Raw genomic sequence first — 55,319 nt, 5'->3', positions numbered from 1 at the left:
GACGCCGCGGGCGCCGCGCGCGGGTGGAGCGACCGGCTCGATCCGGCGGTGCTCCGCGCCCGCGGCTGGCCCGTCCCGGACGACCTGCCCGGCCGGCTCGCCCTCTACGACGCCCGCCGCGAGAGCGGCGGCGGCGCCGTGCACCTCAGCTACTCCGACGGCCTCGCCGCCGTGTCGGTGTTCGTGCAGCGCGGCACGGTGGACGAGCGCGGCATGGCGGGGTGGCAGCGGACCGTCCGCCGCGGCCGGACGGTGTTCCGCCGCGAGGCCCTGCGGCGCTGGGCGGTGACCGGCGGGGGCGGCTACGTCTACACGGTCGTCACCGACGCGCCGCAGAGCACGGCGACGGTGGTGGCGGCGCACATGCCGCGCGACCCGGCTCCGTTCTGGACGCGGCTGTCGCGCGGTGCCCGGCGTCTGGTGTCCAGCGCGAACCCGTTCGACTGAAGGCTGGGGAATGTCATGGTTGTGCTTTCTGTCGGGGTTCGACGGGTCGATATGCGGTATGGAGGCTCTTGTCCGTACGCTGGCGCGTTCGGGGCTCGGTAGCCTTGCCCGACGGCCGGATCCGGCCGTGCCGTTCCGCCGCGGGAACGTGGTTTACGCTCGCCACATCCTTCGGAGGGCAGCATGAGCACGGATGACGAGGACCATGCTCGGTAGGAGAGATGGGGATGACGGAAGACAACCGCGGCCCGGTCAGGGCGCCTTCGGAGGACGACGACGTCGTCCCCGGCCAGGAGCCTGAGCTGCGGGAGGCCGCGGCCCCTCCCGAGACGGTGACCGACCAGGAGCTCCCCCTGGACCAGCCCGCCGACGACCCGGAGCCCGGGCCGGCGGACGAGGCCGACGACCCCGAGCCGGACGAGCCGGGGCCCGGCGAGCTCGGTCCCGACGAGCTGGCGCCGGAGCCCGGCCCGGAGGCGCCCGGGGACGGGGACCGGCTGGTCGCCGGCGGGTTCGCGCCGCCCGACTCGCTCGGCGGCCCGCCCGACACCAGCGAGGACGTGCTCTCCCGCGCCGACATGGGCCCGCAGGAGGTGCCGCTGCAGGACGCGTCGCCGCGCGACATGCCGCAGCCGCCACCGCCCGTCCACCTCGACAAGCCCCCGGTGGACATGCCCGACGACCGTCCGCGGCCCGGCTTCGTCCCGCACAACCAGGACCCGCGCGCCGCGCAGGGCGGCCCGTACGGGGGTTGGCCGCAGCAGTCCCACCAGGGGCCGCCGCCGCCGGCGCCCGGCCGCCCGCCGATGGGCCCGCCGCCGCCCGCGCCGCCCGGACCGCCGCCCGGCGGTCCCCGGCCGATGGCCGGCTACGGCGTGCCGCCCGGCGGCACCGGGCCCAACTGGGCGCCGATCCCGGGGGCGCTCCCGCCGTCGTCGCGCGGCGGGCCGGGCCTCGGGCTGCTCGCCGTGGTCGCGTTGATCGTGGCGCTGGTGGCCGGCGCCCTCGGCGCCGGGATCGGCGTGATCGCGACCGATGACGACGACGGCGGCTCGGTCAGCCTCGGCGGCGGCACCGGCGGCGACACCAAGGTGCAGAGCCGCCCGCCGGACTCCGTCGCCGGCGTCGCGCAGCGGGTGCTGCCGAGCGTCGTGATGATCCGGACGGAGTCCGCCCAGGGCGAGATCGGCGGCACCGGCTTCATCGTCAACGGCGGCTACGTCATCACCAACAACCACGTCGTCGCCGGCGCCGGCGGCGGGTCCGGGCAGATCAAGATCGTCTTCAACGACAAGAAGACGCTGCCCGCCACCGTCAAGGGCGCCGACCCGAGCTCGGACGTCGCCGTGCTGAAGCCCGAGGGCCAGCACTCGCTGCCCGCGCTGGCGGTCGGCGACTCCAGCGCCATCGCCGTCGGCGACCCGGTGATCGCGATCGGCTCGCCGCTCGGCCTGCAGGGCTCGGTCACCACCGGCATCGTCAGCTCGCTGAACCGGGCCGTGCCGACGCAGGGCGAGGGCGGCGCGGACGCGTCCTACCTCAACGCGATCCAGACCGACGCCGCGATCAACCCGGGCAACTCGGGCGGGCCGCTGGTGGACGCGAAGGGCCGCGTGATCGGCATCAACACCGCGATCCTCACCGTCGGCGGCCAGTCGCTCGGCGGCGAGCAGCAGAGCGGCAACATCGGCCTCGGCTTCGCCATCCCGATCAACCAGGGCAAGCGGGTCGCCGAGGAGATCATCCGCACGGGGACCGTCAAGCAGGCCAAGCTCGGCGTGCTGCCCGACCCGCGCTACCAGGAGGGCGGCGCCCGGATCATGCCCCAGCCGGTCAACGGGCAGGATCCGGTGACCAAGGGCGGCCCGGCCGACAAGGCCGGCCTCAAGCCCGGCGACGTGATCACCAAGGTCGACGACAAGCCGATCGAGGACGCCACCGACCTGATCGCCCAGATCCGCAGCCGCGCCCCGGGCGACCGCATCAAGATCACCTACCAGCGGGAGGGCAGGGAGAGCAACGTCGAGGTGACGCTGGGCTCCGACTGACCCGACGGGAACGTCCAGTTCTGGTTCATTCGCGCTGGAGATACGCTTGGGGGACCGGCCCGCGGCAGGGCCGGTCCCCTTGGCTTGTGGAGGACGGGTTGTTCGACGTCGGACTCGGTGAGATGGCGGTGCTCGTCGTCCTCGCCCTGGTCATCTTCGGGGACAAGCTGCCCCAGGTCGCCGGGCAGGCGGGCCGGATGCTGCGGCAGTTCCGCGAGATGGCCAACAGCGCCAAGGCCGACCTGCAGGAAGGGCTCGGGCCGGAGTTCAAGGACTTCGACATCAACGACCTCAACCCGAAGACGTTCGTCCGCAAGCACCTCCTGGAGGACGACGACACCTACCTGACCAAGGGCGACTCCGGCCTCTTCGACGACGAGCCCACCTACGCCACCACCGCCGGCGACCTCCCCCACGGCGAGAAGCCCCCCTTCGACAACGAGGCGACCTGACCGGCGCCATGCGAAAGCCCCCCGCCGGAACGTCCGGCCGGGGGGCTTTTCGATGGGTTGCTAGCGGCGCTTGGGGCTGATGCCGAGGGACATCCCGGCGAGGCCGCGGGTGCGGCCGCCCAGGGTGTCGGCGATGGTGCGGAGCTCCTTCGCGGCGCCGGCGTCGGGGTCGGCGAGGACCAGGGGCGTGCCGCTGTCGCCGCCCTCGCGCAGGCGCGGGTCGATCTCCACCTGGCCGAGCAGCGGGACGCGGGTCCCGAGGCTCTTGGTCAGCGCGTCCGCGACCGTCTGGCCGCCGCCCTCGCCGAAGATGTGCTGCCGCTCCCCGCAGTGCGGGCACGTCAGGTACGACATGTTCTCGATCACGCCGACGACCTGCTGGTGGGTCTGCGCGGCGATCGCGCCCGCCCGCTCGGCCACCTCGGCGGCGGCCTGCTGCGGCGTGGTGACGACGAGGATCTCCGCGGACGGCAGCAGCTGCGCGACGGAGATCGCGATGTCGCCGGTGCCGGGCGGCAGGTCCATCAGCAGGATGTCGAGGTCGCCCCAGTAGACGTCCGAGAGGAACTGCTGCAGCGCGCGGTGCAGCATCGGCCCGCGCCACACGACCGGCTGGTTCCCGGCGGTGAACATGCCGACCGAGATCACCTTCACGTCGTGCGCGGACGGCGGCATGATCATGTCTTCGACCTTGGTGGGCGGGTTCCGCACGCCCAGCATCCGCGGCACCGAGTGGCCGTAGATGTCGGCGTCCACCACCCCGACCTTGCGGCCCTGCGCGGCGAGCGCGGCGGCGATGTTCACCGTCACCGACGACTTGCCGACGCCGCCCTTGCCGCTCGCCACCGCGTACACCTTGGTCAGCGAGTTCGGCCTGGCGAAGGGGATCTCCTTGGCGGGCTCCCCGCCGCGCAGCTTGGTCTGCAGGTCCTTGCGCTGCTCCTCGCTCATCACGTCCAGCTCGACGCGCACCGAGGACACACCGTCGAGCTTGGAGACGGCCTCGGTGACGTTCTTGGTGATGGTGTCCTTCATCGGACATCCGGCCACGGTCAGGTAGACGCCGACGCGGACGGTGCCGTCCGCGTCGATGTCGACGCTCTTGACCATGTCGAGCTCGGTGATCGGCTTGCGGATCTCAGGATCGTTCACCGTGGCGAGGGCCGCGGTCACCCGCTCGGTCGTCAACAGGGAGGCCATACGCCCATGGTATGGACCCGACGGCGATACCTGCCAATCAGGGTGCGGCTCGTCACACCTATCGCGCGGCGGGGCCGCCGGCCGTACGATCGGTCCGTGACACGCGGTACCCTCACCGCCGCCGAACTGGTCGTCTGGCGGACCCTGCTGCGAGCCGAGGCGCAGATCTCCCGCCGGCTCCAGGCCGACCTGCTGGCCCGGCACGACCTGCCGCTCGGCTCCTACGAGGTGCTCATGCACCTCGGCGAGGCGCCCGGAGGGCGGCTGCGGATGAACGACCTCGCCGACCGCGTCCTGCTGTCGCGCAGCGGGCTGACCAGGCTCGTCGACCGGATGCAGCGGGACGGCCTGGTGAACAGGCGCCCCTGCCCGTACGACGCCCGCGGCATGTACGCCGCCCTCACCTCCGCCGGCCGGGACCGGCTCGCCGAGGCCACCCCCACCTACCGGCAGGGGGTCCGCGACCACGTGCTGAGCCGGCTGGACGAGCCCGACCTGCGCGCCCTCGGCGCAATCCTGGACAAGCTCGCCGACGAGGAGATCCCCGCCTAGCGGACGTGCTCCTTGGCGTCCAGGTCCTTGAGGACCTGCTGGAGCTCCGAGCGCAGGAAGTCGCGGGTGACGACCTCGCTCAGCGCGACCCGCAGCCCGGCGATCTCCCGCGTCAGGTACTCGGTGTCGGCGATGGTGCGCTCGTTGCGGGCCCGGTCCTGCTCGTACTGGACGCGGTCCCGGTCGTCCTGCCGGTTCTGGGCCAGCAGGATCAGCGGGGCCGCGTAGGACGCCTGGAGCGACAGCATCAGCGTCAAGAAGATGAACGGGTACGGGTCGAACTTCAGCGCGGACGGCGCGAGCAGGTTCCACACGATCCACACGGAGACGAACACGGTCATGTAGACGAGGAACCTGGCCGTTCCCAGGAACCGCGCGATCCGCTCCGAGAGCCGGCCGAACGACTCGGGATCGTAGTGCGGGCGCGGCAGCAGCGTCCGGCGGAGCTCCCTCGGCTGGTCCAGGCGTGCGGTCATCTGGCGTGTGGTCATCATGTCGTCCCCCGGAGAGCCTCTTCCTCGGGATCCGCGGACCCCTCGGCGCTCGCGTCCATCGCGGACTCCCGCCAGTCCTCGGGCAGCAGGTGGTCCAGCACGTCGTCGATCGTCACCGAGCCGAGCAGGTGCCCGTTCTCGTCCACGACGGCGCCCGCGACCAGGTTGTAAGTGGCCAGGAACATCGCGACGGACTCCAGCGACATGGTCGGCCGCAGCGGGTCGAGCTCGGCGTCCACGATGCCGCTGACCAGCGTCGGCGGCGGCTCCCGCAGCAGCTTCTGGAAGTGCACGGTGCCGAGGTAGCGGCCGGTCGGCGTCGCGGTCGGCGGCCGGCACACGTACACCTGCGCCGCCAGCGCCGGGTTCAGGTCGGGGTTGCGGATCAGCGCGAGCGCCTCGGCGACCGTCGCGTCCGGCGGGACGATCACCGGGTCGGTGGTCATCAGCCCGCCCGCCGAGTGGTCGGCGTAGGTGAGCAGCCGCCGCACCGGCGCCGCTTCCTGCGGCTCCATCAGCGTCAGCAGCCGCTCGCGCTGCTCGGTCGGCAGCTCCCCGAGCAGGTCGGCGGCGTCGTCGGGGCCCATCGCCTCCAGGACGTCGGCGGCCCGGTCGACCTCCAGCTTGCCGAGGATCTCGATCTGGTCGTCCTCGGGCAGCTCCTCCAGGACGTCGGCGAGCCGCTCGTCGTCCAGCGCCACGGCGACCTCGGCGCGGCGCTTCTCCGGCAGCTCGTGCACGATGTTGGCGAGGTCGGCGGGCTTCATCCGCTCGAACGCGGCGATCAGCCCGGCCGCCCCCTGGCCGTGCTCGACGGCGGAGAAGCCCTCCGCGGCGTCCCAGTCCACCACCATGCTCTCGCCGCGCTTGCGCAGGCCGCGGCCGGTGCGGCGGCGGACGGCGACCTTGGTGACGTGCCAGTCGCGGGTCCGGGTCGGTTCCATTGCCACGTCCACCACCGACACCGGCTCGCCGCCGTCGCGGAGCCGGACGGTCCGGTCCAGCATCTCCGCGATGACCAGCGTCTCGGACTCGCGCTTCTGGAACCGGCGCACGTTCAGCCGCCCGTCGAAGATGACCGCGTCCGCCTCGATCACCGTCACCCGGGTGATCGGCAGGAACACCGCGCGGCGGGAGGCGACCTCCACCACCAGCCCGAGCACCCGCGGGGGCCGCGGCGCCAGGCGCAGCGCGACCACGACATCGCGGACCCGGCCGACCTGGTCGCCGGCCGGGTCGAACACCGCGATGCCCGCGAGCCGGGCGATGAACACCCGTGTCGGAGCTCCGCTCATGGCCTGGACACTACCCATGATCTCCCGGCTGATCCGGACGGGTATGTCACATCCCGCGCCCCCGTCCCGTCCTGGTCGGCGAGGGATGAAAGGGTTGATGACCGTGAGCGACGCCTTGGAGGAGCCCTTCGAGCGGCACCGGAACCTGCTGTTCGCGGTGGCCTACCGGATGCTGGGCACGGCGGCCGACGCCGAGGACGCCGTGCAGGACGCGTGGCTGCGCTGGTCGGCCGCCGACCGGTCCGGGGTCGCCGACCCGAAGGCCTACCTCGTCCGGATCACCACCAACGTGGCGCTGGACCGGCTCCGCTCGGCGCAGGTGCGCCGCGAGACCTACGTGGGGCCGTGGCTGCCCGAGCCGATGCTGACCTCCCCGGACGTCGCCGAGGACGCCGAGCTGTCGGAGTCGGTGTCGATGGCGATGCTGGTCGTGCTGGAGACGCTGAGCCCGCTCGAACGGGCGGTGTTCGTCCTCAAGGAGGTGTTCGGGTACCCGTACGCCGAGATCGCGACGGCGCTGGACCGGTCGGAGCAGTCCGTGCGGCAGCTCGGCACCCGCGCCCGCAAGCACGTGGAGGCGCGCCGGCCCCGCTTCGAGGCGGGCGGCGCCGAGCGGCGCGAGGCCACCGAGCGTTTCCTGGACGCGGTCCTCGGCGGCGACATCAACCGGCTGATGGAGGTCCTCGCCCCCGACGTCGCGCTGTGGACGGACGGCGGCGGCAAGGTCCGCGCGGCGCTGCGCTCGATCCGCGGCGCCGCCAAGGTCGGCCGCTGGCTCACCGCGATCACGGGCCAGCGCTACGCGGGCGTGGAGCCCGAGGACATGCGGATCCGGCGCGTCGACATCAACGGCGAGCCGGCCCTGGTGGTGGACGGCCCGGACGGCCCGATCAGCACGGTCACCGTGGACCTCGACGGCACCGGCCGCATCGCCGCCATCCACATGGTGGCCAACCCGGACAAGCTCGCGTCCGTCGCCGCCGGACGCGAACTCCCGATGTGAGGCGGACTCCCGATACGAGGCGGACCCCCGATGTGAGGCCGGGCGGCTACCGGTCGACCCGGCGGCGCTTGCCGCCGTACATGCGCGGCGGCGGCCCGGCCGTGGTCGCCGGGGACGGCACCGGGCGGACGGCGGCGTAGTCGTCCGGCGCCTCCACGGTCTCGCCGGACGGGGTGAGCCGGACGATCCACGACCCGGTGGCCCACGCCTCGGCCTGGCCCCCGTGGTCGGCGGCGTTCAGGCGCGCCTTCGCCAGGATCGGCGCCACCTCGTCCCACAGCTCGGACCCGGGCTCGACCTGCTCGGCGTCGGCGACGAAGGACACCAGCCGCCCGCCCTTGTCCTTGCTGCGCAGGATCACCGTCACCTGCGCGGACTCCGGCAGCCCCGGGAGCGGCTGCTCGCCCTCCCCGCCGGTCAGGACGTAGGCCGAGCCGTCGTGCCACACGTGCCAGGCGGCGCGCGGCTGCGGCAGGCCGGGCAGTTCCAGCCACAGCAGCCCCGACTTCTTGGCCGCCTCCTCCACCAGCGCCCTGTTCAGCTGACCCATGCTCAGAAGCGTCTCACATCCGTCGATAGCATCCGGGGCCATGCGCTCTCGACGTACCACCCTCGCGGTTCCGGGCAGCAACCCCCGCTTCATCGAGAAGGCCCAGGGGCTCCCCGCCGACGAGGTCTTCCTCGACCTGGAGGACGCCGTGGCGCCGTCGGCGAAGGAGGACGCCCGCGGGACCGTCGTCGCCGCCCTGAACGAGGGGGACTGGGCGGGCCGGACCCGGGTGGTGCGCGTCAACGACCTCGACACCCCCTGGGCGTACCGGGACGTGATCGAGGTCGTGGAGGGCGCCGGCGCGAACCTGGACGCGATCATGCTGCCGAAGGTGCCGGACGCCGCCCACGTCCAGTGGCTCGACCGGCTCCTCACCCAGATCGAGCGGGCGACGGGCCTGCCCGCCGGCCGGATCGGCATCGAGGCGCAGATCGAGGACGCCCGCGGCATGGTCAACGTCGACGCGATCGCGGCGTCCTCGCCCCGGCTGGAGGCCCTCGTCCTCGGTCCCGGCGACCTGATGGCCTCGATCAACATGCGGACGCTCGTCGTCGGCGAGCAGCCGCCCGGCTACACCGAGGGCGACGCCTACCACTACATCCTCATGCGCATCCTGATGGCCGCCCGCGCCCACGGCCTCCAGGCCGTCGACGGGCCCTACTTCAACGTCCGGGACGTGGACGCGTTCACGCGGGCCGCGCGGCGCTCCGCCGCCCTCGGCTACGACGGCAAGTGGGTGCTGCACCCGTCCCAGATCGAGGCGGGCAACGCCGTCTTCTCGCCGTCGCAGGACGACTACGACCGCGCCGAGCTGATCCTGGACGCCTACGAGCACTCGCTCGGCGAGGGGCGCGGCGCCGCCCGGCTCGGCGACGAGATGATCGACGAGGCGTCCCGCAAGATGGCCCTCGTCGTCGCGGTGAAGGGCCGCGCGGCCGGGATGGCGCGCACGAAGCGCTTCGAGCCGCCCGGGAACTGAACGCCCCGTACGATTCGTCCCACGTACGCGACGGTCTTCAGAAGGGGTCTCACGTGTCACGACCAGGGGACGCCGACGGCTGGGCCCCGCTGGACCCCGAACTCGACCGCGAGGCGCAGGGGAATCCGCAGCCGGCAGGTCCCGAGCCCGCCTCCCAGCCGCCCCAGGCGGCATGGCCCCAGGCCGCACCGCAGCCGTACGGGCAGCCGTACGGGCCAGAGCAGGGCCAGGGGCATCCGGCCGGGTCGCCGTACTGGCAGGGCGCTCCCGCCCAGCCGCCGGGCGCCTACGGCACGGGCGAGTACCGCCCGGCACCGTACGCGCAGGGCCAGTACGCGACAGGTGAGTACGCGACAGGCCAATACGCCCAAGGCCAATACGCCCAAGGCCAGTACACGGAGGGCCAGTACGGGCAGGGCCAGTACGGGCAGGGCCAGTACGGGCCGGGCCAGTACGGGCCGGGGCCGTACGGCGGCGGGTACGGGATGCCGCCGGTCAAGCGGCCCTGGACGGTCGAGACGCCGGAGGGCGTTCCCTTCCACCGGATGGCGCGCACCGAGGTACACCGGTGGTGGCGCCCCCTGGTCGGCACCGTGGGCATCGCCGCGGTCGGGATGGCCCTGGCGCTCGGGCTGATGATCATCGGGATCATCGTCACCGTGGCGGTCACCGGCGACGCGCCGGAACCGTCCGGAAACGAGTCGGTCTTCGAGAACGACACCGCCGACCTGGCGTTCAACCTGGGCGCGCTGGCCATGTTCCTGCCGGTGGCGCTGGCCGCGGCCTGGGTCGTCCAGCGGCGGCGGCCCGGCACGCTGTCGTCGGTCGCGGGGCGGCTGCGGTGGCGCTGGCTGCTGGCCTGCTGCGGCCTCGCGATCCTGTTCTGCGCCGTGTCCTACGGGACGTCGATCATCGCCGCGACCGGCCTAGACGACCAGTCGGGCGGCGACGAGCACTGGGTCGGGTGGGGCCGCTTCCTCGGGCCGGCGATCGTCATCGTCCTGCTGGTGCCGTTCCAGGCGGCGGCGGAAGAGTACGCGTTCCGCGGCTGGATGCTCCAGGCCGTCGGCGCCTGCACCCTGGAGACCGCCCGCGGACGAGCCGGACGCGCCTTCAGCACCGTGTTCCGCACGCCGTGGCCGGGGATCGTCGTCGGCTCGGCGCTGTTCACGGCCGGGCACGGCTACACCGGCTGGGGCATCCTCGACATCTTCGCCTTCGGCGCGATCGCGGCATGGCTCGTGGTGCGGACGGGCGGCCTGGAGGCGGGCATCGCCCTGCACGTGTTCAACAACCTGATGGCGTTCCTCTTCCCGGCGGCGGTCGGCGAGCTGGACATCGAGCAGGGAAGCGTCCCCTGGCAGGTCGTCGTCGCGGACATCGTGCCGATGGTCCTGTTCGCGGCGGCCGTCGTGTGGCTGGCTCGGCGGATGAAGGTGCGGACCGTCACGGGCGGCCCGGACGCGGACGACCCTCCGGTGACGGCGGCCACGGAACCGGCGCACGCGTCATAGGACGCCCCAGAGCGCGAGCGCGTCGAGCAGCCCCGGGGTGATCGGAAGGTCGCGCAGGTCGTCCGCGGACGTCCAGCGCACGTCGGACGCGTCGTCTCCGGCCCGGAGCGTCCCGCCGACGACGGTCGCCATGTAGTCGTGGATGTCATAGGTGACGCCGCCCGGCCCTGGGCGCTGCACCGAGCCGGCCAGGGCGCCGACGGCGACGTCCAGGCCCGTCTCCTCCCGCAACTCGCGGACGACCGCCGCATGATCGTCCTCGCCCGGCTCGACCCGTCCGCCGGGGATGGTCCACTGGCCCACGCCCGGCGGGCGGCCACGCTGGACCAGGAGCAGCCGCCCGTCGCCGTCCCGCACGATCCCGCCCACGCAACGCACCCGCATGGCCCTATTTTCCCGCCCCTTTTCCAGCCGGGGACCGGCCCGCGCTTGACGGGCCGTGATGTCGCCGCGCAGGGTGGTTAATCATGAGGGCCGAGCCCACCTGCCCGCGCTGCGCGGGCCCTCTCAGCGCGCCGAGTCTCTGGTCCAGCGACTGGACCTGCGGCGTGCACGGCGCCGTACTGCCGAGGCAGCCGTCGCGACGTCCCGGCCCCGAGGGGCTGGCGGCCGTGCTGCGCGACGCGAGGGTCCCCGTCTGGACGCCCTGGCCCCTTCCGCCGGCCTGGCTCGTCACGGGGTTCACCACGGTCGGGGACGACCGGTCGGGAGCGCGGGCGACGGCGGTCGCCGTGTCCGGGCCGGGGCTGCTGCGCGGCCCCGCCGACATGGTGCTGATCGCCGAGGAGCCCGGGATCGGGCTCGGCGCCCACTACGCGGGGCTGGAGGGCGGCGACCCGGGCGAGGCCTTCAACGGCGGGCCGCCGCACGTGAAGCTCGACGTCAGCGGGCCCGCGGCGACCTGCGGCCACTCGGTGCCGATGTGGGCGGTCGGCGACCGGCCCGACCGCGCCGTCTTCGTCGGCGAGGCGATGGGCCACTGGCTGTGGGCGGTGCTGTGGCCCGCCGACGCCGGGGTCCTCATGCTGGAGCACCAGACGCTCCTCGACCTGCGCGAGCCGGGGATGGAGCTCGACCTCCCCTACGGCGCCCACAGCCCCCGCGTCGACGAGTGACCGGGCCTGGTGGGATGGGTCCCATGCGGATCGATCTGCACAGCCACAGCGACGCCTCCGACGGCACGCGCCCGCCCGCCGAGGTCGTCCGGCGGGCGCGGGAGAAGGGCCTGGACGTTCTCGCGCTCACCGACCACGACACCGTCTCCGGCTGGGACGAGGCGACGCGCGCCCTGCCCGGCGGCCTGACGCTCGTCCCGGGCATCGAGCTGTCCTGCAACCAGGACGGCCGCAGCCTGCACCTTCTCGGCTACCTGTTCGACCCGGACGAGCCGGAGCTGGCCGCCGAGCTGACGCGGATCCGCGACGACCGGGTGATCAGGGCGCGGGGCATGGTGGACCGCCTCCGCGGCCTGGGCGTGGACGTCACCTGGGCCATGGTCCGCGCGCTCGCCAAGGGCGAGGCGGTCGGGCGCCCGCACATCGCCCGGGCCATGGTCGAGGCGGGGGCGATCGAGACCGAGGACCGGGCGTTCACGTCCCGGTGGATCGCGCAGGACGGCCGCGCCTACGTCGAGCGGTACGCGCTCGACCCGGAACGGGCCGTCGGGCTCGTCCGGGCCGCCGGGGGCGTGTGCGTCCTCGCGCATCCGCGGGCGCGGCGCGGCCACGTCGTCCCGGACGAGGTGATCGGGAAACTGGCCGCCGCGGGGCTCGCGGGCGTCGAGGCCGACCACCCCGAGCACGCCCCCGGGGACCGCGCCCGGCTGCGCGACCTGGCCGCCGGCCTGGGCCTCGCCGTGACCGGGTCCAGCGACGACCACGGCGCCCCGACCGGCGACCGGCTCGGCGCCGAGACCACCGCGCCGGACGCCTTCGAGGCGCTGCTCGCCGCCGCCACCGGCGGTGATCTCCGAGTGCCCGATGGGGGCGCCGAATCGCGGTAGGGTGCCAAGCGTGGACGCGCGCATCGAACAGGTGGTGACGTCGGGGACGCTGACCCTCGACGACACCGAGTACGACGTCGAGAACAACACCTACATCGTCGGCGACGACGACGAGGTCATCGTGATCGACCCGGCGTACGACGCCGAGGCCATCCTCAAGGAGGTCGGCGACCGCGAGGTCATGGCCGTGCTCCTGACCGACGGCAACGAGCACCGTCTCAACGTCGTCCTGGAGGTCGCCGCCGCCGGCGAGGAGGACGAGGAGAACTGGGCGCCGATCGCGCTGCACCGCGCCGACCGGCTGCTGTGGCGCGACTACTTCGGCCGCCTCGCCAAAGAGGAGGAGGACGAGGACGACGCCAAGGCGCTGCGCTCCCTCGAACCCGACATCTGGCTGGAGGACGGCGGCGTCTTCGAGATCGCCGACGCCCAGCTGGAGATCGTGCACACCCCGGGCCACACCCCCGGCAGCGTGTGCGTGATCAGCGAGCAGCTCGGCCTGCTGTTCTCCGGCGACACCCTCCACCGCGGCCGGCCCGGCTCGATCGGCCAGGTCTACGAGGACCTGCGCAAGCAGCTCAACTCGATCGGCGCTCTGCTGACCCCGCTGCCCAAGGACCTGCGGATCCTGCCCGCCCAGGGCGAGGAGACCACGGTCGGCGACGAGGACGCCCGCTGGGAGACCTGGGGCAGCCTCGCTCAGGACGACTAAAAGGTGGAGCAGCTGGGGTTCGAGGGGATGCCCCGGCGGCTGTACACGTGCACGCCGTCGCGGTTGAACACGTGGCTCGACTGCCCGCGCCGGTACCGGATGACCTATCTGGACCGTCCGATGCCGCCGAAGGGACCGCCGTGGGCGCACAACAGCGTCGGCGCCAGCGTGCACAACGCGCTGGCCGGCTGGTGGCGGTTGCCCGTCCATGAACGGACGCCCGAGGCCGCCGGGTCGCTGCTGGTCCGGGGCTGGCTGACGGACGGTTTCCGGGACGAGGCGCAGTCCGCCGAGTGGCGCGAGCGCGCCCGCGAGATGACCGAGCGGTACGCGGCCGGCCTCGACCCCCACGACGAGCCGCTCGGCGTCGAACGCACCGTCGCGACCCGCACCGACCGGATCGCGGTGTCCGGGCGCATCGACCGGCTGGACGCGCGCGGCTCCGAACTCGTCGTCGTCGACTACAAGACGGGACGGCACATCCTCACCAGCGACGACGCCCGCGGGTCGCTGGCGCTGGCGATCTACGCGGTGGCGGCGTCCCGCGTCCTGCGCCGCCCGTGCCACCGCGTCGAGCTGCACCATCTGCCGTCCGGCGAGGTGGCGGTGTGGGAGCACACCGACGAGTCGCTGGCCCGGCACATGCGCCGCGCGGAGCAGATCGCCGAGGAGGCCGCCACGGCGGACGAGGCGTACAAGGCTCTTCCGGGGGGTGTGGGGGGTCGTCCCCCCGCAGGGGACGCGGGGAATGCCCGGGTGCCGAGGCCGCGCGAGGGGGAGGTCGAGCACGGCCCGTACGACGAGCTGTTCCCGCCCCGTCCGGGCAACCTGTGCTCGTGGTGCGACTTCGCCCGCCACTGCCCGGAGGGCCGGGAGGCCGCCCCGCGCAAGGACCCGTGGGCGGCGCTTCCCGTGGACGTCTCCTAGGCCGGTTCGAGGGCGCGCCCCCCGGGCCAGCGGCGCGGGTCGCGCAGCCCGTACAGCCCCTTGCCGAGGTCGTAGCCTTCGGCCGCGAGCCGGCGCCGGGTCCGTTCGAGCATGTCGCGGGTGTTCTTGGCGAAGGCGTAGTCGTGCAGACGTTCCGGCACCGAGTTCATCGCGAGGCGGAACGACTTCAGCGCCGCGGTCACGGCGGGCCGCGGGATCTCGGGCAGCGCCCCGTACATCTCGCGCGCCCAGTCGGGCAGCGTGTAGTAGCAGAGCGCCCCGAACGGAAAGTAGCCCGGCTTGCCCGGCGCGAGGAACTTGAGGTTCTCCGGGATGGCGGGCCACATCAGGAACCGGACGGTCTCCGCCGCCTCCTCGGTGACCCTCAGCCGCGGGCGCATCTCGGCGAAGAACGCCTCCATCTCGGCGACGCTGCCGGGGACGTCCTCGGCGTGCAGCCCGACGAGCGTCGCCGACGCGCGCTGCTCGTCCAGATACCGGTCGGCCATGGCGTCGGTCAGCGGGAGCCCGGCGCGGCGCGCCACCTCCAGGTAGGAGTACACCTCGGCGCAGTGCACCCACAGGAGCAGCTCGGGCTGGTCGAGCCTCTCCCGCTTGCCGGTGTCGTGGTTGAGGATCCGCAGGCTTCGGTGGATCTCCCGGACCCGGAAGGCGGCCTTCTCGACCTCCTCGGGGCTGCCGAACGTGCCGAGGCCGACGAAGTCGGAGGTGCGCTGGAGGCGGCCGAACGGGTCCTCGCGGAAGTTGGAGTTCTGCCAGACCCCCCACATCGCCATGGGGTGCAGTGCCTGCAGCATGAGGCTGCGCACCCCGCCGACCCACATGGACCGGTCGAGGTGCACGCGCCACGTGACGCTCTCGGGTGGCTGGACGGTCGCGGGCATGCACACACCTCCGTGAGACAAACTGAGGTAAGTGTGTCATTACCCCGCGCCGTCCGCGACACCGCCCCCTCTCTGTGTCGCGGTAGATGCATAAAGGATTCATATAAAACTGCTATGCTTCAGACATGAGTCGCCGAGACGCCGCGCACGGCGCTTCCGATGCCATCGGGGCAGCCCTCTATGGTCTGGCCACCAGGGCGGTGAGACGGCTTCCCCGCGACATGAGCCTGACGTCCGCCGCCACCTTGGCCACCCTGGACAAGACCGGCCCGCGGCGGATCACCGACCTGGCGGTGGCCGAGGGCGTCACGCAGCCCGCGATGACCGTCCTGGTCCGGGTGATGGAGGAATCCGGGCTGGTCGAGCGGAAGGGCGATCCGTCCGACAAGCGGGTCACGCTGGTGTGCCTGACCGAGGCCGGCGCGTCGTACGTCCGGACGCGACGCCAGGCGGGCGTCGACGCGTACGCGCGGTTGATCGACGAACTCACCGATGACGAGGTCGAGGCCTTGGCAGCAGCCCTTCCGGCGCTGCTGCATCTGGCGGAGCTCGAAAGCCACGCCCGAGAGGAGCCGGACCGGTGACCGCGGCCCAGGGGCACGACCAGCCCATGAGCAGTTCCGAGGCACGTCTGCTGGTCCCCGCCCTGATGTTCATCGCCCTGGTCGTGGCGGCGGTCGCCAGCCTCGGGACGCCGCTCATCACCAGCGTGGCGACCACGTTCCACGTCTCCCTCGACAGCGCGCAGTGGACGCTGACCATCGCCCTGCTCAGCGGTGCCGTCGCCACACCCGTCCTCGGCCGGCTCGGAGCCGGTCCGCACCGGCGGGCCACGATTCTCGCCACGCTGGCGATCGCCGTCGTCGGCAGCGCGCTCACCGTGCTGCCGCTGCCGTTCGCCTGGCTGCTCGCGGGCAGAGCGGCCCAAGGCGTCGGACTCGGTCTCACGGCGCTGATGATGGGCGTGGCCCGAGACCATCTTCCCGAGGAGCGCGGCGCGGCCGCGATCGCCCTGATCTCGGTGGTCTCCATCATCGGAGCCGGCGTCGGCTACCCGCTGGCCGCGCTGCTCGCCGAGTTCGGCGGGCTGCGGGCCGCCTACGGCCTCGGCCTGCTCGTCACCGCCCTCGCCTTCGTGACCGCGTGGCGCTCCATGCCCGCAGCTCCCGAGGGCCGCTCCGCTCACGTGAACGTGGCCGGCGCGCTCGTCCTGGCGGGTGGACTGCTCCTCGTCCTGTTCCTGGCCGGCGAGACGAGCCTGTGGAGCCGACACCTCGCCGTGGCGGTGACCCTTGCCGTCGCCGCCGTGCTTCTGCTGTGCGTCTGGACCGCCTCCGAGCTGCGCAGCACGACGCCTCTGGTCGGCGTCCGGGCGGTACGGCACCCGGCGGTCGCCGGGGCGAACATCGCCATGTTCGTCGGCGGGAGCGGCATGTACCTCCTGCTCACGCTCATCACCCGCTACGCGCAGACGCCGCACAGCGCCGGCTACGGCTTCGGGCTGACCACCTTCGTGGCGGGGCTGGTCCTCATCCCGTTCTCCGTGCTGGGGTTCGTCGCCGGCAAGCTCACGCCCCGGGTCCGTGAACGGATCGACGGCCCCCTGCTCCTGGCCGGCAGCGCCGCCATCGTCGGCGGCGGGTTCGTCCTGTTCGCGGCGGCCCGGTCCAACCTGGCCGAACTGCTCGTGGCCATGGGCGTGCTGGGCTTCGGCGTCGGCGGCTTCTCGGCCGCCATGCCCGGCGTCATCCTGGCCGTCACACCCAAGAGCGAGACGTCGAGCGCCATGAGCTTCAACTATGTCGTCCGCAGCGTCGGGTACTCCCTGGGCAGCGCCATCGGCGGTCTGGCCCTGGCCGCCGGCACCGACACCGGCCGCCTCTTCCCGGACGACGGCGCCTACACCACCGCGGCGCTGATCGGCGTCGCCGCGATGGCGATCACGACGATGACCAGCCTCGTCCTCGCCCGCCGACGCTCACCCGAGACCGATCCGATGGCAGCCCCAGCCGGTTGATCGAAGCCGTCCGGCTTCGACGCCGTCTCCGATCGCAGACCCTGAGAGGCTTGCCGCCTACAACAAGCTGGCCGGCCGGGCCGTCAGGGCCGCGGGCGGCCGGCCCGTCGTGACGGTGTCCTGACGGGCCGTGGGGAGCGTGACGAGATCCGTCCCGTGGAACCTGACGCACGCCGGTTCACCTGCGTCAGGTTCCGCGGGACGTGACATTCTCTCAGTGCATTCCGGCCATGACCGTGCGGAGGTGGGCGGCGAACGTGTCCGGGTCGTCGGCGAAGCCGACGTGACCGCCGGGGAAGAGGACCGGCTCCAGGTCGAGGGCGTCGGCGAGGACCCGGGAGGCGCGGTCGCAGAGCTGCCCGGCGGAGTCCCGGCCGATGCCGACCACGATCCTGTCCCCGGCCGCGCGGAGCGCCGCGAGGTCGGGCTCCCAGCCGGACGTCTTCCGCAGCTCGTGGGTGAACCAGCGGCGCTCGTCGGCGACCACCCGCGGATCGCGGTCGCCGCCGAACATCTCCTCGAGGGCGCACTGCGGCATCACGATGCCGGCCGCGGCCATGAACTTGCCCCAGGCGCCGATGACGTCGTCGGCGAGGTAGGTGTCGATCATGTCCTCGGTCGCGGCGTGGAGCTCGTCCCGGTCGTCCAGCAGCCGCTGCAGCGGGGGCTCATGGGCGATGGCGGCGCGGATCTGCCCGGGGTGGGCCTGCGCGAGCGCGAGCACGGTGCACGCGCCGCCGCTCGACCCGAGGACGATGGCCGGACCGGCGTCCAGCTCGTCGATCAGCCGGGACAGGTCGCCGGCGCGCAGTTCCGGCGTCGACTCCCGCCCCGGGTCGTCGAGCGGGCTGCGGTTGATGCCGCGCGGGTCGGTGGTGAGGACGGTGTGGCCGGCCGCGAGCAGGTCGGCGAGCGGTGCGAACGCGGCGGCGTCCATGGGGGCGCCGACGAGCGCCACGAGCGGCCCGTGCCCGCGGACCTCGTAGTGCAGGCGCCCGTCGGGCACCCGGAGGCTTCGGACGATGGGCTGGGACGAAACAGACGTCATGGGACCTCCCGGTCTGGTCGGGTGCTGCTGACTACGACCTCCGGGACGCCCGGAACTCATCGCCGCGGGCCTCCTGTTTCGCCTCGCCGAACAGGAGGCCCGGACGCTTCGGGGAGCCGGGCGCCGTACCCGGCGCCCGGCTCCCGACGGATTACCTGGTCACAGCGGTTCGTCCCGCACGACCTCCAGGTTCATGAAGCGCGGCCCGCCGGTGCACAGCGCCCGCATCTCCCCGGAGAGCCGCTGCGTCTCGGGCAGGTCGCTGTTGCGCATCGCCTCCTCGTAGGAGGGGAACTCGACGATGTCCACGAAGTGGGCCGGGTTGTCGCGATCCCGGGTGTGCATCTCGTGCGTCGCCGTGCGCTTGCCCTCGGTCGCGGCGGCCCACTGGTCGAACAGCGGGTCCATCTCGTCCTGGCGGTCGGTCTCGTACTCGATGATCTGAACGAAGGTCATGTGTCTCACCCCTGGGCCATCGCCTGCTCGTCCTTGAGGTGGGCGCGGATCTCGTCCCGCAGCTCCGGCGTGTCCGCGTGCCCGTGCACCGAGACCGCGTGCTCGGCGGCGGCGCGGACGACCTCGTCCTCCTCGCCGCTGATCGTGAGCGTGCAGCCCGACTCGCTCGGCATGTCCCTGCAGTCGGCCGTCTTGCGCATGGTTCCCCCCTCGCCGGCCCGGACCCGGCCCCGCGAGAGGTGCACGGCGGCGCCGGACGTCCAGCCCTGTTCCCGTCGCACCGCCACACCGATGGCAACTCCGCTATCAATCGTGACATATGCCCACGTCAGAGTGAAGGTGCCGGAGGTCCGCTAGGGGAGGCGGCCGGTGCCGCCGTCGGGGGCGGCGTGGACGAGGCCCGTCTGGTAGGCGATGACGACGAGCTGCGCTCGGTCGCGGGCCTCCAGCTTCGTCATGGCGCGCTGGACGTGGGCGCGGACGGTGAACGGGCTGAGGAACATCCGCTCGGCGATCTCCTGGTTGGACAGGCCGGTGGCGACGAGGGCCACCATCTCGCGTTCGCGCGGGGTGAGCACGGCGAGCCGTTCGGGGTCGTGCGGGACGCCGTCCGGCGTGGCCAGGAAACGGGCGACGAGGGAGCGGGTCGCGGCGGGGGACAGGAGGGTGTCGCCGTCGGCGATCGTGCGCACGGCGTCCGCCAGGTCCTCGGCCCCGATGCCCTTGCCGATGAACCCGCCGGCGCCCGCGCGCAGCGCCTGGGCGACGTACTCGTCGGTCTCGTACGTGGTGAGGATCAGGACGCGGCTGGCCCGCAGCTCCGGGTCCGCGCAGATCCGTGCCGTCGCGGTGATGCCGTCCATCTCCGGCATGCGGATGTCCATGACCACCACGTCCGGGCGCAGCTCCCGGGTGAGCCGCACCGCCTCCCGGCCGTCGGCGGCCTCGCCGACCACGGTGATGTCGTCGGCACTGTCGAGCAGCAACCGGAAGGCGCCGCGCAGCAGGGCCTGATCGTCGGCGAGCAGGACCCGGCGCGTCACGGCGCCTCCCCGGCCTCTCCGCCGTCCGTTCGTCCGTCGGTCCTTCGCGCCGTGTTCTTGGCGGGCGGGAGGGGCAGCTGTGCGGAGACGAGGAAGCCGCCCTCCGGGCGCCTGCCCGCGGACAGCTGCCCACCGACCGCCGTGGCACGTTCACGCATCCCGATCAGACCGTAACCGGGCGAACGGTCCGACACCGCGGTCACCGCCGGCGCCGCATGGGCGCCGCCTCCGTCGTCGGCGACGGTGATGGTCACGCGATCGCGGTTCCAGGCGAGGTGCACCTGGGCGCTGCCGGTACCGGCGTGTTTGGTCACGTTGGTCAGGGCCTCCTGGACGATGCGGTAGGCGGTGAGGTCCACCCCCGGAGGCAGCGGCCTCGCCGTGCCCTCATGGTGCACCGCCACCTCCAGACCCGCGCGGCGGAAGGATTCGAGGAGCGTGGGAAGCCGGGACAGTCCGGGCGCCGGTTCGTCGGGCCCGGCCGCGTCCCCGGACTGGCGCAGCAGCCCGACCGTGGCGCGCAGTTCGTCGAGCGCGTGGCCGGTCGTCTCGACGAGCTCGTCCAGGCTCTCGCGGGTCTGCTCCGGGCGGACGTCGAAGAAGTGCGCGGCGACCGTGGCCTGCGCGTTGGCCAGGGTGATCTGATGGGCGACGAGGTCGTGCAGTTCCCGGGCGATGCGCACCCGTTCCTCGGCCACCCTCCGGCGCGCCTCGCTGTCCCGGCTCTGCTCGGCTCGCAGCGCCCGCTCCTCCACGGCCGCCAGGTAGGCCCGCCGGTTCTGCGTCGAGTGGCCGAGGATTCCGGCCACCAGCGGGAACGCCGCCACCAGCGCCGCCCTGCTCACGTCCTGCCACGAGAGGTTCCCGAACGCGGACACGAGGTTGGCGGCGACCAGCAGCGCCGCGGAGGAGAGCAGCACCGCGCTCGCCGGGCGCCGTTCGGTGCGCACGGCGAGCGTGTAAGCGGTGATCACGGCGGGGGCCACGATGAGCGGGCTCAGCAGGAGGCCCAGGGACGGCACCAGCATGCCGATCGCGGTCGTGGCCGCCATGACGGCCAGCGGCGCCCTGTGCCGCGCCGGCAGCACGGCACAGGACAGCGCGGCGACGAGGTAGGCGGCGGCGGGTGGCGGCGACACCGACTCGTCGTCGACCTGCAGGATGCCGCCGAGCAGGCAGAGCGCGAACGCCGTCGCCGTGATCGCTCCCTCCCGCACCCACGTGACGCGTGGTCGCGGGTCACCGCCACCCGTGTTCGTCATGGCCGGCTCAGCGCCTGCCGACGGGGGACGGCGGCCCCACCACGTCCGGCCGGGTCGCGGAGGCCGGGGCATGCCGGCTCAGCGCCTCACCTTCGATGTCCACATTCGGCAGCACACGGTTCAGGGTACGGGGCAGCCACCAGGCCCGGCGGCCGAGCAGGGCCAGGACCGCGGGCGCGATCGCCATCCGGACCACGAAGGCGTCGAAGGCGACGGCGGAGGCCAGGCCGACGCCCATCGTCTGGATGGTCGGGTTGTTCATCCCGATGAACCCGGCGAACACGCTGGTCATGATGATCGCCGCCGCGGCCACCACGCGTCCGCTGTGCCGGAAACCGCTGACGATCGCCTCCCCGGGGGACGCGCCGTGGACGTGGGCCTCCCGCATCCGGCTGACGAGGAAGACCTCGTAGTCCATGGCGAGGCCGAACACGATCCCGATGATCAGGATCGGCATCAGCGACATGACCGGCCCGGTCTGCTCGATGCCGATCAGCTCCGCCGCCCAGCCCCACTGGAAGACGGCGACGACGACGCCGAAGGCGGCCCCGACCGACAGCAGGAAGCCGAGCGCGGCCTTCACCGGCACCAGGATCGAGCGGAAGACCACCGTCAGCAGCAGCACCGCCAGGCCGATGACCACGATCAGATAGGGGATCAGGGCATCGGACATCGCCTCGGAGATGTCGATGTTCAACGCCGTAGTACCGGTCACCAGGACCACGGCGCCCGTGTCGGCCTCCACGTCGGAGGCCGCACCGCGGATCGCCTGAACCAGGTCCTTGGTCTCGGCGCTGTTCGGCGCCGTCTGCGGAACCGCGGTGAGGACGGCCGTGTCCTTCTTCTCGCTCAGGACTGGATCACCGACCGACTCGACCCCGTCCACGTCCCGCAGGGTCTGGGCGACCAGGTCGGTGGCGGCGCGCGGGTTCGCGGCGTCCGCCATGTCGACGACCACGGTGAGCGGGCCGTTGAATCCGGGACCGAAGCCTTCCGACAGCAGGTCGTAGGCACGGCGCTGGGTGGTCTCCACCGACTTGGACTCGTCCCCGGGCAGGCCGAGTTCGAGGCTCAGCGCGGGCACGGCGACGGCGCCGAGACCGAGCCCGGCGGCCAGCAGCACGGTCAGCGGCCGGCGCAGCACGAACCGCGCCCACCGGGTGCCGAGCCCGGCCCGGACCGGCCGCGGGGCGGACGTGCGGGCGGCGCGGGGCAGGATCCGCCGGCGGAAGAAGCCGAACAGCGCGGGGACCAGGGTCAGCGCGACGAGGACGGCGAGAGCCACGGCCCCCGCACCGCCCACGCCCATCTTGGTGAGTTCGGGGATCCCGACGACCCCCAGCCCGACCAGGGCGATGAAGACGGTCGCGCCGGCGAACACCACGGCGGACCCGGCCGTGCCCACCGCCCGGCCGGCGGCCTCCTCCGCCTCCGTGCCCTGCGCGAGCTCGTCGCGGAACCGGGAGGTGATGAAGAGCGCGTAGTCGATGCCGACCGCCAGCCCCAGCATCAGCACCAGGATCGCGACGGTGGACGTCAGTCCCAGCGGAGCGGCCAGCGCGGACACCACGCCGAACGCGATGGCCACGCCCCAGAAGGCGGTCAGCAGCGACAGCCCGGCCGCGACCAGCGACCCGAGGGCGAGGATCAGCACCACCGCCGCGACCACCACGCCGATGATCTCCGTCGTCCCGCCCGGCGCCTCCTCCGAGTCCAGGGCCGAACCGCCGATCTCCACGGTCAGCCCCGCGTCCCGGGCCTTCTCGGCGGCGTCCTCCAATGCGCTCTTCGTCGACTCCGCCAGGTCGACGCCGTCCACGGTGTAGGTGATCGTGGAGTAGGCGATGGTGCCGTCCTCGCTGACCGCACCGGTCTTGTAGGGGTCGGTGGTCGCCGCGACCTGATCGCCCCCGTCCAGCGCGCCGAGCGTGCTCCCGACGATCGCCTTGTTCTCCCCGGCCGTCACCCGCTGCCCGTCCGGGGCCTGGAACACGAGCCGGGCCTCGGCACCCTGGGCGTTGCTCTGCGGGAACCGCTCGTCCAGCAGGTCGAACGCCTGCTGCGATTCGGTGCCGGGCATGGAGAGGTCCTCTTCCTCCGCGGCCGGCGCCGTGGCGGCGGCGACCACCGCCAGCAGCAGGGCGCCCAGCCACAGAGCCCCCACGAGCCTGCGCCGCCGGAACGCCCACCGCCCGACCCGGTAAAGATATTTCGCCACCTGTCGATCACTCCAGACACCACGAGGGAAAAGCGCGGATCTCGCGCGCCACCAACACTCCCTCCCGCCCCCGCACCGCGGCATCGTCCCCAGCCCCCGTCTTCCCCTGGTGCACCCGAACCAGAGAAACCCGCCCCCTAGTCCCCACGCACCAGCCCACCCCCCACGACCTGCGGCTCAGCCGTGCGCAAACCCAGCCCCACACATACTTCGTCCGCGGCAGGCGAAAGGCGGACGGGAGGTGGAGTGCCCGGAGTCACAACTGCTTCGTCCACACTGGGCACCGCTCACGGCACCGGCGCAGTCCTGCCCGGCAATCGAAAGGGCTGACCACGCGTGGGCGTCGACCACCCCGGCAATGGCGACGACGGGGTCGAGAAGCCGTCGGTCAAAGACTCGGCGTGGCATCCTCCTCCCGATCGCCCAGGTTCACCTGGCCAGCCATCCCGCATCGAAAGCTGGGGCGGGGTCATGGGCACGGTCGACAAGCGCGACGATGAGCGGCCTCCGCCTGGCGATGCTGGCCCGGTCCTTGAGGGTTCGAGCAGCTCGACGGCGGTCGGCTGCGGGTGTGGTTCGAGGTTCCGTGCACCGGTCGCCCCGCGGCCGGTTTCCGTTCCGGGCCGGCACCGCCCAGACCCGATTCAACGGGTGGATAGGGGATCGATAACGCCTTTTCGTAGCTTCGCAGTTCACCCCCGGACGCTCCGGGGGCGCGCATCGGAAAGGGAGCGCATGAGCTTCAAGACCAAGACCGCGATGACCAGCGTAGGAGTGGCGGGCGTTCTGGCCTTGCCGACGGCCGCATTCGCTATCACGCCAGCGCAGGCCGCGGGTGCCAAGGCGGCCCCGGCCGCAGGTGCCGGGGCTTCGGCGGCGCCTGGGGCGGCTGCTCGGCCGCCGGTCGGCTGGAACTGCAAGGCGGACAAGGACACCGACGACGGCGATCCCGGCGGCTCGTCGGGCTGGACCCGCAGACGGTGGAAGTTCAGCGACAGCAACTTCGCCGAGGCGAGGTTCGCGGCCAAGGGCGAGAAGTTCGGTGTCTACAACGGGACCAAGACGTCGGTCGGCGGCACCCTGTACGTCAAGTACGGGAGCAAGTGGAAGAAAAAGAAGACCCTCAAGCTGACCAAGGACGACGCGTACAAGTTCCGGAACCTGTCGATCAAGGACGGGCGGAAGGTGTACATGAAGGTGTGGGTGCATAAGCGGGGCAGCTGCAAGAGCCATACCTTCACCGCCTGAGCGGGCGACGGGGTGAGGGCACCGGTACGGGACGGTGCCCCGGCCCCCGCCATGGACGCACAACCGGCCATCCCGGTCTGGGGCTTTAGGGCGCGGTCTGGCGGGGGGCCGGTTTCACGGTTCTGCGGAGGAGGCAGAACTCGTTGCCTTCGGGGTCGGCCAGGACGTGCCAGGGCTCCTCGCCGGTTTGGCCCACGTCGGCCGTGCGGGCGCCGAGGGCGAAGAGGCGCTGGAGTTCCTCGTCCTGGTCGCGGTCGACCGCGTTGACGTCGAAGTGCAGGGGGAGCTTGGCCTGCCTGGGGTCGGTGCTGGGGCTGAGGACGATGGTGAGCCCGGGATCGGCCGGGTCGTTGCCGGCGGGGCCGATCTCGATGCCGCCGTCCTCGTCCGTTTCCAGGACGACGTAGTCGAGTACCTGACACCAGAAGTCCGCCAGGGTTTCGGGGTCCCGGCAGTCAAGGATCAACTCGGTGATGCGGCATGCCATTGCGGCACTCTACTGCCGGGAGTCCGGATCGGGCCTCTCGTTAACGCGCTGAGAGCGGTAGGCGGGCCGGCGGGGGGAGCGGGGCCGGGGCGGGGTTCGCGCGGAACGACTGGAGCATGAGGGCCGCCAGGCGGCGGGATGCCGCCACCCTTGCCTCGGGGGTGTCGGCGCGGATGCCCTCGTTCGCCATCAGGGTGAGGACGATGTCCTCCAGGACGAAGTCCTGCCGGAGGGCGCCCGATCGTTTGGCGCGCCGGACGAGTTCGAGTATCGCGCTCAGCGCGCGGTCGCGTTCGGCCGTGAAGTAGTCGACCGTTCTCGGGAACCGTGAGGTGAAGGCGCGGGAGAAGCCCCGGTCGAGGGCGTGCATCTCCATGAGCCTGTCGATGACCAGGCAGAAGCCGTGCCAGGGGTCGGGCGCCGCCAGGCCCTCCTCGACGACCGCCGAGCACAGGGCCATCTGCTCGGCGAAAGCCGCGGTGAACAGGGCTTCCTTGGTCGGGAAGTGCCGGTAGACGGTCGCGGGGCCCACGTCCGCGCGCCGGGCGATCTCGCGGATCGGCACGTCGAGGCCCTCGGTGGCGAAGGCCATGCGGGCGACCGCGAGGATGCGGGCGCGGTTGTCTCGGGCGTCCGAGCGCAGCTCACTCACTTGGGCCGTCACCGCTCTCACTTTAGTCAAACGGACGGGGTGTTCCGTTACGGTCCGGCGGCATGAGAGCCGTTCAGTTTTCCGAGTACGGGCCGCCCGGCGTCATGCGGGTGGCCGAGGTCGAGGCCCCGCATGCGGGGGCGGGGGAGGTCCGCATCGCCGTCAGGGCGTCCGGGGTCGCGCCGGGTGAGGTCCAGATCCGCTCCGGGCGGATGCGCGATGCCGTGCCCACGGCGTTCCCGTGCCGGACGGGGTTCGACGCCGCGGGCGTGGTGGACGAGGTCGGCGACGGTGTGACCGGCGTCGCGATCGGTGACGAGGTGTTCGGCGTGACCGCGACGACCGCGCGGGGCGCCAACGCCGACCACGCGGTCCTGGTCTTCTGGGCGCCGAAGCCGGACGTGTGGAGCTGGGAGGAGGCGGGCGGTGCCGCGGGCTCGGTCGAGACGTCCACCCGCGTCCTCGACCGGCTCCGGGTCGGTGCCGGGCACACCGTGCTGGTGCAGGGCGCGGCCGGTGCCGTGGGGACGGTCGCCGTGCAGATGGCGGTCGCCCGCGGCGCCACCGTGATCGGGACGGCGAGCGAGCGCAACCACGACTTCCTGCGGTCTCTGGGTGCCGAGCCCACGACGTACGGGTCGGGCCTGGTCGAACGGGTCCGCGCGATGGCCCCGGGGGTGGACGCGGTGTTCGACTGCGCCGGAGGGGCGCTGCCCGACCTGATCGCGATCGCCGGGGACCCGGCGCGGGTGGTGACGATCGCGCCCGACTTCTCCGCGGCGTCCCTCGGCGTGCACATGTCGCACGGAGCACCGGCCGAGGAGACCGGCGACGCGATCGGGGCCGCGGCCGACCCGCAGGCGCTGCACGGTCTCGGTATCGCGGTCGAGCTGGCCGGGAAGGGCCGGCTGCGGATTCCGGTCGCGGCGGCCTTCCCGCTGGAGGAGGTCGTGGCCGCGCACGAACTGAGCGAGACCCGCCACGCCCGCGGCAGGATCGTGCTGGTGAACTGACCGTCAGGAGAGGGCTTCCAGGGGCAGGTCGCTGCCGAGCCAGGTGGCCGCCAGTTCCTGCACCGGCACGTCGAGCGCCTCGCCGAGGCGGACGATCGTGCCGAACCCGGGGGAGGGCAGCCGGCCGGTCTCGATCTTGCGCAGGGTCTCCGGCGAGATGCCGGCCGCGCCCGCGACCTCCGCCAGGTCGCGGTCCGCCCGCGCGTGGCGCAGCAGGGCGCCGAGGCGCCTGCCGGCCTCGATCTGCTCGGGCGTGAGCGGTTGGCGGACCATGGCCCCAGGGTAGGGCTGGTATTTCTATACCGTCAAGCACTAGGGTGACGGTATAGAAATACCAGCACTCGTACGTGAGGTACTCGTGATCGAACTGAAGACGCCCGCGGAGATCCAGCGGATGCACGTCGCCGGGCGTTTCGTCGCCGAGGTGCTCTCCGAGGTCTGCGGGCTCGCCGCGGTGGGCGTCAACCTGCTGGACCTGGAGCATCACGCGCGCGCCATGATCAAGCGTCGCGGTGCCGAGTCGTGCTACTGGGACTACGCGCCGTCCTTCGGCAACGGCCCGTTCCGCAACGTCATCTGCCTGTCGGTCAACGACGCCGTCCTGCACGGCCTGCCCCACGACTACGTGCTGCGGGACGGGGACGTCCTCAGCGCGGACCTCGCGCTCGGCATCGACGGCTGGGTGGCCGACTCGGCGTGCACGGTCGTCGTCGGGAACGCCGCCGAGGAGGACCTGCGGCTCATCCGCGCCACCGAGGAGGCGCTGGAGGCGGCGATCGAGAAGGCGCGCCCGGGGAACCGCCTGGGCGACATCTCGGCGGCGATCGAGGGGGTGGCCCGCGGCCACGGCTACCCGGTCAACGACGAGTTCGGCGGCCACGGTCTCGGCCGCACCATGCACGAGGGGCCGCACGTGTCGAACAAGGGCCGGGCGGGGCGCGGCCTCACGCTCCGGCCGGGCCTGACCCTCGCCCTCGAACCCTGGCTCGCCCGGACGACCGACCGGATCGTCTACGACCCCGACGGCTGGACCATCCGGTCGGCCGACGGCTCGCGCACGGCCCACTCCGAGCACACGGTGGCGATCACCGAGGACGGCCCCCTGGTGCTCACCCGGCGCGAGTCGGAGAGGGCGCGGCTGTCCGCGAAGGACGCCTGACGCCGAGGGTCATCCGCCCGCGGTCACGGCCTTGAGCTCGTCCAGGGACTCCCGGATGTGGTGGGGCAGGTCGCCCCGGCCGGGGTCGGCGAGCCAGCGTTCGAAGGCGACCTTGAAGACGGCGAGGCCGGCCTCGGCGGTCAGGGCCGCGGCCGGGTCCGGGACGCCGCGGCGGCGCAGGGCCGCGGCCAGCACCGAGGCCAGGGCGGCCAGTTTGATCAGCTCGCGCTCGCGCAGTTCCGCGTTCGCGTCGATGACGGCCTGGCGCCGCCGGGAGTGGGCGTGGCGTCCCTCGAAGAAGGCGCCGATGCTCTCCAGGGCGCGGGCCGTCGCGTCGATCGGCGCCGCGGAGGCGGGTGCCTCGGCCACCGCCGTAGCGATCATGTCCTCCAGCAGCGCCGAGCCCCCGAACAGGACCTCGCGCTTGTCGGCGAAGTGCCGGAAGAACGTGCGCTCGGTGAGCCCGGCGCGGCCGGCGATCTCCGCCACCGTCGTCTTCTCGAATCCGCGCTCGCCGTAGAGGTCGAGTGCCGCCTCTTCGAGCCGGCCGCGCGCGTTCGGCTCCCATCGCCCCATGCCCGGTCATCCTAGTCGATGACAGTCACTGACATCGGTCGTGCTATGGTGATGTCATTGACTGACATCGCCTGCTCTCGGAGGTTTCCCATGCGCGTTCTCGTCACCGGGGCGTCCGGCTGGATCGGCTCGGCCGTCGTCCCCGAACTCATCGGCGCCGGCCACCAGGTCATCGGGCTCGCGCGCTCGGACGGCTCGGCCGCCGCCCTGGCCGCGGCCGGGGCCGAGGTGCTCCGCGGCACCCTCGACGACCTCGACGTCCTGGGCGGCGCCGCCGCCGACGCCGACGGCGTCATCCACCTGGCCTACAAGCACGAGATCATGTTCGCGGGACGGTTCGAGGAGGCCGTGGACGCGGACCGCCGCGCGGTCGAGACGTTCGGGGACGCGCTGGCGGGCTCCGGCCGGCCGTTCGTCCTCGCGTCCGGGGTGGTCGGCGTGGTCTCCGGACGCGTCGCCACCGAGCGGGACGGGCTGCCAGGCTCCGGGGTGCCCGCCGAGCTGGAAGGTCCGCAAGCCCGGCAGGGCACCGCCCGGCTGGCGCTCTCCCTCGCCGAACGCGGCGTCCGCTCGTCCGTCGTCCGGCTGCCCCCGACGGTCCACGGCGACGGGGACAAGGGCTTCGTCGCGGCCCTGGTCGGCATCGCCCGGGAGAAGGGCCTGTCCGGCTACCTCGGGGACGGGGCGAACCGCTGGCCCGCCGGGCACGTGATCGACGCCGCGCACCTGTTCCGGCTGGCGCTGGAGCAGGCCCCGGCGGGGTCGGCGCTGCACGCGAACGACGAGGAGGGGGTGCCGTTCCGCTCGATCGCCGAGGTGATCGGCCGCCACCTCGGCGTCCCGGTGGCGTCCATCGCCGACGAGGACGCCGCGGGGCACTTCGGCTGGATGGCCGCCTTCGCCGGCGTGGACGCCTCGGCGTCGAGCACGCTGACCCGCGAGCTGCTCGGATGGCGGCCGACCCAGCCCGGACTCCTCGACGACCTCGACAAGGGGCACTACTTCCAGGCCGCGTGACCGGCCACCGCGCCGCCCGCCCCGCGCGGGCGGCGCGGTCGCCGGAGGTCAGCGGAAGTCGGAGGCGTGGTCCTCGGCCCACTGGCGGAACGTGCGGGCGGGGCGGCCGAGCAGCCGTGCCACGGTGTCGGTGACGCGCTCCGGCTCCTCCGCGAACCGCTCCCACGCTCTCAGCCGGGACTGGACGAACGCCGCGTCGCCCCACGCGGCCGTCAGCCGCTCGCGGGCGATGTCCGGCGGCAGGTCCTCCCAGCGCACATCGCGCCCGATGACCTCGCCGATGACCCGGACCTGCTCCCGGTGGCTGATCGCCTCCGGGCCGGTGATCACGTAGGCGGAGCCGCGGTGGCCCGGCGCGGTCAGGGCGAGGACGGCGACGTCGGCGATGTCGCGCTCGTGGATCAGCGACCGGGCGGCGTCCCCGTACGGCCAGCGGACGACGCCCTGCCGGATCTGCCCGGCCCAGGCGAGCGCGTTCGCGGCGAAGTCGATCGCCCGGACGAACGTCCAGTCCAGGCCCGACGTCCTGAGCAGGCGCTCGATCTCCTGGTGGAAGGACGTGGCGGTCTCCCCGTCCGCGAGGTCGGCCACGTCCGTGGACAGGTACACGGCATGCCGGACGTGCCGCGCCAGAGCGTCCACGATGCGGGCGTCGACCGGCAGCCCGGGCCACATCAGGTAGACGCCGTCCACGCCCTGGGCCGCGCGCTCGACCGCCTCCGGGGAGGTCAGGTCGCCCTGGACGGCCTCCACCCCGTCCGGCAGCACGGCGCCGGCGGAGCGGACCAGCGCCCGGACGCCATGGCCCGCCCCCGCCAGCGAGGCGGCGACATGCCGTCCCACGCGTCCCGTCGCTCCGGTCACCAGGAACTCGCTCATGGGCAGGACCCTAGGACCTCAACCGCACTTCAGGTCAAAGCGCGGTCGCGGCGGCTACTTCTGGGTGCGCTCGATGTCGGCCCACAGGTCCCGCAGGGCCGCGGCCGTCGTCTCGGGGGCCTCCCAGGCGGGGGAATGGGAGGCGCTGGGGATGACGACCTTGGACGTGTTCAGCCGCTCCGCCATCGCCGCCTGCACGCGCGGATCCCAGACGTCGTCGTCCTCCCCGTAGAGGACGAGGGTGCGCAGGCCGGTGTCGGCACAGTGCTTGGCCAGCTCGTCGACGCGGTCGGGGGCGGTGAGGATCTCGTGGGCCATGCCGGCGAGGCCCTTCGGGGAGTTCCCGAGCGTGCGGGCCTTGAGGAAGGCGAGGATCTCGCGCTGGACGCCCCGTCCCACGTAGCCGGGTTCGAGGGTGAGCGCCCAGATCTGCTCCAGGCCGAGGTCGGGGAGGGCGTCGCGCAGGGCGCGGGCCTTGGCGGCGGCCTGCCCTGAGACGGCGGACGGGCCCGAGCTCATCAGCGTGAACGACGCGGGGGACGCCCCGGCGAGGACGGCCTCCCGGCACACCAGCCCACCGAACGAGTGGCCCACCAGGTGGACCGGCTCGGGCCCGAGGGCCTCCAGGACGGCCGCGATGTCGGCGCCGAGGGCCGCGCGGGTGTAGGCGGACGCGTCGTCGGGCCCGATCGACTCGTACTGGCCGCGCATGTCGATCGCCACGACGCGGCGGCCGGACGCGGCGAGCGTCTGCAGGACCGCGAGGAAGTCCTCCTTGCTGCCCGTCAGCCCCGGGACGAGGAGGGCGGGCCAGCGTTCGGCGACGCCCGAGCCGGGGAGCGCCTCCAGGACGGCGAAGGGACCGCGGGAGGTCTCGGCGGTCGTCCGGCGAACACCGGGGGGCAGGCTCACGAACCGGGGCGTACTCACGGGTGTCCACCATAGTCAATGGTCGTGGGCGGGCTTCGGTGAAAAATCTCCGGTGGTAGCGTCACCTGCGTGCGACCCACGCCTGCCATCTCCGCGCACCGCCGTGACGAGGCGGGCCTGACGGGTCTCGGCGAGGCCGCGGCGTCCGGTGCCGAGTACGTCGAGATCGACATCCGGCGGACGGGCGACGGCCGGCTGGTCGTCCACCACGACGCCGAGGTCGGCGGCATCCGGCTGAACCGGCTCAGCTACGACCGGGTGCAGGAGCTCGCGGTCCGGCCCGTGCCGCTGGTCGGCGACGCCATCAAGATCATCGCGGGCCGGGCGCGGGGGCATCTCGACCTCAAGGAGCGCGGCTGCGAGCACGAGACCGTGGCGCTCGCCCTGGAGGCCTTCGGGACGGAGAACTTCGTGGTGACCACCGGCGAGGTGACGTCGCTGATGGAGATCAGGAAGAGCTTCCCCGGGGTCCGGACGGCCCTGTCGGTGGGGCGGAACCTGTGGGAGCGCGGCGCCGCGCACGACTTCGCGCCGCTGCGCCTGGTCCGCCGGGCGGGCGCGGACATGGTCGCGCTGAACCACCGGCTCGCCCGCGTGGGCGTGCTGCGCCAGTGCGGTCGCGCCGGGATCCCGGCCATGATCTGGACGGTGAACGCCGAGCCGGTGATGCGGCGCTTCCTGCGCGACCCCCGCGTCGCCGTGCTCATCACCGACCGTCCGCGGACCGCCCTGCGGCTGCGGGACCAGAGAACACCGCAACCGCGAGACTGAGCGGGAGTCTCGCGGCTGCTCGTTCGCGGTCGGGTCGGGCCCGGCCCGGGCAGGAGGCCCGGTCAGGCGCTCTGGGACGCCTCGGCGGCCTCCGCGGCGGGCGCCGCCGGCTTGCCGGCGCGGGTGCGGCGGCGGGTGCGGCTGCGCTTGCGCTCGGTGGCGACCGCGTCGACGACGGTGCCGTCAGCGGCGGTCTCGGCCTCGGCGGCGGCCGTCTCGACCGGCTTGCCCGCGCGGGTGCGGGTCCGGCTGCGCTTGCGGCGGCGCGGCCGGGGACGTTCCCGGTCGCGGTCGGGTTCGCGGACGTTGCTGCGGACCTTGCCGGTCTCGCCGATGTCCTCCAGCTCCTCGGCGTCCAGCCCGGCGCGGCCGTGCCGCTTGTCGGTGGGCAGCGTCCCCTTCGTGCCCTCGGGGATGCCGAGCGCGGCGAAGAAGTGCGGGGACGTGGAGTAGGTCTCCTCCGGGGCGGCGAACGGCAGGTCCAGCGTGCCGTTGATCAGCTTCCACCGGGTGAGGTCGGACCAGTCGACCAGCGTGACGGCGACGCCCTTCTTGCCCGCGCGGGCCGTCCGGCCGATGCGGTGCACGTAGGTGTCGGCGCTGTCGGGGCACTCGTAGTTGACGACGTGGGTGACGTCGTCGACGTCGAGGCCGCGGGCCGCCACGTCGGTGGCCACCAGCACGCCGATCTTGCCGTTGCGGAACGCGCGCAGCGCCCGCTCCCGCTGGCTCTGCCCGAGGTCGCCGTGCACGGCGGCGGCGTCGAAGCCGCGCTGCGCGAGGTCGGCGGCCACCCGGTCGCAGGCCCGCTTGGTCTGGCAGAAGACCATGGTCAGCCCGCGGCCCTCCGCCTGCAGGAGGCGCGCCAGCATCTCCGGCTTGTCCATCTGGTGGGCCTGGAAGACGTGCTGGACGACCTGCGGCGTCGCGTCGGACTCCTGGTGCGACTCGGCCCGGACGTTGGTCGGGCGGGTCAGGTACCGGCGCGACAGCGAGACGATCTCGCCCGGCATCGTCGCCGAGAACAGCATCGTCTGGCGCCGGGCCGGGATCCGCTCGATGATCCGCTCGATGTCGGGCAGGAACCCGAGGTCGAGCATGCGGTCCGCCTCGTCCAGCACCAGGATGCCGATCTTGGACAGGTCGAGGTGCTTCTGCTTGACGAGGTCGAGCAGCCGGCCCGGGGTGCCGACGACGACGTCGACGCCCTCGCGGAGCGCGTCGATCTGCGGCTCGTACGCCCGCCCGCCGTAGACGGACAGGACGCGGGTGCCGAGCTTGCCGCCGGCGACGAGCAGGTCGTCGGTGACCTGGAGGGCCAGCTCGCGGGTCGGCGCGACCACGAGCGCCTGCGGCTCGCGGCGGCCGTGCTCGATGCGCTGTAGCAGCGAGACGCCGAACGCGAGGGTCTTGCCGGTACCCGTGCGGGCCTGGCCGATGATGTCGTGCCCGCCGAGCGCGATCGGCAGGGCGAGCTCCTGGATGGGGAACGCCTCCACGATGCCTTCGGCTTCGAGGGCGTCTGCTATCTCGGGGACGACCCCGAGTTCACGAAAGGTAGTCAGGGCTTTCAGCCTCCAATATGCGGGGTCTCCGCTCCCGGGTGCGGCGCGGCCCGCCGGCGGGACTGCGCCATCGCTGGCGTGTCCGCCGTTTCAGTGGCCGCGCGCTCGCGCGGGAGGGACCAGCCGTTGATCAAAATGTCTCGGCGACCGCAGTCAGGGGTTGAGAGCAGTCACTCGCTGTGGCTGCGTGCGGTCACACTCCGCCACGCAGTGTACCGACCGTTGATTGCATACACCAATAGCCGATCATTGCACCTAACGTTTCCACGGTTTCGTGTATTCCCTCCCCGTTCCGCCAGGGCTTATCCGCCGCGGCCCGGCGCGGCTCCGGTCCCCGGCCGCCGGCCCGGCCGGGCGGCCACATCCGGACACATCTCGGCGTCCGGACCGCCCGTCCCGGCACGCGAAAGCCCCCGCCCACAGGTGGGCGAGGGCTTCCGCGCCGGGGTGCCCCTGGGTCAGAAGGAGCGGCGGCGGGTGCGCCAGCCGGACCGCCGGCCGCCGCGGCCGCGGTCGTTCAGCGTGGTGAGCGCGGCGACGCCGGCCGCGGCGATGAGCACCGCGAACACGATCGCGACGATCGTGCCGGCGCCGAGCGCGTCCGCGATGACCCCGCCGAGGATGGAGCCGGCGATCCCGACCAGGATCGTCAGCAGGATGCCGATCGGGTTGCGGCCCGGCACGATCAGCCGGGCGAGGGCCCCGATCACGGCACCGACGACGATGAACCAGAGGATCGTCGTGAGCATGTCGATCATCCATTCTGTTTCCGTGGGCCGGGCGGCCCGTGGTCGCAGATCGGTATGCCCGTCATGCCGGATTGAAACAAAATCCCGGTCAAGTCCGTTCGAGACCGGGTCAACGCGTCAGGTGTACTGGGTGCCGAAACCCACGCTGCGCTGCTCGTCTTCGGAGATCTCCAGGTAGCCGACCCGCCCGGCGGGGATGACGATCCGCCCGGCGCGGCGGTCCTTCAGCACGAGCACGCCGTCCGGGCCGGAGAGAGCCTCCCGGAGCGCGTCCTGCACCTCGTCGGCCGACAGCGCGGTGTCGACCACGAGTTCCTTGGGCACGTTCTGGACCCCGATGCGAACCTGCACGCGATGCTCCCGTCGTCCGGACGTCCCGCCGACCGCCGGCGGACCCGTCTCCGATGGTCGCACGGAGATCGCCGGACGCGCCGTCAGGTCCGTTGTGCCGAGGGTGAACGCCCGTGCGCGGGCGGGCGGACCCCGGCGGCCGCGGTCATGCGGAGGCCCGCGCCCCGCGGGGCGCGGTGCGCGGGCGGCGGGTCAGCCCTGGTCGGACGTGCGGGGGAAGCCGGAGATCCCGCGCCAGGCCAGCCGGGCGATGATCTTCTCGGCGGTGTCCTTGGGGATCGCCCGGTGCTGGGACAGCCAGAAGCGCGCGCTGACCTCGGCCATGCCGACCAGGCCCATGCCGAGCAGGTGCGCCTCCTCGGCCGGGGCGTTGGTGTCCTCGGCGATGACCTGGGCGATCATCTCGGCGCACTGCTGGTTGGCGCGGTCGACGCGCGCCCGGACGGGCGCCACGTTGCGCAGGTCGGACTCGAAGACCAGCCGGTACGCCTCGCCGTCGCCGGCCACGAAGTCGTAGAACGCCTGCATGCTCGCCTGCACGCGGAGCTTGTTGTCCGTGGTGGCCTCCAGCGCCTCACGGACGATCTTCACCAGGGCCTCGGCGTGCTCGTCCAGCAGGGCCAGGTACAGCTCCAGCTTGCCCGGGAAGTGCTGGTAGAGCACGGGTTTGCTGACGCCCGCACGCTCGGCGATCTCATCCATCGCCGCAGCGTGGTACCCCTGCGCGACGAACACCTCCTGCGCCGCGCCGAGCAGCTGCTTGCGGCGCGCCAGTCGCGGCAGCCTTGTGCCACGGGGGCGGGCGTCCGGGGTCGCGGTCACCACACTCTCCGATCACCGATCATCGCGGCGGATCGGGGGTCGTCCGCCGCGGGTAGACAATCTCAACATCCTACGCGCGGGTAACTCCGTTGGTCACGGGCGAAGCCCGCCGTCGTTCCTTCGCGCAGGTCAGTGTATTCCCGCGGAGGCCCGGGACGGTGCCGCCCCGGCCCTCCGCGCGTACCGTGCCGCCGCTGACCCGGGCCGACGCGGGTCACCGGTAGTCGTCCTCGTCCAGCCGCACCTCGAGCCGCTGCTCCGCCGCGTCGGCCTCGTTCGCGTCGGCGGGCAGCGGCCCGGGTTCGGCGCGGTCGTCCTCGTCCAGCACCGCCCGCTGCTCGAAGGCGTCGGCCTCGTTCGCCTCGTCGGGCGGCTGCTCCAGGTCGTCGATCTCGCTCATCGGGCCTCCTCCTCAGTGGCTCACAACCGGCCGGCCAGCTCCCGCAGCGGCGCCTCGACCGACTCGCCGTACGTCGGGAACGCGTGGACGACGTCGGCGAGCAGGCTCAGCGGCGTCTCCGCGCGGATGGCCAGCGCGATCTCGCTCATCCACTCCTCGGCGTAGAGTCCGGCCGCGGCGGCGCCGACCAGCAGCCCGCGCGAGCGGTCGGCGTACAGCTCGACCCGGCCGCGCTCGTCGGCCTCGACCGCCGCCCGTGCCGTCGCGGCGAGGTCGTACCCGGCGGTGAGGAGGTCTATGCCGAGTTCGTCCGCCTGCCTCGGAGAGATTCCGACCGAGTAGACGGTGGGGGTGGTGTAGACGACGCGGGGGATCGCCCGGTAGTCGGCCTCGCGGCGGTGCCCGAGCAGGTTCGACAGCGCCACCTGTGCCTGGTAGCGGGCGGCGTGCGCGGTGCGCGCGATGCCGGTGACGTCGCCGGCCGCCCACAAACCGCCGGAGCCGGACGTCACCTGGCACGTCTCGTCCACCGGGACGCCCTCGCCGGGCGTGATGGCGACGCCGAGGTTCTCCAGCCCGAGACCCTCCACGCGCGGACGGCGGCCGGCGGCGACGAGGATGCGGTCGGCGTCGAGCGTCCCGCCGTCCGACAGCCACAGCCGGAGCCCGACGTCCTTGCGCTCGACGTTGCCGATGTCGGCGCCGAGGCGCAGGTCGACGCCCATCCGGCGCAGCGCGTCGGCCAGCACCTCGCCGGCGAACGGCGCCTCCGCGGTGAGCAGCCGGCCGGACGCCTCGACGAGCGCGACCTGCGACCCGAACGCCGCGTACACCTGCGCCAGCTCGCAGCCGACCGGGCCGCCGCCGAGGATCACCAGCCGGCGCGGGAGGTCGGGGACCGACAGCGCCTCGCCGCTCGTCCACAGCGGCACGTCGGCGAGGCCCTCGACGGGCGGGATCACCGGCTCGCTGCCGGTGCAGACGACGAGGTCGCCGAAGCCGTGCACGCTCCCCTCCACCTCGACCCGGCCGGGTTCGAGGACCTGGCCCCGGCCGCGCAGCACGGTCACGCCGTCCTCGGCCATCCGCGCCACGGCCGGGTCGTCGCGGCGGCGCCCGGTCAGCACGTCCCGGCGGGCGACGGCCATCTCCCAGGTCTCGCCGCGCCGCGCCGACTTCAGCAGCGACTTGGACGGGACGCACGCGAAGTACGGCGACTCCCCGCCGACGAGGCGGCTCTCGACCAGCGCGACGTCCCGGCCCGCGCGCGCGAGACCGCTCGCGACCAGCTCTCCGGCGGTCCCTCCGCCCAGCACCACGGCGTCGTAATGGTGGTTCTGCGACAACTGCTCTTCCTTCCGCCCCGCGTGGTGTCCCCGGACCATGGTGGCGGATCCCGGTCCCGGAGCGTGCCGGTTCGAACACATAGGGCACGCGAAATCCCGGATCAGGGCAGTGGCCGGTGGTCCTCCAGGAGCGGTTCGAGGAGGTCGCCGTGCTTCTCCAGCCGGGACAGGACGTCGTCGGGACCGAACACCAGGTCGGCCGCGTCCTCGCACGACTCCAGCTCGTCCCAGGTGATCGGCGTGGAGACCGACGGGCGGCTCGCCGCGCGCAGCGAGTAGGGGGCGACGGTCGTCTTCGCCGGGTTGTTCTGGCTCCAGTCGACGAAGACCTTGCCCTTGCGCAGCCGCTTCTCCATCTTCGCGACGACGAGCCTCGGATGCTCCTCGGCGAGCCGCTGCGCGGCGGCCTTGGCGTACTCCGACGTCCGCTCCGCCTCCTTGGGCTCCTCGACCGGCACGTAGAGGTGCAGGCCCTTCTTCCCGCTCGTCTTCGGGTAGGAGTCCAGGCCGTCCCCGGCGAGCACGTCCCGGAGCAGGCCGGCGACCTCGCAGGCCTCCACGATCGTGGCGGGCGGGCCGGGGTCCAGGTCGAAGACGACGAGGTCGGGGGCGTGCACCTTGCCGCGCGGGCCGACCTTCCACTGCGGGACGTGCAGCTCCAGCGCGGCGAGGTTCGCGCACCACACGAGCGTGGGCAGGTCGTCGACGACGACGAAGTCGAGCGTGTCGCGGCCCGTCGAGCTGCCGGGCGTCGGGATCGTGGCCGTCCGCACCCAGTCCGGGGTGTGGGAGGGGGCGTTCTTCTCGAAGAACCTGCCGCCGTCGACGCCGTCCGGCCACCGGATCCGGGTGGCGGCCCGGTCCTTCAGGTGCGGCAGCATCGCCGGCGCCACCCGGACGTAGTAGTCGATGACCTCGCCCTTGGTGAACTCGGGGTAGAGGTTCTTGTCGAGGTTGGACAGGGAGAGCTGCCGCCCGTCGACCTCGACGGCGGTCCTCTTACTGCTCACTCGTGACCTCCAGGGGGTCCTTGTCGTCACGCAGGCCCCGCCAGGACGGGAAGCGGAGGCGGCCGTCCCTGGTGCGGGCGCTGTACGCGACCTCCCCGACGAGGTGCGGTTCAACCCATTGGGCGTCCTTGGCGAACTCGCGCGGTACGGGCTCGTCGTAGGGGCTGGTCGGGCGGCGCAGCGGCCACAGCGTCTCGTACAGCTCGTCCAGCGCGCGGTCGGTGAAGCCCGTGCCGACGTGACCGACGAAGCCGAGCAGGCCCTTGAGGTCGTACTCGCCGAGCAGCAGCGAGCCGACGCCGCCTTCGCGCCGCCCCTTGCCGGGCTTCCAGCCGCAGACGATGACCTCACGCGTCATGAAGTTCTTCACCTTGCGCCAGAAGTCGACGCGGCGGCCCGGACGGTACAGGGAGTCGAGGCGCTTGGCGAGCACGCCCTCCAGCTCCTGCTCGCGGGTGAAGGCGAGCAGCTCGCCGACCTGCGTCCGGTCGCCGCCGTGCAGGTACGGGGGCACCTCCACCGGCCCGCTGCCGGCCAGGTCGAGCGCGGCCAGAAGCGAGCGGCGGTCGGCGTAGGGCACGTCGAACAGCAGGTTGCCGTCCAGGTACAGGAGGTCGAAGACCACGTAGCGGACGGGCACCTCGCGGATCAGCCGCGGGTCGGGCCGGGTCACGTGCATCCGGCGCTGCAGCCGCTCGAAGCTGGGCCGTCCCTGCTCGAAGGCGACGACCTCGCCGTCCAGCACCACGTCGTGGTCCGGCAGCAGGTCGGCGAGGGCGGACAGCTCGGGGTAGCGGCCGGTCACCTCCGTCCCGCGCCGCCCGGTGGCCCGGACGCCGTCGGCGGACACGTGCGCCAGGACGCGGACGCCGTCCCATTTCAACTCCAGACCCCACCGCCCGCCGTCGGAGGGGAGGTCACCGGTGGAGGCCATCATCGGCTCAACGGGCCACGGCATGGTCATACCGGCGTCTTACCCGGTCCCGTCCCGCAGAAAAGGATCAAGGGCTCGTTGTGGCGCAAATCGAACGGGGTTGCGACGCTAGGGGCGGGAACGTGCTGGGTAAGGACGGATCATGCGCAGTATCTGGAAGGGCGCGATCTCCTTCGGTCTGGTGACCATACCGGTGAAGCTCTATTCGGCGACCGAGCAGCGGGACGTCGCCTTCCACCAGGTGCACCGGGAGGACGGGGGGCGCATCAAGTACAAGCGGGTTTGCACGGTCGACGGCGAGGAGGTCCCGTACTCCGACATCGCCAAGGGCTACGAACTGCCGAGCGGCGAGATGGTCATCCTCACCGACGAGGACTTCGCCGACCTGCCGCTGTCGTCGAGCCGCCGGATCGACGTCCTGCAGTTCGTGGAGGACGACGAGGTCGACCCGATCTACTTCGCGAAGTCGTACTACCTGGAGCCGGACCAGCAGGGCGCCAAGCCGTACGTGCTGCTGCGGGACGCGCTGGAGAGCTCCGGCCAGGTCGCGATCGTCAAGGTCGCGCTGCGGCAGCGGGAGTCGCTCGCCACGCTGCGGGTCCGCGAGGGCGTCTTCGTGCTGGAGACCATGCTGTGGCCGGACGAGGTCCGCGCGCCCGACTTCCCCTTCCTGGACGAGGACATCGAGGTCCGCAAGCAGGAGCTGTCGATGGCGACGTCGCTGATCGAGTCGATGGAGGGGGAGTTCGACCCGTCGGAGTACAAGGACGCCTACCGGGAGGCCCTCCAGGCCGTGATCGACGCGAAGATCGAGGGCAAGGAGGTCGCCCGGCCCGCCGAGGAGGGCGAGGAGGAGCCCGCCGCCGACCTGCTCAGCGCGCTGCGCGCCAGCGTCGAGGCGGCCAAGAAGAGCCGCGGCGAGAAGGACGGCAAGGCGGCGTCCGGCAAGGGGACGTCCGCGAAGAAGCCCGCGGCGCGCAAGCCGGCGTCGAAGTCCGGCACGAAGAAGGAGCCGGCGAAGACCCGCGGCCGCAAGTCGGCCTGACCCACCGCCGGGGCGGGGGCGGCGTCAGTTGTCGCGGGACGCCTGTCAGTTGTCGCGGGACGCCCCGTCAATTGTCGCGGGACGCGAGGACGCGTTCCAGCGCGGCGGCGGCCCCGAACGGGTCGGTGCACGGCGCGATCTTCTCGCCCCAGCCGTAGAAGTAGGCCCAGCCGTCCCCGGACTCTTCCCGGACGGCGATGACGTGCTCGTGCAGGGCCCGCATCCGCGGGTTGACGACGATGGCCGTGGGCCGGCGGTCCTCGGGCGCGGCGACCTCGACGGTCCAGCCGTCCGCGCGCAGGACGTCGGTCAGGCGTTCCAGGTGCCCGAGCGCCGTCTCGGCATCGGTGATCACCTGTGCGGACATGGTGCCTCCAAGGAACATCCCATGGCGGGTGGTGTGGGGTCCGCCGGGCGGGGGCCGTCGCGGTAGTCGTCACGCGAGGGCGCGGCCGGTGGAACGGGATTCAGTCTTCCTCCGGGTGACGGGGACCACAAGCGGTTTGGACGCATTGGTGGCCAGCACTTTCCGTGCCGGCCACCAATGCCTGGGTATCCCGGGAGGTCAGCCCACGGGCTCCAGCTGTGAGCGGGCAGGGGCCGGGGAGTCGCCCTCCTTGATCCCGTACCGGCCGTAGAGGCGGGCGAGCGGGCCGGGCGCCCACCAGTTCGCGCGGCCGAGCAGCCGCATGGTCGCCGGGACGAGCAGTGCCCGGACGATCGTCGCGTCCATCAGGATCGCGATGGCCATCCCGACGCCGGTCATCTTGATGAACGTGATGCCGGACGTCGCGAACGCGCCGATCACGACGATGAACAGCAGCGCCGCGCTGGTGATGATGGCGCCGGTGCGCTGCACCCCGGACGCGACGGCCGTGGTGTTGGACCCGGTCAGGTCGTACTGCTCGCGGACCCGCGACAGCAGGAACACCTCGTAGTCCATCGAGATCCCGAACAGCATGGCCAGCATCAGGATCGGCATCGCGGGGGCGATCGAGCCGGTGGCGGTGAAGCCGAGGACGTCGGACAGGTGGCCGTCCTGGAAGATCAGCACGATCGCGCCGAACGTCGCCGACAGCGACAGCATGTTCATCACGATGGCCTTCAGCGGCAGCAGCACCGACCCGAACGCCAGGAAGAGCAGGATGAACGTGGCGCCGCCGACGACCACCGCGAGCCACGGCAGCGTCGAGCCGAGGCTGTCGAGCTGGTCGACCACGTCCGCGGTGACGCCGCCGACGTGGGCCTGCGCGCCGTCCGGCGGGGGCACCTCCCGCACCTGCCGGACGAGGTCGCGCGCGGCGCCGGAGTTGGGGTCGGCGTCGTAGCGCAGCGCGATCCGCGTCGTCGTCCCCTCCGAGCCGGTCACCGTCGCGCCGGTGACGCCGGGCACCGCGTCCAGGCGGGCGCCGTAGGCCTGGATCGCCGCCTGGTCGGACGTCCCGGTCACCACGGCCTCGATCGGGCTGGTGGAGTTGCGGGCGAAGCCGGTCTCCAGCGTCTCGGAGACGACCCGCGCCTCGGTGCCGTCCGGCAGCACCTTGGCGTCCACGCCGCCCCAGTTGATGCGCAGGAACGGGGCGCCGAGCGCGAGCAGCAGCGCGACGGTCGCGACCACGTAGATCACCGGGCGGCGCATCACGCTGCGGGCGACGCGTCCCCACCAGCCGTCGAACCGGCTCTCGGCTCCCCGGCGGCGGCGCCGCACGGGCAGCGCGTTCACCTTCGGGCCGAGGACGGCCAGCAGGGCGGGCAGGACGGTCAGCGCGCCGAGCATGCAGACGAACACGGTGGCGATGCCGCCGTAGCCCATCGAGACCAGGAAGTTCTGGTCGAACAGCAGCAGCCCGGACAGCGACACCGCGACCGTGACGCCGGAGACGGCGACGGTGCGCCCGGCGGTGGCCATGGTGGCGGCCAGCGCGTCCGGGCCGGTGGCGCCGTCCCGGTCGATCTCCTCGCGGAACCGGCTCACCATGAACAGCCCGTAGTCGATCGCGAGGCCGAGGCCGAGGAAGGTGGTGATGTTCACCGCGAAGATCGACACGTCCGTCACGTAGGTGAGCGCGTGCAGGGCGGTGAACGAGCCGAGGATGGCCAGCCCGCCGACCAGCAGCGGCAGGCTCGCCGACACCAGCCCGCCGAAGATCAGCACGAGCAGCACCAGCAGGACCGGCATGGCCATGCCCTCGGCCCGGCCGATGTCGGCCGAGACGCGCTCGTTGATCGCGACCTCGGTGCCGATCGCCCCGCCGACCTTGGCGGTCAGGCCGCCGCCGGCCCGGTCCAGGTCGTCCTCGACCGCGTCGTAGGAGTCCTGCCTTGCGGCCGGGTCGGGGCCGGCGAGCTGCAGGACGGCGTAGGTGGCGGTGCGGTCGCCGCTGACGAACTGCGGCGCCCCGGTCGTCCAGTAGGTGCTGGCGCGGGCGACCTTGTCCGCCGGCAGGGCGGCGAGCGCCTTCTCGACCGCGGCCCGGTACGCCGGGTCGTCCACCGTCGTCTTCCCCTGGTAGAGGATCACGACGTCCGCCGCGTCCCGGCCGAGGTCGCGTTCGGCGATCTGGGCAGCCTTCGCGCTCTCGCTGCCGGGCGTGTCGAAGCCGCCGGACGAGGACAGCGCGCCGAAGACCCCCGTCCCCCACACTCCCGCGAACACCAGGGCCGCCGCCGCGACCGCGAGGACCCAGCGGCGGCGCCGGTGGACCCACCTTCCCCATCGTTCGAACATGACCCGTTCCCCTGCCGTGTGACATCCACTAATATTCGTGAACGTTGTAAACTGCGAACGACGTTAACTTCGCATACAGTGTTAGCTTCCGTCAAGGGTGTTTCTGAGGAATCATGCGAAGGTGGCCGGACGCGGCCGCGGACCAGGGAAAGAGGCGGCCCAGTGGAATCGCGACGGGACCGGATGCGCGCGGCGACGGTCAGGGAGATCTCCGAGACCGCCCGGCGGATCCTCGTCGAGGAGGGCGCCGAGGCGGTGACGCTGCGGGCCATCGCCCGCGAGATGGGCATGACCGCGCCGGCCCTCTATCGCTACTTCGGCAGCCACGGCGAGCTGCTCCGGCACCTGGTCGGCGACCTGTTCAGCGAGCTGACCGGCGAGCTGCACGCGGCGATGAAGAAGGTGCCGCACGACGACATGAGCCTCAAGGTCCTGACGGTGTCCCGCCGGTTCCGCACCTGGTCCCTGGCTCATCCCCGCGAGTACGCGCTGCTCTTCGGGGCGCCCGTGCGCGGCGCCGGCCATCCGGAGGAGGACGACTTCGCCGAGGAGTGCGCCCGCCGCTTCGGCTGGACGTTCATGGCCCTGTTCCTGGAGCTGTGGAACAAGTGCCCGTTCCCGGTCCCGGCCGACGAGGAGATCGACCCCGCCCTACGCGACCAGCTCCGCCGCTACCGCGACGACGTCCTCGGCGTGGACCTGCCGCTCGGCGTGATCCGGCAGTTCCTCAAGTGCTGGATCAGGCTCCAGGGGAGCGTCAGCCTGGAGGTCTTCGGGCATCTGGAGTTCGCCCTGGACGACGCCGAGCCCATGTTCGAGGGCATGCTCGCCGAGATCAGCCCCGAGATCGGCCTGACCTACAAGCCGCCCCCGACGTGAGCCGGGGCGGCGGGCAGCCGGACGGTGAACACCGCCCCGGCGCCCGGCCGGCCGTCCGCGGTGAGGGTGCCGCCGTGCCCGTCCACCACCTCGCGGGCTAGCGCGAGACCCAGCCCGCCGTGCCGGCCGAAGAGCCGCCCGGCGTCGTCCGGATCGAGCCCCGGGCCGTCGTCGCGGACGCTGACCTCGACCGCCGCCGCCGTCCCGGCGAGCGTCACCCACACGTGGCCGCCCGGCGCCGCGTGGCCGAGCGCGTTGTCGACGAGGGACGACAGCACCCGCCGCAGCGCGGGCTCCGCGCCCTGGACGACATGCCGCCGGCCCTTCCGCGACACCTCGATCGCCACGCCCCGCTCCCGCGCGCGGGCCCGCTCGGACGCGGCCAGCTCCGCCGCCAGCCCGGCGAGGTCGACCGGCCCGGTGGGGCGCCGTCCGGGCCGGGTCGAGCGCAGCACGTCGTCCACCACCTCGCCGAGCCGCCCGGTGTCGGCGACGAGCCGGTCCATCTCCGCGGCGACGTCCGTGCCGTTCCGCAGCCGCCGGGCGGCGAGCTGCGCCCGGGTGTGCAGCCGGGCGAGCGGGGCGCGCAGCTCGTGGGTGACCTCGGCCGCGAACCGCTCCCGGCGGGCGAGCGCCGCGTGCGCCGGCGCCAGCGCGCGGCGGGCGGTGGCCCGGCCGATCAGCAGGGCGGCCAGCGCGCCGCCGGCCTCCGCGGCGGCGAACGTCCACAGCAGCCGCCTGCGCGCGGCGGCGTCCAAGTCGGGCGCGGCCGTGCGGCGCACGTCCCAGGCGGCGGCCCCGACCAGCACCGCGATGGTCCCCGCGGCCTCGGCGGTGACGCGGCGCCGGGCGCGGGCGAGCATGAGCCGCTCCGCGTCCGGCACCGGGCCGGGCTCCCGCGGGGCGCCGGCCTCTCGCACGAGCCCGGTCACAGCTCGCCCACGCGGTACCCGACGCCCCGCACGGTGCGGACGACGCCCGCCCCGAGCTTGGCGCGCAGGTAGTAGACGTAGGTGTCCACGATCGACTCCGTCCGGGCCCCGTCGAACACCCGCCGCAGCAGCGAGGCGCGGGTGTGCACGTGCCGGGGCCGGGTCGCGAGCGCCATCAGCAGCCGCGCCTCCCGGCCGGACAGCGCCACGTGCTCGCCCGTCGGCAGCCGGACGAGCCGCGACCGCGGATCCAGCCGTCCCGCGCCGAGCGGCAGCACCCAGGCCAGGTCGAGGTGCCTGCGGTGCAGCGCCCGCACCCGGGCCAGCAGCTCGTCCACCTCGAAAGGCTTGACGAGGTAGTCGTCGGCGCCCGCGTCGAGCCCGGCGACCCGGTCGGCGACCGTGCCGGCGGCGGTGAGCACCAGCGCGGGCACCGTGACGGCCTGCCGGCGAAGCCGGCGGAGCAGCTCGACGCCGTCCAGCGCCGGCAGCCGGCGGTCGATGATCAGCACGTCGTAGTCGCCGCGCAGCCCGAGGTGCAGCCCGCGCTGGCCCTCCGCCGCGAGGTCGACCGCGTAGCCCTCCTCGGCGAACAGCCCGGCGAGCATCCGGGCGAGCTCGCGGTCGTCCTCGACGAGCAGCAGCCGGTGGGCGCGAGCGTCGCCCGGTCCCGTTGTCTCGGCCACGGGCCCACGCTCCCACCGGTGCCGCCGGGCGGCCAGAGATCCGGGCAATAGTGGACAGATATGCATGATCTTTGAACCGGTGGCGCCCGGGACCCGTCTAGGGGTTTCGGCGCCGGCGCCGGCTGCCGTCACGCGGCGGCGTTCGGGACGGGCTCGGGATCGGCCTCGCGGACGGGCTCCAGCCGCTCCGGCAGCGCCAGCCGGTAGAGCGGCACGGCGCTCGCGGTGGTGATCACGGCGACCAGCACCAGCATGGCGAACAGCTCCCGGGTGATCATGCCCTGGGCCAGCCCGATGTTGATGAAGATGAGGATCATCAGGCCGCGAGCGTTCATCAGGGCGCCCACGGCGTACGACTCCCGCCACCTGAACCCGAGGCCGCGCATCGCCAGCGCGCAGCCGAAGTACTTCCCGCAGAAGCCCGCCGCCATGATCACCAGGAAGGCGAGCAGCAGGGTGCCGCCGGCCAGGCCGCCCAGCTCGGTGTTGAGGCCGGAGAAGGCGAAGAACACCGGCAGCAGCAGCGTGGAGACGACGCCCATCATCCGCGCGTGCAGCGCCTCCCGGAACTTCGCGTCCCGGGGCATGGCCAGCCCGGCGACGAACCCGCCGAAGACGGAGTACACGCCGATCAGGTCGGTGATGTACCCGGCCGTGAGCGGCACGAGGACGACCACGTACGTCGCGGTGGCGCCGAACCCGCCGCGCCGGACGACGTCCCGGCCGAGGGGGCGCAGCAGCCGCGCCACCACCAGGAGCATCACCCCCGCGAACAGGCCCGCGAGCGCGATCGTGCGCAGCGCGCCGTCCAGTCCCGTGCCCAGGTGGAGCGCGGACAGGACGGCGAGCAGGCACCACGCGGCCGCGTCGTCGATGGACGCCGCCAGCAGCGACAGCCGGCCGAGCGGCGAGTTCTCCAGCCCCCGCTCGTACAGGATCCGGGCGAGCATCGGGAACGCGGTGAGCGACAGTGCCCCGCCGACGAACAGGGCGAACTCCCACCGGCCGACGTCCGGCCGCGACAGCGTCCCCCACAGCGCGAGGCCGGCCGCGAACCCGAGGAGGACCGACGGCAGCATCCCCGACGCCGCCAGCAGCGGCGCCCGGCGGCCCTCGCCCGGCGTCCGCGCGCCGTGGTCCAGGCCCGCGCCGACGAGGAACATGTAGAGCGTCAGCCCGATGGTGCTCAGCACGTACAGGACGGGCCTGACCTCGGCGGGGAACACGGCCTCCTGGGCGTCCGGCCAGACCTGCCCGAACAGCGTCGGGCCGAGCAGGACGCCGGCGACCATCTCGCCGAGGACGCGCGGCTGCCCCACCATCAGCGCGAGACGGCCGCACACTCCCGCGGCGAGCAGGACGACGACGAGCGCGGGCAGCACCTTGAGGGTGAGCTGGAGGTTCGGGTCCTCAGTGGCCGCGGCGATGTGGTCCAGCGTGGGCATGGGTTTCCTCCGCTCGGGCGAAGTGGCGTTCGCACAGCCGCTGCCGGCGCGCGTCACACACCATGTAGGTGCCGAGGACGAGCTGGACGAGGCCGCGTCCCACGTCCTCCGCGCGGTCGCGGGCGCGCATCCGCAGCAGCGCGGCGGCGCGGCTCCGGGGCGGGGCCTCCCGGGGGACGAGCAGGCACGGCCCCCGGTTGGGCAGGGACCGGGTGTGCGAGGCGGACGAGGTGAGCGCGTGGCGGCGCAGGACCTCCCGCGCCGCGACCCGCAGGGTGAGGGGCGCGAGCCGCCAGGCCGGGCAGGGCCGGTTGGCGGCGACGCCGAACGGGATGTGGTTCATGTCCTTGGCCGCCGGGCCGTCCCGGAACCGGTCCGGGTCGAAGCGGTCGGGGTGGTCGAAGCCGGCGCGGTGGAACTCGGGGTAGCCGAAGCACAGCACCGAGCCGGCGGGGATCGTCGTCCCGGCCACGTCGATGGTGCCCGTGGTGATGCGGTGCGCGACGCCGAACAGCGGGTAGAGCCGGAACGTCTCCTGCACCACCCGGTCGAGCGCGCGGTCGTCGCCGGCCAGCGCGGTCGCGGCGGCGTCCGGGTGCCGCGCCAGGACCATGAGCAGGTGCGCCGCGGCCTCCGACATCTGCACGACCGCCGTGTTGAAGAACGTCCCCTGGAGGTAGTAGGCGCGCTCCTCGTCCGACAGGCCGGCCGGGAGGGGGTGCCGGACGTCGGCCAGCCGGCCGGCGAGGTAGCGGGTGAGGCGGTGCCGCCGGTCCATGTGGCGGAGGCCGCAGCACTTGAGCGCGGTGACGACGTCGTCGGCGTTGCCGACGATCAGGTCCCGCGCCGCCCGCGGGCACGGCTCGCCGAACACCAGCTCGTAGTAGAACTCGGCCCAGACCGGCATCATCAGGTCGCGCAGCCGGACGGTCCGCGCCCCGCCGCCCGGCGGGGCCTCCTCGTCCAGGACCCGGGCCGCGCAGCGGCGCGTCAGCTCCTCGGCCTCCGCCCGGGGGACGGCGAGGAACCGGCGGGTGGCGCGGGCGACCTCCTCGTACCGGTCGCCGGCCTCCAGGTGTTCCTGGTGGACGTGCGCGCCCGGCGACAGCCAGTACCAGAACAGGTCCGACAGGGCGGCGCCCCTGCTCCGGCCTCCGGCGGCCGGGTGCGAGTAGACGTCCCTGAAGTGCTCGACGCCGATCAGGTCGCCCGGGACGGCGATGCCCTCGTCCCCGTTGACGCGGGCGAACACCCACCCGCGCAGCGCCACGATCCTGCCGGGCAGCCACCACGGCAGGCTCGCCAGCAGGGCGAGCACCGCCGCGGAGATCGCCAGGGCCGTCACCATGCGCGCCGCACCATGTCCGGTCGCAGGTCGCGGACGGACGCCGCGCCGCACAGCGCCAGCGCCTCCTCGACCTCCGCGCGCAGCAGCCCGAGCACGTCGCACGCGCCCTGCTCCCCGGCGACGGCCAGGCCCCACACGACGGGCCGGCCGACCGCCACCGCCGCGGCGCCGAGCGCGAGCGCCTTCAGCACGTCGGTGCCGCGCCGGATCCCGCCGTCCAGCAGGACCGGCACGGCCCCGCCGACCGCGGCCACGATGTCCGGCAGGACGTCGACGGTGGCCGGGGCCGCGTCGAGCTGCCGCCCGCCGTGGTTGGAGACGATCAGCGCCGACACGCCGTGCCCGAGGGCCTCGCGCGCGTCCGCCGGATGCAGGACGCCCTTCAGCACGATCGGCAGGGACGTCATGTCCCGGAGCCGGTCGAGGTGCTCCCAGGAGACCGCGGGGGAGAAGGCGATCGGGCGCACCCGCCCGCCGCCCCGCATGTTCTCGCAGCACAGCCCCGGGGGCAGGTCGTGGAAGCCGTTGCGCTCGTCCCGCGGGCGCCGGGCGAGCACCGGCGCGTCGGCCGTGACGACCAGCGCGCCGCACCCGGCCGCCTCCGCCCGCCGCACGAGCGTCTCGGTGAAGGCCATGTCCGGCTGGACGAAGAGCTGGAACCACAGCCGGGCCTCGGGCGCCGCCGCCGCGACGTCCCCGACCGCGACGGTCGCGGCCATGCTCACCATCATGATCGTCTCGGCGCGGGCCGCCGCCCGCGCCGTGGCCCGCTCGCCCTCGGGGGCGGCGAGCCGGTGGAACGCGGTCGGCGCGATGAGGACGGGCATCGACGCGCGGTCGCCGAGCAGCGTGATGCCCGGCTCGGGCTTCTCGACCCCGGCGAACACGCGGGGGACCAGCGAGAGACGTCCGAACGCGGCCTCGTTGGCGCGCAGGGCGGCCTCGTCGCCCGCGCCGCCCGCGAAGTAGTCGCGGTGCGCAGGGGCGAGGCGCTCGCGGGCCGCCGCCTCGAACTCGCGCAGCGTGGCCGGTGACCGCATCGTCACACCGGCGCGGAGGCGGTCCGCCGGGCGAAGAACTCCCGCAGCGGCGCGGCGTGGACCTCCTCCGAGGTCCAGTCGTTCTCCAGGTTCTCGGTGACATGGTGGACGGCCGCGACCTCGCCGTCCAGGTGGTGCCGGACGATCGGGTGCAGGTAGTGGCCCTCGTGCGCGCCCGCCGCGTCGCTCTGCGCGATCCGCGTCACCGAGACGTCGAACGGGTCGGCCTCGTCGTGGCCGGGGCCGTAGTCGAGCGTGACGGTGAAGTGGCCGCCGGGCCCGGCGCCGGCGACCGGCGGCTCCTGGAAGCCGGCCGGGAGCTCCTCCAGGTAGCGGGCCCCGCCGTCGCCGTCCAGGACGATCACGTCGGCGAGCACGCCGAACTGCTGCCACAGCGCCGAGCTGCGGTTCACCCTGGCCAGCACCGCCGCCGCCAGCTCCCCGGGGTCCGCCGCGAGCGCGCGGCCGGGCCACGCGGCGCCGTGGTACCGGTGCTCCAGGATGCGGTGCAGCGCCCGCGCCCCGTACCGGAACCCGTGGATGAAGCCGCTCGTGCCGTGCTTGAAGTCGCGCGACTGCGTCAGCGTCCCGGCGAAGAACAGGCCGGGCACGTTGACCGACTCGTAGGCGGGGGTCAGCGCGGGGAACCGGTCCGCGATCGTCAGCTCCGGGCGGCAGCCCGCGTCGAAGATCGACGCGTCCAGCCGGAACCCCGTGCAGACGATCACCCGGTCGTAGGGGATGTCCTTGGTGACCTCGTCGGCGCGGACGAACGCGACCGTCACCAGGTAGCGCCCGTCCGGGCGCCGCTCGATGCGCCGGACCTCCCCGTCCAGCACCGCGTTCTGCGACTTGAGCTGGTAGGTGTCGAGGAAGTTGTTGTTGACGGCGCGCACGTGCCCGACGAAGTGCGTGCGCCACGCCAGCCGGAGCGAGCGCGGCCCGGCGACGTGGATCACCGCGGCCGTCTCGGTCAGGTTCTCCGCCGTCTCGAACGCCGAGTTCCCCTTGCCGATGATGAGGACGCGCCTGTCCACGTACTCGCGCGGGTCGGTCGGGTGCTCGCCGTAGAGCTCGGCCGTCTCCACGCCCGGGATCGGCGGGACGTTCGGCCGGGTGAAACCGGTCGCGACGACCACCCGCTCCGCCGCGCGGGTCTCCCCGTGGTCGTCCGTGACCAGGAAGCGGCCGTGGCCGTCACGGGCGACCCGGACGGCGCGGGTGCCGTAGGCGATGTTCAGCTCGTGGCGCTCGGCGAAGTCGCCGAGGTACCGCACCAGGTCGTCCGCGGCGGGGAAGTAGCGGTCGCTGTAGCGGGTGAACAGCAGGTCGGGGTCGTCGGACAGTAACGAGTTCCAGTCCATCCGGAGGTTGAGCTCCGGGTCGTCCGTCCCGGTGTGCTTCTTGTTGGTGGAGATGAGCGTGCGGTGCCTGGGGAACGTCCTGAAGAACATGCCCGGCGCGGGGCCGGCCTCCAGGATCAGGTACCTCCGCCCCGCCTTCGCCATCAGCTGGCCCAGCTGCAGGCCCGCCGGCCCGGCGCCGATCACCAGGTAGTCCAGAGCTCGGTTCGGCACGACACCCTCCGCCACGACGAGGTGATTGAACGGTCAATCCCAGTCAACGCGGCGAATCTCAGAGCTTGATCAGAAGCGGCCGTCCAACAGGGCGCGCTTGTCGGGCTTTCCCGCGGCGGAGGTGGGGACGGCGGGCACGACGGTGATCGTCCGCGGAACGCTGTCCGCGCCGAGCTCGTCCCGGACGAGGTCGCGCAGCGCCCCGCCGCCCGGACGGCGCCCGTGCGCCGGGACGACGAACGCGTGCACGGCCTCGCCCGTCTCCTCGTCGGGGGCGCCGGCCACGTACGCCTCGGCGACGTCCGGATGCCCGGCCAGGACCCGCTCGATCGGGCCGGCGTACACCACCATGGCGTTCACCATGATCACGTCGCGGGCGCGGCCCGACAGGTGCAGGCGGCCGTGCTCGTCCAGGCGGCCGAGGTCGCGGGTGCGCAGCCGGCCGTCCCGCAGGACGTCCCGCGTCTCGCCGGGGTCGTCCCAGTAGCCCGTCATCATGGACGGGCTGCGCACGAGGATCTCGCCCGTCCCGGCCTCGACGTCGATCTCGACGCCCGGATGCGGGCGGCCGACCGAGGCCAGGTCGCCCGCCGCGATGCCGGCGGGCGTCAGCATCGAGATGGAACCCGCCTCCGTCTGCCCGTACCCGTTGTAGACGACCGGGCCGAGCCGCTCCACGGCCTCCGCGAGCCGGTGCGGCCCGAGCGGCGACCCCGACACCATCAGCGCCCGCAGGCTCCGGGCCGCGCCCGGATCGTCCCGCAGGAGACCGAGCATCCGGCCGAGCCGCGGGACGGTCACGATGGAGCCGGTGATCCCGTACCGCTCGATCGCGTACGGGAACAGGGGCCGGCCGTCGTCCTCGGGGATCACCGCGGTGCCGCCGCCGAGCAGGCACGGCGCGAGGAACTCGAAGACGACCATGCTGGCCAGCGTGCCGAACAGCAGGTACCGCTCGAACGCCGCGGCGAACTCCGCCGCGACCGGCCCCCAGGCGCGCGGCTGCCACGCCCAGTGCTCGCTCAGCGCCCGGTAGGTGATCGCGCAGCCCTTCGGCCGCCCGGTGCTGCCGCTGGTGAACGCCAGCAGCGCCACGTCGTCCGGGCGGGCCGTGATGTCGAGCGCCTGCCGCCGGCCGTCCAGCAGGGTCCCGAGCGGCAGGACCCGGAGCGTCCCGGCCGCCGCGAGCATCTCCGGCGTCGCGCCCGGCGCGTCCACGAGGACGGCGTCCACGCCCATGCCCAGCACGTGCGCGAGCTGCCCGGCCGGATACCCGGGCCGCACGCCGACGACCCGGCAGCCGACCACGTGCGCGGCGATCTGCGCGGCGAACGCCTCCGGCGAGACCTCGGCGCGGACGGCGAGGCCCGTCCCCGGGCGGAACCCCGCGTCCCGCAGCCCGGCCGCCGCCGTGCCGATGAGCCCCAGCAGCTCGCCCCGGGAGACGACCCGGCCGGCGTGCTCGAACGCCGGGGTGCGCGGCGACTCCCGCAGCGCGGCGAGAAGGGATCCCGGAAAAAGGCTCATTGCTCGGCTCCCCGGTTCCGCGGACAATGCGTTCACCCGTGAACGTAGGCGGCGCGCATCAGAATCCGATCAGAGGACGGAGTCGCCATGAAGGTGATCGGCGCGGGATTCGGCAGGACGGGCACGGCCTCGCTCAAGGCCGCGCTGGAGGAGCTCGGCCTCGGCCCCTGCTACCACATGTCGGTGGTCATCGCCGAGCCGCGGCGCGTCCGGCAGTGGCTCGACATCGGCGAGGGCCGCTCCACCGGCTGGGACGAGGTGTTCGCCGGTTTCGAGTCCGCGCTCGACTGGCCCGCCGCGTCCTACTGGCGGGAACTCGCCGAGCACTATCCCGAGGCGAAGGTGGTCCTGACCGTCCGCGACCCGGAGCGCTGGTACGAGAGCGTCAGCACGACCATCTTCGCCCGCGCCCTGGAGGAGCGCCGCCTGCCCCTCCGCCGGCGGATCGTCCGGTGGCTGGTGGCGCGGCGGTCGCCGGACTTCGCGCTCTACCCGCGGATGGCTCGCGCGACCGTCCACGACCGCGTCTTCGGCGGGCGCATCGGCGACCGCGACCACGTCCTCGGCGTCTACGAGCGGCACATCGCCGAGGTGCGGGCCGCGCTCCCGCCCGAGCGCCTCCTGGTCTTCGACGTCGCCGACGGCTGGAAGCCGCTGTGCGCGTTCCTCGGCGTCCCCGTGCCGGACGAGCCGTTCCCGCGGTCCAACGAGCGCGCGGAATGGCACCGCAAGCGCCCCCGCCGCCTGGCCCGGCTGATCCTGCGCGGCCGGTGACCGGGACGGCGAAGGGCCCCGGAGACCGGGGCCCTTCGGAGGTGGAGCGGGATCAGTAGCTGGGCTGGCTGGGGTCGATCTGGTTGACCCACGCCAGGATGCCGCCGCCGACGTGGACGGCGTCGCCGAAGCCGGCGCTCTTCACGACGGCGAGCGCCTCGGCGGAGCGGACGCCCGACTTGCAGTGCAGGACGATCTTCTTGTCCTGCGGGAGGCGCTCCAGCGCGGAGCCGTTCAGGAACTCGCCCTTCGGGATCAGCGTCGCGCCCGGGATCGAGACGATCTCGTACTCGTTGGGCTCGCGGACGTCCACGAGGAAGATGTCGTCGCCGCGGTCCTGCATGCCCTTGAGGTCCTGGACGGAGATCGTGGAGTCCTTCGCCGCCTCGCTGGCCTCCTCGGAGACCGCGCCGCAGAAGGCCTCGTAGTCCTCCAGCAGCTCGGTCTGCGTCGGGTTCTTGCCGCACAGCGGGCACTCGGGGTCCTTGCGGACCTTGACCGACCGGTACGCCATCTCCAGCGCGTCGTAGATCATCAGGCGGCCGACGAGCGGCTCGCCGATGCCGGTCAGCAGCTTGATGGCCTCGTTCACCTGGATGGAGCCGATAGACGCGCACAGGACGCCGAGCACCCCGCCCTCCGCGCAGGACGGCACCATGCCGGGCGGCGGCGGCTCGGGGTAGAGGCAGCGGTAGCAGGGGCCGTGCTCGGCCCAGAAGACGGACGCCTGCCCGTCGAACCGGTAGATCGACCCCCACACGTACGGCTTGCCGAGCAGCACGGCCGCGTCGTTCACCATGTAGCGCGTCGCGAAGTTGTCGGTGCCGTCCACGATGAGGTCGTAGCCGGCGAAGATGTCCATGATGTTGTCGCGGTCGAGCGCGGTGTCGTGCACGACCACGTCGATCAGCGGGTTGATCTCGCGGACGGTCTCGGCGGCCGACTCCACCTTGGGCTTCCCGAGGGAGGACTGCCGGTGGATGATCTGGCGCTGCAGGTTGGACTCGTCCACGACGTCGAAGTCGATGACGCCGAGCGTGCCCACGCCGGCCGCGGCCAGGTAGAGCAGGGCGGGGGAGCCGAGGCCGCCCGCGCCGACGACCAGGACCTTGGCGTTCTTGAGGCGCTTCTGCCCGGCCATGCCCACGTCGGGGATGATCAGGTGCCGCGAGTAGCGGTTGACCTCGTCGCGGGTGAGCTCCGGGGCGGGCTCGACCAGAGGTGGCAACGACACGGTGGATGCTCCTGTGCTGACGCTGGCGTTACGGAGGGCGGGACTACGTCGTCCTCACCCGCACAACCCTGCCATGTGCCGCCGCATTCCCGGTCGCCCGCCCCGCCGGGAAAGCCCATGTCACGACGTGCCGGACGGGGCCGTTACCTGGATGACAGGCGGAATATCGCGAAGCGCCGTTAATCTTGACTGTTGTGGCATTCCTGCCCCCTTCTCAGCAGCCGCCCCCGCCGCGGCCCCCGCATCGGCCCGGCATGCCCGCGAATCCCGGCGCGCCCGGCGGTCCGGGCGCGCCCGGCGCCGGCCCTCCGCCGGGCGGCCCGCACGGCGGCCCCCACGGCGGCCCCCACGGCGGCCCCCACGGCGGCCCCCACGGCGGCCCCCACGGCGGCCCCCACGGCGGCCCCTACGGCGGCCCGCCACGGCCGATGGGTCCGCCGCCGCGCCCGCCGGGCACGGCCGGCCGGCCGACGGTGCTGGGCCTGACCGGGCGCCAGTGGATGGTCGTGGCACTGGTCATCGGCTGCTGCTACCTGGTCACCACCGGGATCTCCCTCACCGGCGCGTGGACGACCCTCAACCGCGAGCCCACGGCCGCCGAGCTGCGCATCGCCGCCGACAAGGAGGTCGCGCGCCGCTGGCAGGCCTGGCCCGCGCGGCGCGTCTTCCCGCAGAAGATCAGCTACCGGCCGCCGGGCAACCGCGTCGAGTACGCCACCAGGACCGGCATCGTCCCCGACACCGGCTGCGCCCAGGCGGTCGACGAGGAGATCGCGAGGACGGTCGGGAAGCACGGCTGCCGTGCCGTCCTGCGCGCCACCTACGTCGACCAGCTCCAGGGCATCGTCGTCACCGTGGGCGTGGTGGCGTTCCCCGACGTGTGGAAGGCCGACAAGGCGTACAAGGAACTGCCCGGCTCGCAGGGCCCGGACGGGTCCGGCACGGTGCGGCCCGCGCTGCACGCCGCCGCCTTCCCGGGCACGGCGTCCGCCCGGTTCACCGACAAGGCCAGGCAGGACCGCACGATCGACCGCGGCGGCCCGTACGTGGTGCTGACGACGTCAGGCCAGG

The 55,319-nt window shown here is 73.2% G+C and carries 58 protein-coding genes (2 of these 58 only partly in view); 22 read left to right on the top strand and 36 right to left on the bottom strand.

The features are described 5' to 3' along the window. The 3 genes from BM339_RS23930 to BM339_RS23920 all read left to right on the top strand — a co-directional run. Positions 1 to 447: the final stretch of a sigma-E factor regulatory protein RseB domain-containing protein gene (locus tag BM339_RS23930; protein ID WP_024936186.1), read on the top strand. 675 nt of this gene lie to the left of the window's left edge; 447 of the gene's 1,122 nt are visible here — the last part of the coding sequence; its start codon lies off the left edge, out of view; its stop codon occupies positions 445 to 447. A 227-nt stretch (positions 448 to 674) separates the two neighbouring features. Continuing rightward, positions 675 to 2,495, top strand: coding sequence for a S1C family serine protease (locus BM339_RS23925; protein ID WP_075022245.1), 1,821 nt, complete (start codon positions 675 to 677; stop codon positions 2,493 to 2,495). A gap of 98 nt (positions 2,496 to 2,593) precedes the next feature. After that, positions 2,594 to 2,947, top strand: a complete 354-nt coding sequence (locus tag BM339_RS23920) for a sec-independent translocase (RefSeq protein WP_021594540.1) — start codon at positions 2,594 to 2,596, stop codon at positions 2,945 to 2,947. A 60-nt stretch (positions 2,948 to 3,007) separates the two neighbouring features. On the opposite strand, the gene BM339_RS23915 is transcribed toward BM339_RS23920, so the two are convergent. Beyond that, positions 3,008 to 4,147, bottom strand: a complete 1,140-nt coding sequence (locus BM339_RS23915) for an Mrp/NBP35 family ATP-binding protein (RefSeq protein ID WP_075022244.1) — start codon at positions 4,145 to 4,147, stop codon at positions 3,008 to 3,010. A gap of 96 nt (positions 4,148 to 4,243) precedes the next feature. Between BM339_RS23915 and BM339_RS23910 the strand changes: the two genes are divergently transcribed. After that, entirely contained in the window at positions 4,244 to 4,699 is a 456-nt protein-coding gene (locus BM339_RS23910; protein WP_024936184.1) for a MarR family winged helix-turn-helix transcriptional regulator, read from the top strand. Here the strand turns inward: BM339_RS23910 and BM339_RS23905 are convergent. Both BM339_RS23905 and BM339_RS23900 read right to left on the bottom strand, forming a co-directional pair. Beyond that, the gene (locus BM339_RS23905; protein WP_033333379.1) at positions 4,696 to 5,175 is read right to left on the bottom strand and encodes a DUF1003 domain-containing protein; all 480 of its coding nucleotides are present in this window, start codon (positions 5,173 to 5,175) and stop codon (positions 4,696 to 4,698) included. The genes BM339_RS23910 and BM339_RS23905 overlap by 4 nt on opposite strands. Before the next feature lie 14 nt (positions 5,176 to 5,189). Then, complete coding sequence (locus BM339_RS23900) at positions 5,190 to 6,488, bottom strand: magnesium transporter MgtE N-terminal domain-containing protein (protein ID WP_024936183.1); 1,299 nt, start codon at positions 6,486 to 6,488, stop codon at positions 5,190 to 5,192. Between the two features lie 97 nt (positions 6,489 to 6,585). Between BM339_RS23900 and BM339_RS23895 the strand changes: the two genes are divergently transcribed. Then, positions 6,586 to 7,491 (top strand): RNA polymerase sigma-70 factor, encoded by a 906-nt coding sequence (locus BM339_RS23895; protein ID WP_177287762.1) that lies wholly within the window; start codon positions 6,586 to 6,588, stop codon positions 7,489 to 7,491. 46 nt (positions 7,492 to 7,537) lie between these two features. On the opposite strand, the gene BM339_RS23890 is transcribed toward BM339_RS23895, so the two are convergent. Beyond that, positions 7,538 to 8,041, bottom strand: a complete 504-nt coding sequence (locus tag BM339_RS23890) for a hypothetical protein (RefSeq protein ID WP_083597848.1) — start codon at positions 8,039 to 8,041, stop codon at positions 7,538 to 7,540. Positions 8,042 to 8,081: 40 nt separating this feature from the next. Here BM339_RS23890 and BM339_RS23885 point away from each other — a divergent pair, with 40 nt between their 5' ends. Next, the gene (locus BM339_RS23885) at positions 8,082 to 9,020 is read left to right on the top strand and encodes an HpcH/HpaI aldolase/citrate lyase family protein (RefSeq protein WP_021594533.1); all 939 of its coding nucleotides are present in this window, start codon (positions 8,082 to 8,084) and stop codon (positions 9,018 to 9,020) included. Between the two features lie 53 nt (positions 9,021 to 9,073). Beyond that, entirely contained in the window at positions 9,074 to 10,534 is a 1,461-nt protein-coding gene (locus tag BM339_RS23880; protein WP_143118569.1) for a CPBP family intramembrane glutamic endopeptidase, read from the top strand. Here BM339_RS23880 and BM339_RS23875 read toward each other — a convergent pair. Further along, entirely contained in the window at positions 10,529 to 10,918 is a 390-nt protein-coding gene (locus tag BM339_RS23875; protein WP_024936179.1) for an NUDIX hydrolase, read from the bottom strand. The two genes, BM339_RS23880 and BM339_RS23875, sit on opposite strands and share 6 nt — an antisense overlap. An 83-nt stretch (positions 10,919 to 11,001) precedes the next feature. Here BM339_RS23875 and BM339_RS23870 point away from each other — a divergent pair, with 83 nt between their 5' ends. From BM339_RS23870 to BM339_RS23855, 4 genes are read left to right on the top strand one after another with little or no spacing between them, the layout of a single operon-like run. Then, positions 11,002 to 11,649, top strand: a complete 648-nt coding sequence (locus tag BM339_RS23870) for a DUF6758 family protein (RefSeq protein ID WP_075022242.1) — start codon at positions 11,002 to 11,004, stop codon at positions 11,647 to 11,649. A 23-nt stretch (positions 11,650 to 11,672) separates the two neighbouring features. After that, the gene (locus BM339_RS23865; protein ID WP_075022241.1) at positions 11,673 to 12,536 is read left to right on the top strand and encodes a PHP domain-containing protein; all 864 of its coding nucleotides are present in this window, start codon (positions 11,673 to 11,675) and stop codon (positions 12,534 to 12,536) included. Between the two features lie 10 nt (positions 12,537 to 12,546). After that, positions 12,547 to 13,248: an MBL fold metallo-hydrolase gene (locus BM339_RS23860; RefSeq protein WP_021594528.1), complete on the top strand. Its 702-nt coding sequence runs from the start codon at positions 12,547 to 12,549 to the stop codon at positions 13,246 to 13,248. Between the two features lie 3 nt (positions 13,249 to 13,251). Then, positions 13,252 to 14,175, top strand: a complete 924-nt coding sequence (locus BM339_RS23855; protein WP_075022240.1) for a RecB family exonuclease — start codon at positions 13,252 to 13,254, stop codon at positions 14,173 to 14,175. Here BM339_RS23855 and BM339_RS23850 read toward each other — a convergent pair. Next, positions 14,172 to 15,080: an oxygenase MpaB family protein gene (locus BM339_RS23850; RefSeq protein WP_021594526.1), complete on the bottom strand. Its 909-nt coding sequence runs from the start codon at positions 15,078 to 15,080 to the stop codon at positions 14,172 to 14,174. The two genes, BM339_RS23855 and BM339_RS23850, sit on opposite strands and share 4 nt — an antisense overlap. A 125-nt stretch (positions 15,081 to 15,205) precedes the next feature. Between BM339_RS23850 and BM339_RS23845 the strand changes: the two genes are divergently transcribed. Next, entirely contained in the window at positions 15,206 to 15,664 is a 459-nt protein-coding gene (locus BM339_RS23845; protein ID WP_235206529.1) for a MarR family winged helix-turn-helix transcriptional regulator, read from the top strand. Beyond that, positions 15,661 to 17,097 (top strand): MFS transporter, encoded by a 1,437-nt coding sequence (locus BM339_RS23840; RefSeq protein ID WP_021594524.1) that lies wholly within the window; start codon positions 15,661 to 15,663, stop codon positions 17,095 to 17,097. Before BM339_RS23845 ends, BM339_RS23840 begins: the two co-directional genes overlap by 4 nt. 214 nt (positions 17,098 to 17,311) lie before the next feature. On the opposite strand, the gene BM339_RS23835 is transcribed toward BM339_RS23840, so the two are convergent. The 6 genes from BM339_RS23835 to BM339_RS23810 form a co-directional block, all read right to left on the bottom strand. Further along, positions 17,312 to 18,145 carry an alpha/beta fold hydrolase gene (locus BM339_RS23835; RefSeq protein WP_075022239.1) on the bottom strand — a complete coding sequence of 278 codons (834 nt, stop codon included), beginning with the start codon at positions 18,143 to 18,145 and terminating at the stop codon, positions 17,312 to 17,314. Positions 18,146 to 18,304: 159 nt separating this feature from the next. Continuing rightward, positions 18,305 to 18,601: a hypothetical protein gene (locus tag BM339_RS23830; protein ID WP_075022238.1), complete on the bottom strand. Its 297-nt coding sequence runs from the start codon at positions 18,599 to 18,601 to the stop codon at positions 18,305 to 18,307. A gap of 5 nt (positions 18,602 to 18,606) precedes the next feature. Next, positions 18,607 to 18,882, bottom strand: coding sequence for a DUF1059 domain-containing protein (locus BM339_RS23825; protein WP_235206528.1), 276 nt, complete (start codon positions 18,880 to 18,882; stop codon positions 18,607 to 18,609). A gap of 72 nt (positions 18,883 to 18,954) precedes the next feature. Beyond that, a complete protein-coding gene (locus tag BM339_RS23820; RefSeq protein ID WP_075022237.1) occupies positions 18,955 to 19,644 on the bottom strand; it encodes a response regulator transcription factor in 690 nt (229 codons plus the stop codon). Further along, positions 19,641 to 20,906: a sensor histidine kinase gene (locus tag BM339_RS52340; RefSeq protein ID WP_075022236.1), complete on the bottom strand. Its 1,266-nt coding sequence runs from the start codon at positions 20,904 to 20,906 to the stop codon at positions 19,641 to 19,643. Before BM339_RS52340 ends, BM339_RS23820 begins: the two co-directional genes overlap by 4 nt. A gap of 7 nt (positions 20,907 to 20,913) precedes the next feature. Then, positions 20,914 to 23,124, bottom strand: a complete 2,211-nt coding sequence (locus BM339_RS23810) for an MMPL family transporter (protein WP_075022235.1) — start codon at positions 23,122 to 23,124, stop codon at positions 20,914 to 20,916. Between the two features lie 735 nt (positions 23,125 to 23,859). Here BM339_RS23810 and BM339_RS23805 point away from each other — a divergent pair. After that, entirely contained in the window at positions 23,860 to 24,372 is a 513-nt protein-coding gene (locus BM339_RS23805) for a hypothetical protein (RefSeq protein WP_075022234.1), read from the top strand. Positions 24,373 to 24,457: 85 nt separating this feature from the next. On the opposite strand, the gene BM339_RS23800 is transcribed toward BM339_RS23805, so the two are convergent. Further along, a complete protein-coding gene (locus BM339_RS23800; protein WP_075022233.1) occupies positions 24,458 to 24,859 on the bottom strand; it encodes a VOC family protein in 402 nt (133 codons plus the stop codon). A 40-nt stretch (positions 24,860 to 24,899) separates the two neighbouring features. Further along, entirely contained in the window at positions 24,900 to 25,523 is a 624-nt protein-coding gene (locus tag BM339_RS23795; RefSeq protein ID WP_024936173.1) for a TetR/AcrR family transcriptional regulator, read from the bottom strand. 50 nt (positions 25,524 to 25,573) lie between these two features. On the opposite strand from BM339_RS23795, the gene BM339_RS23790 reads away from it, so the two are divergent. Further along, the gene (locus BM339_RS23790) at positions 25,574 to 26,524 is read left to right on the top strand and encodes an NADP-dependent oxidoreductase (RefSeq protein WP_024936172.1); all 951 of its coding nucleotides are present in this window, start codon (positions 25,574 to 25,576) and stop codon (positions 26,522 to 26,524) included. 3 nt (positions 26,525 to 26,527) lie between these two features. Here BM339_RS23790 and BM339_RS23785 read toward each other — a convergent pair whose 3' ends face one another. Then, the gene (locus BM339_RS23785; RefSeq protein ID WP_021594513.1) at positions 26,528 to 26,797 is read right to left on the bottom strand and encodes a helix-turn-helix domain-containing protein; all 270 of its coding nucleotides are present in this window, start codon (positions 26,795 to 26,797) and stop codon (positions 26,528 to 26,530) included. A gap of 85 nt (positions 26,798 to 26,882) precedes the next feature. On the opposite strand from BM339_RS23785, the gene map reads away from it, so the two are divergent. Beyond that, positions 26,883 to 27,683 (top strand): type I methionyl aminopeptidase, encoded by an 801-nt coding sequence (gene map / locus BM339_RS23780; protein ID WP_021594512.1) that lies wholly within the window; start codon positions 26,883 to 26,885, stop codon positions 27,681 to 27,683. A 9-nt stretch (positions 27,684 to 27,692) separates the two neighbouring features. Here map and BM339_RS23775 read toward each other — a convergent pair whose 3' ends face one another. Further along, complete coding sequence (locus BM339_RS23775; RefSeq protein WP_021594511.1) at positions 27,693 to 28,259, bottom strand: TetR family transcriptional regulator; 567 nt, start codon at positions 28,257 to 28,259, stop codon at positions 27,693 to 27,695. 90 nt (positions 28,260 to 28,349) lie between these two features. On the opposite strand from BM339_RS23775, the gene BM339_RS23770 reads away from it, so the two are divergent. Continuing rightward, complete coding sequence (locus tag BM339_RS23770; protein WP_075022232.1) at positions 28,350 to 29,276, top strand: SDR family oxidoreductase; 927 nt, start codon at positions 28,350 to 28,352, stop codon at positions 29,274 to 29,276. A gap of 48 nt (positions 29,277 to 29,324) precedes the next feature. Here the strand turns inward: BM339_RS23770 and BM339_RS23765 are convergent, their stop codons facing one another. Continuing rightward, positions 29,325 to 30,155 (bottom strand): NmrA family NAD(P)-binding protein, encoded by an 831-nt coding sequence (locus BM339_RS23765; protein WP_075022231.1) that lies wholly within the window; start codon positions 30,153 to 30,155, stop codon positions 29,325 to 29,327. A 54-nt stretch (positions 30,156 to 30,209) separates the two neighbouring features. Then, positions 30,210 to 31,085, bottom strand: a complete 876-nt coding sequence (locus BM339_RS23760) for an alpha/beta fold hydrolase (protein WP_075022230.1) — start codon at positions 31,083 to 31,085, stop codon at positions 30,210 to 30,212. A 69-nt stretch (positions 31,086 to 31,154) separates the two neighbouring features. Between BM339_RS23760 and BM339_RS23755 the strand changes: the two genes are divergently transcribed. Next, the gene (locus tag BM339_RS23755) at positions 31,155 to 31,856 is read left to right on the top strand and encodes a glycerophosphodiester phosphodiesterase (RefSeq protein WP_075022229.1); all 702 of its coding nucleotides are present in this window, start codon (positions 31,155 to 31,157) and stop codon (positions 31,854 to 31,856) included. 62 nt (positions 31,857 to 31,918) lie between these two features. Here BM339_RS23755 and BM339_RS23750 read toward each other — a convergent pair whose 3' ends face one another. The 8 genes from BM339_RS23750 to ligD (BM339_RS23715) all read right to left on the bottom strand — a co-directional run bounded on the left by BM339_RS23750 (position 31,919) and on the right by ligD (BM339_RS23715) (position 39,063). Then, the gene (locus BM339_RS23750) at positions 31,919 to 33,355 is read right to left on the bottom strand and encodes a DEAD/DEAH box helicase (RefSeq protein WP_075022228.1); all 1,437 of its coding nucleotides are present in this window, start codon (positions 33,353 to 33,355) and stop codon (positions 31,919 to 31,921) included. Positions 33,356 to 33,879: 524 nt separating this feature from the next. Then, a complete protein-coding gene (locus tag BM339_RS23745; protein WP_024936169.1) occupies positions 33,880 to 34,170 on the bottom strand; it encodes a GlsB/YeaQ/YmgE family stress response membrane protein in 291 nt (96 codons plus the stop codon). A 117-nt stretch (positions 34,171 to 34,287) separates the two neighbouring features. Then, the gene (locus BM339_RS23740; protein ID WP_021597925.1) at positions 34,288 to 34,521 is read right to left on the bottom strand and encodes a DUF3107 domain-containing protein; all 234 of its coding nucleotides are present in this window, start codon (positions 34,519 to 34,521) and stop codon (positions 34,288 to 34,290) included. A 192-nt stretch (positions 34,522 to 34,713) separates the two neighbouring features. Continuing rightward, positions 34,714 to 35,343, bottom strand: a complete 630-nt coding sequence (locus BM339_RS23735; protein WP_021597924.1) for a TetR/AcrR family transcriptional regulator — start codon at positions 35,341 to 35,343, stop codon at positions 34,714 to 34,716. 214 nt (positions 35,344 to 35,557) lie between these two features. Then, the gene (locus BM339_RS23730; RefSeq protein ID WP_021597923.1) at positions 35,558 to 35,743 is read right to left on the bottom strand and encodes a hypothetical protein; all 186 of its coding nucleotides are present in this window, start codon (positions 35,741 to 35,743) and stop codon (positions 35,558 to 35,560) included. A 20-nt stretch (positions 35,744 to 35,763) separates the two neighbouring features. After that, a complete protein-coding gene (locus BM339_RS23725) occupies positions 35,764 to 37,089 on the bottom strand; it encodes a dihydrolipoyl dehydrogenase family protein (protein WP_021597922.1) in 1,326 nt (441 codons plus the stop codon). A gap of 101 nt (positions 37,090 to 37,190) precedes the next feature. Then, entirely contained in the window at positions 37,191 to 38,099 is a 909-nt protein-coding gene (ligD, locus tag BM339_RS23720; RefSeq protein WP_021597921.1) for a non-homologous end-joining DNA ligase, read from the bottom strand. Next, positions 38,089 to 39,063, bottom strand: coding sequence for a non-homologous end-joining DNA ligase (gene ligD / locus BM339_RS23715; protein ID WP_021597920.1), 975 nt, complete (start codon positions 39,061 to 39,063; stop codon positions 38,089 to 38,091). The genes ligD (BM339_RS23720) and ligD (BM339_RS23715) overlap by 11 nt, the downstream gene beginning before the upstream one ends. 112 nt (positions 39,064 to 39,175) lie before the next feature. Here ligD (BM339_RS23715) and ku point away from each other — a divergent pair, with 112 nt between their 5' ends. Next, complete coding sequence (gene ku / locus BM339_RS23710; protein ID WP_021597919.1) at positions 39,176 to 40,078, top strand: non-homologous end joining protein Ku; 903 nt, start codon at positions 39,176 to 39,178, stop codon at positions 40,076 to 40,078. Between the two features lie 67 nt (positions 40,079 to 40,145). On the opposite strand, the gene BM339_RS23705 is transcribed toward ku, so the two are convergent. After that, positions 40,146 to 40,445: a hypothetical protein gene (locus BM339_RS23705; protein ID WP_021597918.1), complete on the bottom strand. Its 300-nt coding sequence runs from the start codon at positions 40,443 to 40,445 to the stop codon at positions 40,146 to 40,148. Between the two features lie 198 nt (positions 40,446 to 40,643). Further along, entirely contained in the window at positions 40,644 to 42,806 is a 2,163-nt protein-coding gene (locus BM339_RS23700; RefSeq protein ID WP_021597917.1) for an MMPL family transporter, read from the bottom strand. A gap of 162 nt (positions 42,807 to 42,968) precedes the next feature. Here BM339_RS23700 and BM339_RS23695 point away from each other — a divergent pair, with 162 nt between their 5' ends. Continuing rightward, positions 42,969 to 43,685 (top strand): TetR/AcrR family transcriptional regulator, encoded by a 717-nt coding sequence (locus BM339_RS23695; protein ID WP_024936168.1) that lies wholly within the window; start codon positions 42,969 to 42,971, stop codon positions 43,683 to 43,685. Here BM339_RS23695 and BM339_RS23690 read toward each other — a convergent pair. From BM339_RS23690 to BM339_RS23660, 7 genes are all read right to left on the bottom strand, one after another. After that, a complete protein-coding gene (locus BM339_RS23690) occupies positions 43,664 to 44,617 on the bottom strand; it encodes a sensor histidine kinase (RefSeq protein ID WP_075022227.1) in 954 nt (317 codons plus the stop codon). The genes BM339_RS23695 and BM339_RS23690 overlap by 22 nt on opposite strands. Beyond that, positions 44,614 to 45,303 carry a response regulator transcription factor gene (locus BM339_RS23685; RefSeq protein WP_218163732.1) on the bottom strand — a complete coding sequence of 230 codons (690 nt, stop codon included), beginning with the start codon at positions 45,301 to 45,303 and terminating at the stop codon, positions 44,614 to 44,616. Before BM339_RS23685 ends, BM339_RS23690 begins: the two co-directional genes overlap by 4 nt. 128 nt (positions 45,304 to 45,431) lie before the next feature. Continuing rightward, positions 45,432 to 46,748 (bottom strand): cation:proton antiporter, encoded by a 1,317-nt coding sequence (locus tag BM339_RS23680; RefSeq protein ID WP_075022226.1) that lies wholly within the window; start codon positions 46,746 to 46,748, stop codon positions 45,432 to 45,434. Further along, complete coding sequence (locus BM339_RS23675) at positions 46,714 to 48,096, bottom strand: cytochrome P450 (protein WP_075022225.1); 1,383 nt, start codon at positions 48,094 to 48,096, stop codon at positions 46,714 to 46,716. Before BM339_RS23675 ends, BM339_RS23680 begins: the two co-directional genes overlap by 35 nt. Then, the gene (locus BM339_RS23670; protein WP_075022277.1) at positions 48,090 to 49,136 is read right to left on the bottom strand and encodes an alpha-hydroxy acid oxidase; all 1,047 of its coding nucleotides are present in this window, start codon (positions 49,134 to 49,136) and stop codon (positions 48,090 to 48,092) included. Before BM339_RS23670 ends, BM339_RS23675 begins: the two co-directional genes overlap by 7 nt. A 2-nt stretch (positions 49,137 to 49,138) precedes the next feature. Beyond that, complete coding sequence (locus BM339_RS23665) at positions 49,139 to 50,713, bottom strand: NAD(P)-binding domain-containing protein (protein WP_218163731.1); 1,575 nt, start codon at positions 50,711 to 50,713, stop codon at positions 49,139 to 49,141. A 69-nt stretch (positions 50,714 to 50,782) separates the two neighbouring features. Then, positions 50,783 to 52,240: a class I adenylate-forming enzyme family protein gene (locus tag BM339_RS23660; protein WP_075022224.1), complete on the bottom strand. Its 1,458-nt coding sequence runs from the start codon at positions 52,238 to 52,240 to the stop codon at positions 50,783 to 50,785. Positions 52,241 to 52,327: 87 nt separating this feature from the next. On the opposite strand from BM339_RS23660, the gene BM339_RS23655 reads away from it, so the two are divergent. After that, positions 52,328 to 53,014, top strand: a complete 687-nt coding sequence (locus tag BM339_RS23655) for a sulfotransferase family protein (RefSeq protein ID WP_075022223.1) — start codon at positions 52,328 to 52,330, stop codon at positions 53,012 to 53,014. Between the two features lie 52 nt (positions 53,015 to 53,066). Here the strand turns inward: BM339_RS23655 and moeZ are convergent, their stop codons facing one another. Continuing rightward, entirely contained in the window at positions 53,067 to 54,248 is a 1,182-nt protein-coding gene (moeZ, locus tag BM339_RS23650; RefSeq protein WP_021598297.1) for an adenylyltransferase/sulfurtransferase MoeZ, read from the bottom strand. A gap of 254 nt (positions 54,249 to 54,502) precedes the next feature. Here moeZ and BM339_RS50015 point away from each other — a divergent pair, with 254 nt between their 5' ends. After that, positions 54,503 to 55,319, top strand: partial view of a hypothetical protein gene (locus tag BM339_RS50015; protein WP_256255427.1) — the 5' portion only. 143 nt of this gene lie beyond the right edge of the window; only the first 817 of its 960 coding nucleotides appear in the window; its start codon is at positions 54,503 to 54,505; its stop codon lies off the right edge, out of view.

Source organism: Actinomadura madurae, from assembly GCF_900115095.1.
Taxonomy (GTDB): Bacteria; Actinomycetota; Actinomycetes; order Streptosporangiales; family Streptosporangiaceae; genus Spirillospora; species Spirillospora madurae.
This window is presented reverse-complemented; position numbering and strand designations above follow the sequence as displayed.

Coding starts and splice junctions, on each gene's coding strand:
- BM339_RS23775 (WP_021594511.1), bottom strand. CDS start 28,259: ATGGGGCGATGGGAGCCGAACGCGCGCGGCCGGCTCGAAGAGGCGGCA.
- BM339_RS23905 (WP_033333379.1), bottom strand. CDS start 5,175: ATGACCGCACGCCTGGACCAGCCGAGGGAGCTCCGCCGGACGCTGCTG.
- BM339_RS23655 (WP_075022223.1), top strand. CDS start 52,328: ATGAAGGTGATCGGCGCGGGATTCGGCAGGACGGGCACGGCCTCGCTC.
- BM339_RS23925 (WP_075022245.1), top strand. CDS start 675: ATGACGGAAGACAACCGCGGCCCGGTCAGGGCGCCTTCGGAGGACGAC.
- BM339_RS23790 (WP_024936172.1), top strand. CDS start 25,574: ATGAGAGCCGTTCAGTTTTCCGAGTACGGGCCGCCCGGCGTCATGCGG.
- BM339_RS23865 (WP_075022241.1), top strand. CDS start 11,673: ATGCGGATCGATCTGCACAGCCACAGCGACGCCTCCGACGGCACGCGC.
- BM339_RS23705 (WP_021597918.1), bottom strand. CDS start 40,445: ATGTCCGCACAGGTGATCACCGATGCCGAGACGGCGCTCGGGCACCTG.
- BM339_RS23785 (WP_021594513.1), bottom strand. CDS start 26,797: ATGGTCCGCCAACCGCTCACGCCCGAGCAGATCGAGGCCGGCAGGCGC.
- ku (WP_021597919.1), top strand. CDS start 39,176: ATGCGCAGTATCTGGAAGGGCGCGATCTCCTTCGGTCTGGTGACCATA.
- BM339_RS23875 (WP_024936179.1), bottom strand. CDS start 10,918: ATGCGGGTGCGTTGCGTGGGCGGGATCGTGCGGGACGGCGACGGGCGG.
- BM339_RS23700 (WP_021597917.1), bottom strand. CDS start 42,806: ATGTTCGAACGATGGGGAAGGTGGGTCCACCGGCGCCGCCGCTGGGTC.
- BM339_RS23885 (WP_021594533.1), top strand. CDS start 8,082: ATGCGCTCTCGACGTACCACCCTCGCGGTTCCGGGCAGCAACCCCCGC.
- BM339_RS23900 (WP_024936183.1), bottom strand. CDS start 6,488: ATGAGCGGAGCTCCGACACGGGTGTTCATCGCCCGGCTCGCGGGCATC.
- BM339_RS23770 (WP_075022232.1), top strand. CDS start 28,350: ATGCGCGTTCTCGTCACCGGGGCGTCCGGCTGGATCGGCTCGGCCGTC.
- BM339_RS23835 (WP_075022239.1), bottom strand. CDS start 18,145: ATGACGTCTGTTTCGTCCCAGCCCATCGTCCGAAGCCTCCGGGTGCCC.
- BM339_RS23745 (WP_024936169.1), bottom strand. CDS start 34,170: ATGCTCACGACGATCCTCTGGTTCATCGTCGTCGGTGCCGTGATCGGG.
- BM339_RS23890 (WP_083597848.1), bottom strand. CDS start 8,041: ATGGGTCAGCTGAACAGGGCGCTGGTGGAGGAGGCGGCCAAGAAGTCG.
- BM339_RS52340 (WP_075022236.1), bottom strand. CDS start 20,906: ATGACGAACACGGGTGGCGGTGACCCGCGACCACGCGTCACGTGGGTG.
- BM339_RS23730 (WP_021597923.1), bottom strand. CDS start 35,743: ATGAGCGAGATCGACGACCTGGAGCAGCCGCCCGACGAGGCGAACGAG.
- BM339_RS23680 (WP_075022226.1), bottom strand. CDS start 46,748: ATGCCCACGCTGGACCACATCGCCGCGGCCACTGAGGACCCGAACCTC.
- BM339_RS23765 (WP_075022231.1), bottom strand. CDS start 30,155: ATGAGCGAGTTCCTGGTGACCGGAGCGACGGGACGCGTGGGACGGCAT.
- BM339_RS23800 (WP_075022233.1), bottom strand. CDS start 24,859: ATGGCATGCCGCATCACCGAGTTGATCCTTGACTGCCGGGACCCCGAA.
- BM339_RS23895 (WP_177287762.1), top strand. CDS start 6,586: ATGACCGTGAGCGACGCCTTGGAGGAGCCCTTCGAGCGGCACCGGAAC.
- BM339_RS23915 (WP_075022244.1), bottom strand. CDS start 4,147: ATGGCCTCCCTGTTGACGACCGAGCGGGTGACCGCGGCCCTCGCCACG.
- BM339_RS23870 (WP_075022242.1), top strand. CDS start 11,002: ATGAGGGCCGAGCCCACCTGCCCGCGCTGCGCGGGCCCTCTCAGCGCG.
- BM339_RS23670 (WP_075022277.1), bottom strand. CDS start 49,136: ATGCGGTCACCGGCCACGCTGCGCGAGTTCGAGGCGGCGGCCCGCGAG.
- BM339_RS23845 (WP_235206529.1), top strand. CDS start 15,206: ATGAGTCGCCGAGACGCCGCGCACGGCGCTTCCGATGCCATCGGGGCA.
- BM339_RS23660 (WP_075022224.1), bottom strand. CDS start 52,240: ATGAGCCTTTTTCCGGGATCCCTTCTCGCCGCGCTGCGGGAGTCGCCG.
- BM339_RS23675 (WP_075022225.1), bottom strand. CDS start 48,096: ATGGTGACGGCCCTGGCGATCTCCGCGGCGGTGCTCGCCCTGCTGGCG.
- BM339_RS23805 (WP_075022234.1), top strand. CDS start 23,860: ATGAGCTTCAAGACCAAGACCGCGATGACCAGCGTAGGAGTGGCGGGC.
- ligD (WP_021597920.1), bottom strand. CDS start 39,063: ATGACCATGCCGTGGCCCGTTGAGCCGATGATGGCCTCCACCGGTGAC.
- BM339_RS23830 (WP_075022238.1), bottom strand. CDS start 18,601: ATGACCTTCGTTCAGATCATCGAGTACGAGACCGACCGCCAGGACGAG.
- BM339_RS23850 (WP_021594526.1), bottom strand. CDS start 15,080: ATGCCCGCGACCGTCCAGCCACCCGAGAGCGTCACGTGGCGCGTGCAC.